Source organism: Pedobacter steynii (assembly GCF_001721645.1).
Lineage (GTDB): Bacteria > Bacteroidota > Bacteroidia > Sphingobacteriales > Sphingobacteriaceae > Pedobacter > Pedobacter steynii_A.
The window spans coordinates 230,687-288,357 of sequence record NZ_CP017141.1; the positions used below are offsets into that span (position 1 = coordinate 230,687).

Genomic DNA, 57,671 nt, shown 5'->3' on the forward strand with positions numbered 1-57,671 from the left:
ACCGTCAATTCTGTCAGACATAAAGTAACTATTCCGGTATTAATTGTACGATAAAATCCAGAAATCAAATTTCTTTCGGATATTAGCGCTATTCTTATCAAACCTGAACAAATTAATGGAGTTCAGGTTTGATAAGGACTTTGAACCAATCATCCACAGCTGAATCAGCTGTATGCGTTTTCTGGCTTTTCAGATGATGGTTGAAGAAACAACAACAGATACAAATGAAGAACGATATTCAGATTAAAAATAAGAGAGCCTACTTTGATTACCATATAGTTGAGGAATTTAATGCAGGAATTGCCCTTTTGGGGACAGAGATCAAAGCCATCAGACAAGGTAAGGCCAATATGTCAGATGCATTTTGCATGTTCATAGGTGAGGTTCTTTACGTCAGAAATTTACACATTTCAGAATACAGCCACAGCTCTTTTCATCACCACGATATTAAACGCGATCGCGTTTTACTGCTCCATAAAAAAGAGTTGAAGAAACTGAAAGCAAAAAGTGAAGAAAAAGGATATACAATTGTTCCTTTAAGAATCTATACCAATGAAAGAGGTTTTGCCAAAATCCAGATCGCACTGGCCCAGGGTAAAAAAGAATTCGATAAAAGAGATAGTATAAAAGACAGGGAATCCAAAAGAGAAATGGATCGGGCAATGAAGTTTTAACTTACCAGGCCTGATCTCCTACCAAAGGAACGAAGCGGAAAGTATCGAGCTCTATACGCTCATAATCCGTTTCGCTTACCCTGATTACCGTCACCATTTTCTGAGAGTGTTCATCTCCGACCGGAATCACTAGAATGCCTCCTATTTTCAGTTGTTTTAACAGAATTTCAGGTACAAACGGCGCTCCGGCAGTGACAATAATTTTATGGTAAGGCGCATGCTCTGCAATGCCCTTAGAGCCATCTCCAAAGAAAAAATTGGCATTATAGCCCATTCCAGGCAAAACTCTGATGGTGTGTCTGTAAATACTTTCCTGACGTTCGATGGTATAAACATTCGCTCCCAATTCCATTAAAATGCAGGTTTGATACCCCGAACCTGTACCAATTTCCAATACCTTATCCCCCTTTTTAATGTGCAGCAATTCGCTTTGGTAGGCAACGGTATAAGGCTGTGAAATGGTTTGGCCATCTCCAATTGGAAAGGCAATGTCTTTATAGGCCTGGTTCCAGAAAGTCTCATCGAAGAAAAAATGACGCGGCACTTTACCGATAGCATTCAGCACATTCTGATCTGTGATCCCCCTGCTTTCGAGATGAGCAACTAATTTCTTTCTCGCTCCCCGCTCTCTGTAATTGTCTACAAACTTATACGCCATTAAGTCAAAAATAGGTTTTTGTAAGCTAATCCCGATACATAATCAAAGGTAAAATTCTAATCCTCACAGTATCAATCGCTATAAAACTAGTATGGATCCACATCTACCTGAACGATAGCACTTCTATAGTCTTTTTGGGATTGGAATTCCAGGATCACCTCCTTCAGTACAGATTTTACTTTTGTAATGGCTGTATTTTTATCACTCTTGATGATGATCTGTTTGATGTAATAATTCCGGATCCGGCCAACCATAGGCTGCTCCGGTCCCAACACCCGGTTTCCCAACTGTGTTCTCAATGCAGTAGCAAACTGCTGAGCAGCAACATTGAGCAGGTTCATATCTTTATGTTTAATATTGACAAAGATCATACGGGTAAATGGTGGGTAATGAAACTCCCTTCTTTCCCTGATTTCATCCGTATACATCTCCTGGTATTTATTTTCAATTACCTGTCCGATGATCCGGTGTTTATCGTCATAGGCCTGGATAACTACCTTTCCCTGCTTATCCCTCCGGCCAGCTCTGCCGGCTACCTGCGCCAGCAGCTGATAACTCCTCTCAAAAGCGCGGAAATCCGGATAATTTAAAAGGGTATCAGCGTTGATCACACCGATAAGGGTCACATTATCAAAATCCAACCCTTTTGCAACCATCTGCGTTCCGATCAGGATATCTGTCTTCTTCTCCTGGAAATCCGAAATAATCTGCTGCAGTCCATTTCTTGTTCTCGTGCTGTCTACATCTAAACGGGCAATTTTAGCATCCGGAAAAATCAGGCTCAGCTCCTCTTCCACCCGCTCTGTTCCAAAGCCTTTCTGTTCAATATGAACAGAACCACATGCCGGACAAATGTTAATGCTGTTCTGATGATAACCGCAATAATGACAATGCAGCTTTCCGCTTGTTTTATGGTAAGTAAGGCTCACATCACAGTTCACACATTTGGGTGCATAACCACAGGTGGCACAAATGAGAATGGTTGCATAACCCCTCCTGTTCTGAAATAAGATGACCTGCTCTTTGACTTGTAAGGTCGCCTCAATTTCATCAACCAGTTTATTGGAGAAATAAGAAACCATCTTTTTCTTTTTGGTTTCTTCTGCAATACTGATGACCTCCTGAACAGGAAGCTCAACCCCGCCAAACCTTTCAGTCATGGTCACCAATCCGTACTTCTGATGCAGGGCATTAAAATAACTTTCAATTGAAGGTGTGGCAGAACCCAGCACAACTTTCGCCTTATGTAACCAGGCGAGGTATACCGCTGCATCTCTGGCCTGGTAACGTGGTGCCGGCTCCTGTTGTTTATACGAAGATTCATGTTCCTCATCAACCACAATTAGTTTCAGATCCTGGAAAGGCAGAAAGACTGCCGACCGTGCACCCAAAACAATGCGGTATTTTCCATTCAGCACTTTATTCCAGATCTCTACCCTTTCATTGTTATTGAACTTAGAATGATACACACCAATCGCATCTCCGAAATAACGTTGGATACGCTCTACAATCTGTGTAGTCAGCGCAATCTCCGGCAACAGGAAAAGGACTTGTCCACCTTTTTCAATTGCTTTTTCAATCAGTTTTATATAAACCTGTGTTTTACCTGAAGCAGTTACCCCATGTAGTAAAACCACATCTTTCTGTTCGAATTCTGTCTCAATTTGTGTCAATGCACCGGCTTGTGTCTCGCTCAGTTCAAAGTTCAGCACGAAATCATCATCCTGCTCCTTCAACCTGCTCACCGGCTTCTTATCAATTACAAAAATCTCTTTCTCCACAAGTGTTTTAAGCGCAGCCTGACCACAATCACTTTCCTCCAGCAGTTGCTGCTTAGGAATTACACTTTGTTGCTTAGAAAGCTTTAAAAAGGTAAGCAAAGCATTCATCTGTTTAGGAGCCCGCTCTAATACCGAAAACAATTGTCTCAGGTTTTCTTCTTCGTGATAAAAAGCATGCAGGCTGACAAACGATTTCAGCAGCGGCTTATATTTCTCCACCACTTCCTCGGCGATGTAAACCATTTCCTTATCGAGCAGGGTATTGATGATCGGATAGACGGTCTTCTGCCCTAACAAAGCCGAAACCTGATCTATCGTCAGCCGGTTGTGAATTTTTAAAGCATTGATCAGCACTTCCTGTTTTGCAGTTAAGACTTCTCCATCCTGAGGAAACTCTTCTTTAAGGACGATGATGGTCTCGCTGGCCAGTTTTAAGCCCGCAGGTAAGGCGGCCGACATGACTTCGCCTTCATTACAAAGGTAATAGCCCGTCATCCAGTCCCAGAACTCCAGCTGAGAAGTGGTAATGACCGGATGTTCATCCACCACATCAATGATATATTTTGCCTGATACACCTCAGGGGCATTTTTACTGATGCTCTTGATTAAAGCGGTATAAATTTTGTTTTTCCCGAATTGTACCACGACACGTTTTCCAATGGCCACTTGCGCATTCAGGTCAAACGGAACCCGGTAAATGTAATTTTTGGCCAGGGATAATGGCAGGATGACTTCTATGAACAGGGTTTCCCGTTCTTCGAATTCCAATTGATCAGAATCCATCATTATTTACTTTTTGAAGCAGCCATAAATAAACTCAACCATCCCAGGATAAACAACAATCCACCTATTGGCGTTACCGGACCGATAAAACTGGCAAAACCAATATGGGTGATCTCTCTGGTTGCCAGCAAATAAAGGGAACCTGAAAACAGAATAATTCCAAAAGTAAAGAAACCATAGGCCAATTTGATCAGCTTTGGTTGGTTCAGGCTAAGTTGCGACAGGAACAATAAGGCAAAAGTATGATAGAACTGGTATTCCACACCTTTTGTCCAAATCTCTAAAGCAGCAGGGCTAACCTGACTTTTTAAACCATGGGCCCCAAAGGCACCCAGTACTACGGCGGTCAATCCAAATAAAGATGCGGTTAAAATAATACGTCTGCTCATCATAAAATCGGCTTTTTAATCCTCCAAAATTAAGAAACTTGACTGCATTTTCTTAGTAATCCCAACTTATTAAATTAAATTTGCAGGAACAACAAGGAAACCTGTGCCAGCTTATTGCTTACCATTCATCATTAAGCTAAATCAGGCTTCACAAGGGAAAAAAAATATCCGATTTGAAAAAGGTCCTTTTTACCATAATTGTACTCCTGACCGCTATTGTGGCCATGGCTTACCTGTATTTTTCAAAACTGAACACACAGCATGCCGAGTCTGACCTCAGCTTGTATGCCGCAGTGAACCAGTCGGGTTTCGTGTTTTCTTTTGAAAATGAAAAGAGCATCCTGGATATTTTCAAGGGACAGGAGAGTTTCGGGGAAATTATTGGAGAAGATAAAGCGAAACAAATGCAATCCCTGAAAACTTTTTTGCTCTCCTCTCCTGGAATCAATAAACTGATTCACAAACAAACCATATACATTGGTTTCTTTTCCGGAGAAAAAAAGGAAATCAATTATCTCCTGAGTACTCAAAGTGAAAATAAAGTCAGTACAACTCAGCTTTTTCAAGCCTTAAAATCCAGAAACATCCTGACAGAGCCCATTGACAATGCGACCAGGATTACGCTTCCAGACAGCACCGTGTTTTATCTGGGCGTAAAGGACCAGCTGATTCTCCTTTCCAATACCCTTCAGCCAGTTAAAGAAATATTATCGAAGACTTTTGATAAAAAAGACGACAGCTTTGTATCCTATATCAAGTCCGGCAGCAGGCTTTCCAAAAACAGCCTTGCCCAGCTTTACCTGAACTTTAACCGGATTCCGGCCTTACTAAAATCTATCGTACCCGGAAAATTAACCGGAGAACTGGCTGTCCTGGATCACCAGGATGCATTTGCCTTACTCAGCTATAATTACAGTAAGGAACGGGTCCTCTTTACAGGCACAACACATTTAAATGATCCGAACCACTATTATCAATTGTTCTCTCAAACACCTCCTCAAAAAATCACAATCAGCACGATTTTCCCCGAACAAACTGCTGATTACACCACTTATGCCGTAGACAGTTACGCCAACTGGAGAAAAGGACTGGACAGATGGTTCAGTTACCATAAAGAAGATAAAAAAAGAGCGAGGGTTATTGAAGAGGTAAACCTGAAATACCATTTAAACCTGGAAGAACTCTTCCCCCGTTATTTCAAAAACCAATTCTCAAATTTTCAATTGAATACCGGCGAAAAACTTGCCGCAATAAACCTGACAAATGGAGATAAACTCAATCAGTTACTCCTGGATTTAAGTGACAATTATTCGGATGAAATCAAGCATTTTAAAGAAGCAGACCTGTTATACCTCTACTTTGGATTGCCCTTCAAATCTTATCAAAAACCGTATTATGTTATCATAGACAATTATCTGGTTTTCTCTAATTATGCGGCCACTTTGCAGTTCTTCCTCGATCAGTATAGGGCAAACAAATTGCTGATCAATACACCTGGCTATACAAACACCAATAATCAGATTCCCAATAATTCCAATATCAGTTTTTACCTGGACCACCAGAACTCGATCCCACTCCTTCATAAAAACATCTCTTCTCCTTACCTGAAGCATTTCCAGTCAGAAAAAGGATTAAAAAAATATGAGTCCTTCGTATACCAGTTAAGTGGAGACCGCGGGACCTTTCAAAGTAATATTCTACTAAGCAAACCTCTGGTTATTGAAAAAGATTTTTAATATTTTCACCATAAATCATTAATAATCATCAAGTTTGTTAAGTAACGTTCGAAAATATGGTAAAAAGGGGACTAATCATCTGCATCTTACTTACAGCTACCCATTGTTTGAAAGCACAGCAATATGGCTTATTTAACACCAAAACGCTCTTTGACGGGTTTGAGAATCCCGCTCAAAAGACTTTTGTTCTGGATTCTTCCAGGAAATTCGCATCCAACTTTTTACTTCCTTACTTTGGAGTAAATGCGGCGAGTAAAGGCAATTCAGACTTCATCAGAAAGGCGATAAATGAAAATAAGACCGATCTTGATCTTTTACCGAAAGGTCAGAAAGGAAACAATACGGTTGCCCAGAATTCGAATGTATACCTCTTCAATCTTAAAATTTTCAATTCCTATAAATACCACAAGGAACTGGGCTTCTCCTGGCAACTCCGGACAGATGCACATGGGAATTATACCAACGAAACCCTGGACCTGCTGAATAACTACCAAAATCTGCTCACACAGCTGCCAGGTCCCGATGCCTTTGATAACGATGGTTATGCGCAGTCGTATCATCAATTCAGCGTCAGCTATCGGGAAAATTATACGAAAAGATTAGCTTTCGGGATTAAATTCAGCATCTTAAGCGGAACCAGTTACAACAAACTGAACATCACGGATTCTGAGCTTGCACAGACAGGAAGCGTCACAAATATTGCCTTCAGAGGACGTTACCTGGGTACTTTTATCAATAAAGATGAGGTCTCCTACAATACCTTTATGCCGAACTTTAGAAATCCGGGTGCATCCATCAGCCTTGGAACGTCCTACAATGCCAAAAGTGGAATCTTTATCATGGCTAATGTAAAAGACCTGGGCTTCATCCGCTGGAACAGCAAATCCTATTCAAAAAACATCAATGCCTCAATTCCTCTTACTTCGGCCTCAGGATCCAATAGTACGATAAAAAACATCATCAGAGACTCCATTACCTTAAACCCGGAAAGAAAAGGCTTCTATTCTTTAACCAATGCAAAGGTAGATTTTATGCTCTCCAGAAGTTTCGGTTTTTATACGCCTGGCCTGATCCTGTCTAAAAATCTATTTTATGAAGGTGGTGATGCTGCTTTTGTCAACAAATTCAGGTATGAAAACTTTTCGGTAACAGCAATCCCTACTTATAGCCTCGATAACCTGTTCTTCCTCGGGATGCAGGGAATGTATCAAACGCCTAATTTCGAAGTATTTATTGGTTCAGACAACCTGTTCAAGACAGTGAGTCAGGCAAAAGGATATTTCAACAAGGACGCCGGTACAGGCAAAGGATATAATGGCGCAGCGGTTTACTTGGGACTGGGAATCAAGTTTGGAAATTTCGTGGAACACCCGTTGAACAGCAGTACCATGCCTGGTGTCGGGGATGAATCCCCAAGCCTCTTCAAACGTTTTTTCAGTATCTTCTCTAAAAAAAGATAGCAGCTTTCAGGGATAAACTACTTTTTCTTAGGTGTAGTCAATACAAAATCCTTCAAATAAAAGGGTTCAAAATACGCAACATCTTCAAAATTACCAGCTTGAAAAGCTTTCAGAGCCAGACGGCTCATATTGGCTGCAGAGTTAAAATTTGATTCCGAAAAGCTGGCATGTTCATGATTCAGTACCTCGCGGCATTTTTCGGCCCCATCTCCTATGAAAGTAATGGTATGATCCGTCAATAAGCCTTCGAAGCTCTGCTCATCAATAATTTTTGCTTCTATGGGAGAAATATGCTTTAGCTGATCATCAAACACGGCAGTAAACACTTCCATTCTTCTGGCGTCAATCATGGAACAGATCAGCCCCTTGTTCTCCGGCTGTTGTGTTGCAAAACCTTCAGCCATCATCTGCAAGGTATCTATCGCAATCAGTGGCTTGTCTAAAGCAAAACAAAGCCCTTTAGCCGTAGAAACCCCAATTCTCAAACCCGTATAGGAACCCGGGCCCTTACTCACCGCAACAGCATCCAGTTCTTCATACTTTAAGCCTGCACTATCCATTACAGATTTAATGAATAAAGTCAGACTGCCTGCATGAATATTGCTGGCCATTTCTTCTTTCAAAGCAATGGTTTTCCCATCCTGTGAGATGGCAGCAGAACAAACTTGTGTGGCAGTTTCGATTTGGAGAATAGTGATCATCAGATAAAATTAAATACTTAGACTTAGGGAACAGGATCATGTCCATGTCTACCCCATGGGTGACAACTTCCGATCCGCTTCAAAGTTAACCATCCTCCTTTAAAAGGACCATGCTTTTTTATGGCTTCTATTCCATATTGAGAACAGGTGGGGGTAAAACGGCAATTGGCACCCAACAAAGGCGACAAAAGCAGCTGATAAGCTTTAATCAGCAGCAGAAAGAACCAGCTAATGCACTGCTTAACTACCCTGATCATTGTTGATGCTGCTAATCAGTCGTTTTAAAGCACTATCCATCTTTTTCTCCATGAATGAGAACTCGTAGATTTTCTTTCCGACAAACTGTAGAGAAAAAATAAGCAACTGTTCCTGCTCCTGCAATGCAGGATAAAGTCCGGTTTGTTTTTGCACGCGATAAACCTCACGGCTCCTTCTTTTGATCAGGTTCCTGTCTACCGCTTTTTTGAAGCGCTTCTTGGAAACATTGATCACTACCTGAGCAGGAAAGCGATGAGGTGTATCTACAAAAAGATAAGAAATGCGAAATGGATATAATAAAAAAGAAGAACCGTCTTTAAATAGCAGATCTAATAATTTTCTACTACATAACCGTTCTTCTTTATTAAATGTGTTCATGTTTTTGATCGCAAATTTGCAGATATTGTGATCTGCTAACACTTATTGTGCTGCAATCAAAAATTATGCTTTGTGACGACGTTCGTCTGAAACTGATAGTTTTCTTCTTCCTTTTGCACGACGAGAAGCTAATACTCTTCTACCGTTTGCTGTAGCCATTCTTTCGCGGAAGCCGTGTTTGTTTCTTCTCTTTCTTTGCGAAGGTTGGAATGTTCTTTTCATAACTGTATTATATCTTAGACTATTTTTTTAAATAAGAGGTGCAAATATAGCGTGATTTTTATTTAATTGCAAATAGAATTAAAGGTAGTTTTCTTTTTTCTTCAATTCTTACATGCCAAGCGCTGCTTTAAGCTTAATATAACCCGTTTTACTAACCGGTAGCCATATTTCAGATTTCAGCAATACAATATAACTATCTTTTTCTTTTAGCTCTATTTTTGTCACCTGGGCCAAATTTATGATATATGAACGATGAATGCGAATAAATTGAGAAGATTCTAAAGTCTGTTCAAAAAAACTCATCGTCTTATTTTTGTGAAAGATCCCTTCTGTAGTACTCAGTTTCACATAGTCGTCATCGGCCTCTAAATAATGAATGTCGGTCACCGCAATAATTTTAATCACCCCATTCTTCTTCACCACCACCCTATTGTTCTGTGCCGGATTAAGCGCAGCAGAATCCAGCAGTTCCTGTGTACTGCTATCCCCGTTATTGAGTCTGGCCGGCAATTTCTGTATGGCCTGATCAAACCTGCTTTTTTCTATGGGTTTCAGCAGATAATCTACTGCATTTACTTCAAAAGCTTTAATTGCATATTCATCAAAAGCTGTAGTAAAGATCACTGCCGGGTGTTTATCTACCAGCTCCAGCATTTCAAAGCCATTAATCTTAGGCATTTGAATGTCCAGAAATATAAAATCAGGCTGATGCTGCGTAATGGCCTTAATGCCTTCAAATCCGTCATTGCATTCTGCAACAATCTCAATATCTGGAAAACTGCTTAAATAATATTTTACCACATCCCGGGCAAGAGATTCATCATCTATTAGTATCGTTCTCATCATTGTTTCTGAGGTATTTTAAGCGTGGTTATAAACATATTTTCTTCCGTGGCCCTGGTTTGTAATAATTTCTCATCTCCAAACAACAAATATAACCTCCTTTTTATGGCGGTCAATCCAAATCCGGTTCCTCCGGTAGCTTTCATTTCCGGATCAAATGGATTTTGAACCGTCACTTCCAGCATGTTGTTCTCCACTGTTACCAGAATGGAAATGGTAATTGCAGCAGAGGTATTGTACAAACCGAATTTGATTGCATTCTCTACAATGGGTTGCAACAAAGTTCCCGGAAGGCATAAATTTAGAGTTTCTTCTTCAACTTTCGCATCAATATTTAAACGATGACTAAAGCGTACTTTTTCAATATCCAGGTATAGCTGGATGTACTCCATCTCCTCTCCTACATTTACCCAGATATCATCATCTCTTTTTAAGGTACCCCGCAGAAAGGAAGCCAGCTTCATGATCATTGTACCCGCTTCCTGAGGATTCATAATCGTCAGGGCATACACAGAATTCAGACTGTTAAAGAGGAAATGCGGCTGTAACTGATGCCTCAGTTTATTCAACTCAGCCTCTTTTGATAAGTTTTGCGCAGTTAACAAACGCTCCTGGGTAGCAGATTGCTCTTCCAGACGATACCATAAAATATTGGCCAGGGCGCACCAGGCTAAGAAAATGAAGACGATGATGAACCGCAGGATTAGTGACAACTGCAGGAAGCTTCTGTAAGTAGGCTCGTCTGCAAATAAATAGCTCAGTGCAACATTGCTGGTGAAGGTAATCAGACCTGCCAGCATTAAAGTAAGCACCAGTATAAAGAGAATGGTTTCGTTTTTTGGCTGATAATAGCCCAGCATATTACTCAATATCATACAGGCCATAGCAAGCAGGCTATTGGTGATCAGACTATCCGCAGCAGAGATGAACCAGTTAAAATTTAAGGTAAAATAAAAAAGCAGAATAAACACAGCAGCCCAGGCCATAAATATGGCCGTGGCAAATCGTTGAATATTCTTATTGGCAAGCGGTCTGTTGGTCAAAATAATTTTAATTAGGATTCTCTATGTATATACTTTGATGCAGAAACGCCTCCCGACGTTTCAGTTCATCTAAAAAAACAACCATATCTTTTGGCTCATGCAATACAGAGCCGACCTCAGAGCCATGTCCGGGAGGTTCTATCTCATACAAATCAGCGATACATATGAACTCCCACTTTACCAGTTCTCCATTACAATTGCGGAATGGACGGTGAAAGTTTTCAGATTGCCCTTCTCCTTTCTGAAGGGCATCCTGAGCATCTACAGCTTGAATCAGCCGCAATTGTTCATCAAACTGAGAGGCATAATTTCCATCTCCGCTGATGATCTGAAAAATATATCTTAGCACAAACCATTTCATCGGTATTCATTTTAAAAGTTCCGGATCTCTACCCCACCGAATAAAGCGATCCCTGTGATTTTAATAATTTTATCAGCCCCGTCGGATACAATTACCGGCCCTCTCTTATCCTCCATTCCACCAAAAACGGCCGTTACCTCTGATTTTACAATCCAGCTGGAGGGAATAATAATTTTGATTCCACCGAAAACAGCCACCACTTCTATCGCAATACTTCCTTCAAAATCAGCCTGGGTAAGGTTTAAGTTACAACCTCCAAAAACGGCAACGACTTCACCACCTTTAAAGTTCTTGGAATAGATATTATGATCAGCTCCCCCAAAAACACTTACTGCGTCTACAAGATCATTCTCATCTGTCCATTGCCCCTTTTTTGTTTCATCAGTTGCAGATGGAACATCTTCAGTTTCCGTAAAATCAAAGCTATTCCCGAAACTGGCGTGTTTTCTCTTCCACTTTTCATAATTAGACCCTTTTCCCTTAGGCTTCAGAATCAGGAACAGCCCCACGATTATGAATCCGAAAGCAAAAAAATACTTGGACAGGTCAAAATCCACCATATCCCTCATCGTAAAGTAACCACCTATCAATACCATGATCAGCCAGCCCGCGCCATCAAAATTCCGCTTATAACCAACCAACAGCCCGATCGCGATCAATAAAGTATGCCAGCTCAGTATCCAGTGAGGAATTTCAATACCCACATTTCTCAAAAGGAACACCAAACCAATCAGGAGGAGAATTAAACCACTCCATATTCTGTTGTTCTTACAATCTTTCCACTTTTCCATTTTCTTATATTTTCAATATCACCTATTTGTTCATTTGTGTTGAAAGCTCCACATGCTGATCTTTTATATAATCTGTTGACCTTTCTATAATCAAATGTATAGAGCCTGACTGCATTTACAAACAAGAACGGCTCCGGAAGAGGCCAATAGTCGGTAAACTCCTATTTTTAATCGGTAAAAATTATCCGTTAATTTGAATTCCTAACTATTTATCCGCAAAATCCGCAACCCAATCATGAAGAAATTACTGATCGCCTTACTTTTATCATTCCCCCTGATTACACTTGGACAATCCGGGGAACAGCATTTCAAAATATATGATGTAAAAAAACAAGGGATCATCAATCTGGATGAGTTGGTTGCTCAGATGAAAGACATCGACATTCTCTTTTTCGGAGAAGAACATAATGATTCTATTGGTCATATCCTGGAATTTGAATTGTTAAAAAAAATAAAGACCACTTATCCTAAAACTGCACTGACCCTGGAAATGTTCCATACCGATACCCAGCCGGTAATCAATGAATATCTGGCAGGCGTCATTTCAGAAAAGAATTTTATTAAAGAAGCAAGGGCATGGAATAATTATAAAGACTATCGGCCAATGATCGAATTCGCCAAAACCAACCAGGTTCCTGTTATTGGTGGAAATGCTGCTGCAAGATATAGTAATGCAGTCACTAAGTCTGGTCTGGAAGCTTTAAGGGGGTTTCCGGAAGCCTCCCGGCCTTTCCTTCCCCCGCTTCCTGTGGATACCGCCACCGGCAGATATTATGATAAATTTATAGAAACCCTCGGCGGCCATAATATGGGCAATATGAAGATTTATCAGACGCAGAACCTTTGGGATGCAGCCATGTCCTGGTCAATCGTCAAATATTACAAAGCCAATAAGGGAGTTAAGATTTTTCAGGTCAACGGACGTTTTCATAGCGATGAGAAACTGGGAACACTGGCAAAATTAAAACAACACCTGCCTAAGCTTAAAATTGCTAATATTTCCTGCTTTTCAGGAGATGACTTTGGCAACCCTGACTGGCATAAACATCAGCACCTTGCCGACTATATTATCCTTACTGACCCCGGGATCAAAAGAACTTTCTAACGGGTCTGCACATCGTTTATCCAATCAGCAGATACAAAAAAGGGCTTTAAGAAAATGATCATTTTCTTAAAGCCCTTTTGATTTCTTAAGACCTGGTTATTTGCTTTTCAGCAAATCGCGTATTTCTGTAAGTAACACCTGATCCTGTGTTGGCGGAACCACTGCAGGAGCTGCTTCTTCTTGTTTTCTTTTCATTTTGTTGATTGCTTTCACCATCAGGAAGATGATAAAGGCTAAAATGAAGAAATTGATCACTTCTGTTACGAAGTTACCCCATGCAAATACAGGACCTATTTTCCTTGCATCTTCCAGAGAAGCAGTTGGATTAGATTCTACAAATTGCCTTACTTTTTCACTTAATGGCAGATAAAAATTCACGAAACCCTTATCTCCGATCAATAAGCTAACAGGAGGCATGATCAAATCATTCACTAAAGAGGTCACAATCTTACCGAATGCACCTCCAATAATCACACCGACAGCCAGGTCAATCACGTTCCCCTTGACTGCAAATTCTTTAAATTCTTTTACAAAACTCATAAGTAGTATTAGTTTTAGTTTTTAAACATCGTAATAAAAGTATAAACTTTATTTTTAAAACAAGGCATTAATCCGGCTATTGCCCCCATTTTTTTAGCGGGACTAAACAAACCTGGTGGCAATTCAACCCGGAAAGGTGCTCCTTAACCAGAAAAAAAACAAGCAGTTAACCAAAGTATTCCCAGTGCTTAAAAGCATGCCTGCCAATCAGCTAAAAATCAGTTAAACCGATTTCCTCAGTTATTCTGGTTTACCAAAAACACAATAATACTTGTCGGGATAGTTTATATCTAAACCAAATTCGTATTTTTGGAGCGGGTACACAATACCGATTTTATAAAACATGCTTAAACAACATCTACAACAAAAACTACTTCAGAAGCTTTCTCCACAGCAAATTCAATTTATAAAATTGCTGCAAGTACCTACAGTTGCATTAGATACCCGTATAAAAGAAGAATTAGAAGAAAATCCGGCACTTGAAGATCCCAGCCTGATGATCGCTGATGAACCAAAAGGAGAATATGATGATCTGAATGATACTCCGGATGATTTTGATGCTGGTGCTAAGGAAGAGAATACAGATGAGTTTAATGTAGATGATTATTTACAGGACGATACGCAAAATGATTACAGTACCTCCTATAATAATGATGATGACGAAGAAAAGAAAGAAACTCCGATTGCTATTGAGAGTACCTTTTTTGAGAGCTTACAGGAACAACTGGATTTAGTTCCATTGTCTGATCAGGATTTCATCATCGGAAAGCAGATTATCGGAAGTTTAGATGATGATGGCTACCTGCGGAGACCGGTTACCTCCATGATCGATGACCTTGCCTTCTCCCAAAATGCGATGGTTGAAGAAGAGGATGTGCTGGAAATGCTTAAAGTGATCCAAAGTTTTGATCCTCCGGGAATTGCGGCAAGGGACCTTCAGGAATGCCTGACACTCCAGCTAAAACGCAAAGATCCTGCAAATCCGATCATACAGAAAGCCATTGTGATCGTAGAAAATTACCTGGATGAATTTACCAGAAAACACTACGATAAACTGGAAAAATCATTGGGACTGAACAGTGATGACCTCAAAGAAATTATTGCGGAAATACTCAGGTTAAACCCAAAACCGGGAGATTCCAATCAGGTGACCACCAAACAATTGCAGGTCATCCCTGATTTTCATGTTTCCAACAATGACGGAACATTAATTCTGACACTCAATTCAAAAAACGCTCCTGAACTCCGGGTCAGCCGTTCTTATATCGATATGTTTGACCACTATGATAAAGCTGCCCAGAAAGATAAAAAACTAAAAGAAGCAGTACAGTTTGTCAAACAAAAACTCGATTCTGCAAAATGGTTTATTGACGCCATCAAGCAAAGACAGCAAACCTTATTAAAGACCATGAATGCCATCATGCAATACCAGTATGAATACCTGCTTACTGGTGATGAGCGTAAAATGCGCCCCATGATCTTAAAAGATATTGCAGATAAAATTGATATGGATATCTCTACCGTTTCCAGGGTAGCGAACTCTAAATATGTGCAGACAGAATTTGGAACGTTCCTGTTGAAATCGTTCTTCTCTGAAGCCATTCAAACCGAAAGTGGTGAAGAAGTATCCAATAAAGAGGTTAAGAAAATTCTGGAAGACTGTATCGGCAACGAAGATAAACGTAAGCCGCTGGCAGATGAAAAACTAACAGAAATCCTCAAAGAGCAAGGTTACAATATCGCCAGAAGAACAGTTGCAAAATACAGGGAGCAGATGAACATTCCTGTTGCACGCTTAAGAAAAGAATTATAGGCTCCGGCCTCATTGCATCATGGTTTCCTTCTTTAATTATTCCTGTTAAGGAAGCCATGGTCTTTTTTATTCCTGTCACAGCCGATCAGCTATCCAGGTTCCCCCTCAATAAATCTTCAAGTTTTTTATTTGCTTCAATCAGGCTCGCTGTCAGGTCTTTATTCTCTTTTCTAAGCATATAAAGTTCAAATGCCTTCTCAATGTTAATCCTCAGGTCATCTTCCATCCAGGGCTTTTGAATATAGCGGTAAACCTGACCTTTATTAATGGCGTCAATAACCGCATTAATATCTGCATAGCCGGTAAGCAAAATGCGGATAGGGTCCGGAAAATCAGGAATAACAGATTCCAGAAATTCAATCCCTGTAGTAACCGGCATTCTTTGATCGGTAACGATCACATGAATATCTTCTGACTCTAAAACCTGTCTGCCCTCTACCGCTGAGTTGGCCGTAAAAACATTAAACTTACGTCTGAAACTAGCTTTGAAAGCGTTTAGGTTATGGACCTCATCATCAACATAGAGAACGTTTGCAGAAGTGTCAGAATTCATAGAATTTAGCCTTTTTTTTGTTAAATATATTTGAATTATTATGAACAAAAAAACTATTTAATGAGAAAAATCTCAACGGATTTATTTCTTAAATAATTACACTAAAACGTATTAAAATGTTATTAAAGCACCTTAAAATAAAGAAATCATCAAAAAAATACTTAAGTTAAGAAATTAGTTTCTGACGAAGCATAAATTCTAACTGTTCGTTTACAATCAATAACTTTTCTGTAAGCTCTTTATTTTCCTTTCTCAGTTGAAAAACTTCAAAAGCTTTTTCAATATATAGCTTCAACTCATCTTCCTGCCATGGTTTAGTAATGTACAGGTATACCTGCCCCTTGTTGATGGCATCAATAACCGCAGCTATATCTGCGTAGCCCGTAAGTAAAATGCGGATGGGATCCGGATAAGCTTCCAGAATAGATTCCAAAAACTCCACTCCCGTCATTTGTGGCATCCGTTGATCTGTAATAATAATCTGAATGGGATGCGCTGCTAATATGGGCATTGCTTCTTTAGCTGACTCGGCTGTAAAGACGTTGAACGATCGTCTAAATGATGCTTTAAACGCGTTGAGGTTATGTATCTCGTCATCGACATACAAAATATTTACTAGCTGATCCTCCATATAAAACAAAATTAATCAAAAGTGCTAAATACATCGTTAAAAAAAGAAGTATATGTCTCAACATATACTATTTTTGCAGATCATAAATAAACTGTATTAAAGATGTTAGTACTTGAGAACCTGATAAAAGAAGATTTCACCTCCTGTGAACCGCAATTCTTTAGAATTTATCAACAGCAGGATAAAGACGCACTTGAAGCCTTATTAAAGAATAAACCATACCTCAAAATACATGACGAGATAGAGACCCAACTGGATGATCTTATCAAATCAAAACATCCCAAAAAGAAGCCCGAGCCCGAAGAGATGGAGGCCTTGAAAATCCAGCATATCGGAAATTTATCAAAACTTGAATACGGAGTATGGGTATATTATCCCTGGTCTGAACGTTTGGTACACCTGCTGGATGAAGAGGAGTTTATAGCCGTAAGGACGAACAGGAATATTTACAAAATAACCCCGGAGGAACGCGATATCCTGGGCAAACAGAAAATTGGTGTGGTAGGTCTTTCTGTAGGCCAGTCGATCTCTATTACCATGGCCATGGAAAGAGGGTTCGGTGAAATCAGGCTCGCTGATTTCGACCTGCTCGAACTCACCAACCTGAACCGGATCAGAACAGGCGTACAAAATTTAGGCATCAAAAAAGTCGTGCTGGTGGCCAGAGAAATCAAAGAAATAGATCCCTTTTTAAAAGTGGTTTGTTTTGACGAGGGCATGACGGAAGAGAATATGGACCGCTTCTTTACTGAAGGTGGCAATCTGGATATTGTTGTGGACGAATGTGATGGTCTGGATATTAAAATTTTACTCAGACACAAAGCTAAAGCATTAGGTATTCCGGTGGTACAGGACATGAGCGACCGCGGGACGCTGGATGTAGAGCGTTTTGACCTGGAGCCCGATCGCCCGATCCTCCATGGATGGATCGATCACCTGGATCACACTCAGGTTAAATACCTGAAAACAAACGAAGAAAAAGTTCCGTTTCTATTGGCAATGATCGGTGTGGACACCTTATCAAACCGACTGAAAGCTTCTATGGTGGAAGTTGGACAATCGATCACGACCTGGCCGCAACTGGCTTCGGCAGTAGCCCTGGGTGGTGCACTCGGTGCGGATGTCTGCAGACGCATCAGTCTGAAGCAATACACAGAATCGGGCCGTTACTTTGTTGACCTGGAAGAACTGATCGGAGATAAAAATAAAGCCAGAGACAGCGATTATGAAGTGGTTGATTACAAAGCCGATGAACTGACTGAAGACGAAATCAATCAGGCCATCGCAGCAATCAGTGCTAAAGAATCGGAATCTCAGCTTTTAAATGACGACCAGGTAGAACGACTGGTTTCTGCAGCGGCAATTGCACCTTCAGCAGGTAACAATCAACCCTGGAAATGGGTTGCCCGCTCCGGAAAACTATACCTTTTCCATGATGAAAAACACTCGGTATCCTGGGGAGATTTCGACAACATCACTTCCAATATTGCTTTTGGAACTGCTATTGAGAACATCAAACTGGAAGCAGGAAAATCAGGACTGGAAGCCAGTTACCTTGCTTTCCCAAATCCGGAAAATAAAAGACTGGTGGCTGCTTTCTCCTTTCATCAGACAAATACAGCTTATGCCAGCAAGCTTGCCGCGGGTATGGCCATTCGGTTAACCAACCGTAAACAAGGAAGCAAAGAGCCTGTAAAAGCAGAAGTGGTGGCGAGTCTTAAAACCGCAGCCAGCCTCGGCTCCCAGGCACAATTGCAGGTGATTCAGGAGGAACATCAGATCAACCGCATTGCCGATATTGTGGCCGGAGTAGAAAGGATACGTTTCCTATACCCTCAGGGACACCATGATTTTTATACTAAAGAAATCAGGTGGACACCAGAAGCCGTTAATGAAACCAAAGATGGATTAGACATCTTATCTCTTGAATTATCTGAATCAGATAAAACTGGTCTGAAAGTAGCAGCGAACCCGGAAGTCATTAAATTACTGAACAGATGGGGTGGCGGTGCTGCATTTGAAAACCTGTCCAGAAAAGCAATCCGTACGTCCTCGGCCATTGGCTTAATTACCATGCCATCTTATGAGGCAGAAAATTTCATCAAAGGCGGAGAAGCAGTACAAAGGGTATGGATTGATGCGAACCTGAACGGCCTTTCATTTCACCCCATTTCAGCCCCATTATTTCTTTTCGCAAGACTGAATCATGGAAATGGAGAAGGCTTAAATCAAAAAATGACAGAAGAACTGTCAAAATATGAAAAGGATCTATTGCAAATATTCCCTATTTTAGGGGACAAACAGGGAATATTCATGTTCAGGTTATCACATGCTTCTGCTCCAACGGTACGGGCTTTAAGAAAACCTTTGAAAGATATATTACAATTTATATAAAAAATGGAATTAAAGCTAACCTTCCGGTCATTTACTGCGGTTAAAGAACCTGAAACCTGTGAGCGGTATCTTGAAGGGCATGTGCAAGTGTTAAAGGATTACGGAATTACCAATATCACCACGAACAACAGACAATGGATGAGCCTGCCGAATGTGCATGGCATCGTTGCGGAGACGGAAAGTGGTGAAGTGGTAGGTGGAGTACGTGTTCATATCGCTGACGGCATCCACCCGCTTCCTGTAGAAAAGGCAGTAGGATCTATGGACCCGAATGTTGCGACCATCATTAATCAGTATTTTGATAGTGGAACAGGTGAGCTTTGCGGACTTTGGAATGCAAAAAGTGTGGCTGGTGTTGGGATCAGCATCCTGCTCGTAAGAGCAGGAATTGCGATTGTCAACCAGATCAGACTAGCCTCACTTTTTACCATTTGTGCGGACTATACCCTGCCAATGGTTAGAAAAGTAGGTTTTGTGGTAGAAGATTCCTTGGGCAAAGGGGGAGAATTTGTTTATCCCAACGACAACTATATCGCCAGGGTACTGAGAAAAATGAATGCAAAAACATTGGAAACAGCAGAAGAATTTGATCGGGACCGGATCTTTGATTTAAGAGATAACCCCATACAACATACCTTGGAAAGCGGTCCTAAAGGAGACGTAGAAATTGATTATCAGTTATTAATACCTAAATATGAATAAATTCTGGAGTTGTTTGCTGGTATTGATCTGGGCGGGCTTACTCATTCCTTTTCAATCATCAGGACAAGACACCGTAATTGTTAAGACTGGAAAAATCGAGCGTAATTTTGGCAAGAAAATCATGCTGCTAAAAGATCCCGGACACCGGATCGATATGAAGGCCGCATTAACAAATAAAGATTATCTGAAAGTAAACACTCCCGTACCTAATTTAGGAGTTTCAAATGCCACTTACTGGTTAAAATTTCTCATCAGAAATGAAAGTAACAGTCAGGACCTGATGCTTAGGCTGGCACTTCCTACAATTGATTATTTAGACTTTTTCGTCATCGACTCTTCGCAAAAAGTCGTTCGTCATGAAATGACGGGTGACCGTCTCAGGTACGGAAGCAGAAGATACGACAACCCGATTCCGACTTTAAGGTTTAACCTGCCTGCTCATCAAACGTATACTGTCCTCCTCAAGATCCATGGCGGGGAGCAATTACAGGTTCCCTTAACTGCAGGAAACAGCAACTCCCTGATGGGTGAAATCCAGACGGCCTCTATCATCTTCGGTTTATACATCGGGATCATTTCCGTCATGTTTATTTATAACCTGTTTTTATTCCTCTCTACGAAGGACAAAAGCTATTTATACTATATCATTTACATTTTAATTATTGGCCTCACACAAGCCAATTTCCAGGGTTATGCTTTCAAATACCTTTGGCCGGATAACACCTGGCTTTCTACCCATGCGGTATATATATTAAGTTCCCTGGCCGCACTCTCGGCGATAGAATTTATGAAACAGTTTTTGCATACCCGGGACTTTCTTCCGGTATTACATAAAACTTTAAACTTTTTCTATATCCCCTACCTGTTTGCGCTGATCTCTACCTTTTTCGGAAATTTAAACCTGGGATATCAGGTGATACAGGTAACAGCTGTTGCCGCGGCAATGTATATGTTAGTGATTGCGTTCATGGTTTACTTAAAAGGATTCAGACCAGCCAAATTTTTCCTCCTTGCCTGGAGCGTTTTCCTTTTAGGGGTATGCAGTTTTGTACTGAAAGATTACAATATCCTGGAATACAACACACTCACTTATAACATGATGCCTTTCGGTTCTGCTTTAGAAGTTGTTTTACTCTCTTTTGCACTAGCTGATAAAATCAATACTTTCAAAAAGGAGAAAGAAGAATCTCAGGCCCAGGCCCTGAAGATCTCCCTCGAGAATGAGCTTTTGATCAAGCAACAAAACGTTGAACTCGAGAAAAAGGTATACGAAAGAACACTCGAATTACAAGACTCCAACAAAACGCTGGAGATCACCCTGAAAGACCTCAAAGAAGCCCAGAGTCAATTGGTTGATTCAGAGAAAATGGCTGGACTCGGACAGCTTACTGCAGGGATCGCCCATGAGATCAATAATCCCATTAACTTTGTTACTTCCAATATAAAACCTCTGGAACTTGATATCGAAGAGCTGAACGAGGTGATCCATATGTATGAGAACCTGAACCTCAATGAAGACTTAAGCACGCAGCTTAACGCCATTGAGAGCTTTAAGAAAAGAATAGATCTGAACTTTGTCCGCGACGAAATCAAGTCGCTGTTGTCGGGAATCGGGGAAGGAGCAAAACGTACGGCAGAAATTATCCGCAGCTTGAAGAACTTTAGCAGACTGGATGAAAACGATTGTAAATACGTAGACCTGAACGAAGGTTTGGACTCTACTTTGGTGCTCGTGAGGAATACCTTTCCCTCGAATCTGAAAATTGTTAAAAATTATGGTAACTTACCTAAAGTTGAATGTATGCCGGGTAAAGTCAATCAGGTATTCATGAACCTAATCAGTAATGCCATTCAAGCAATTAAAGGAAAAGCGGAGCATGTTGAAGAGGAAAAGCTGACGATTTCGACCTGGCACGAGGGTGAGCAGGTAAAAATCGGAATTAAAGACACAGGACCAGGAATGACTGAAGAAGTAAAACAAAAGATTTTTGAACCTTTTTTCACCACGAAAGATGTGGGAGAAGGAACTGGCTTAGGATTATCTATTGTGTTCAGGATCATAGAGAACCATCATGGCCAGATTGATGTGATTACAAAAGTAAATCATGGTACAGAATTTATTATTACCTTGCCCGTAACCTCACGATAATACACTTTATTATGAATGCAACAACTATACGTGTTCTGTATATTGATGATGAAGAAAATAACTTGCACGCTTTTAAAGCAAGTTTTAGACGCCAGTATGAAATTTACACAGCCCTATCCGCTGACGAAGGATTAAAAATTCTTGAAAACGTTTCCGTGCAGGTGATCATTGCGGATCAGAAAATGCCCAATACCACAGGGGTGGAATTTTTTAAGAACATCAAACATACTTATCCGGATCCTACCAGAATCCTTTTAACCGGATATACTGACATTGAAGCTCTGGCGGATGCCATTAATCATGGAGATATCTACAGGTACATCACCAAACCCTGGAATGACCTGGAACTTCACAATTCTATTAAAAATGCCTACGACGCGTATAAGTCCAAAATAGACCTCAGAAATAAAGTCGCCGAACTGGAAAAAACAAACGACGAACTCAACCGGTTTATTTATAGCATTTCCCATGAATTAAGGGCTCCTTTAGTTTCGGCGATGGGAATTGTCAACCTGGTGAAAATGGAAGGCCTCTTTCATTCCAGTGGAGAATATTGGGGATTAATTGAAACCTGCTCAAACAGGCTGGATTACTATATTCAGAAAACCCTGCAATATTATAAAAACAATAAAACCATCTCTGAGAATACGGCCGTCGACTTTAAAAAACTGGTTTCAGACCTGATTGAGCTTTATTCTTATACCGATAAAGAAATGCATTTCAATGTGAACATCATCCAGAATGAACCATTCTACGGAGATGCTTTCAGAATTGAAGTGATTCTCGGCAATCTGATCTCCAATGCAATTAAATACCAGAAAGAAACAGAGCTGAACAAGAACGTCAATATCAACATAGAAGTTCAGCCAACCCAGGTAAATATCGCCATCAATGATAATGGTATGGGTATCCTGAATGAACACTTAGAGAAAATATTTCTTCAGTTCTTTAAAAGTAAAATCAATCACGGAAGTGGCCTTGGCCTTTTTATCGTAAAAGAAGCCCTCAATAAAATTAACGGAAAAATAGCGGTCAGTTCGAACGCTGTAGAAGGTACCACCTTTAAAATAACAATCCCAAATGTCAAGTAAGTACAAAAGAGTAATGCTGATAGATGACAATGAAGTTGATCTGAAAATCAATTCAAAAATCATTACCATATCCAAATTATTTGATGAAATCATTCTTTGTCAGTCGGGAGAAGAAGCCCTGACTTACCTCAACCGAAACCTTCAGGAAGAAGATAAACTGCCGGATTTCATTTTACTGGATATTCAGATGCCGGAAATGGATGGCTTTGAATTTCTGGAAATATTTAAGCAATTGCCTGCTCTCATTACAGAAAAATGCATCGTAGCCATTCTTTCCTCTACACTTGATTTCGGGGATATTAAAAAGGCCGAAGCCAATCCCTATGTGATCAGGCTCTTCAAAAAACCACTTTTTCCAAAAGAACTGGAAGAGGTACTCGCAAAATATTTATAGAACGCAGATTGGATTCCTGGTAAAAACCCGCTCTTTTCATTCTGCACCATAAAAAAAGGTAATTTTCAAATTGAAAATTACCTTTTTTTATAAACTGTTTTTTAGAGAATGGCCTGTTTTATACCAGTCCGGAAATCTCTACCATTTCATCTGTTTCTGCTTCATAGTCAATTCCGGCAACGTCAAAACCGAACAGGTTAAGGAAGTCCTTTTTATAACCTGCAAGATCTCCTGTTGAAGGAAGACTTTCTGTGGTAGATTCCAACCATAAGGCGGCAACTTTAGCCTGAATGTCTTCACGCATCTCTAAATCATCAACACGGATTCTTCCCTGAGCATCAGTCGGAACTGCCTCGCCGGTATATAAACGCTCCTGAAACAAACGCTGAATCTGCTCAATACATCCCTCATGAATTCCTTCCGCTTTCATCACTTTATATAATAAAGAGATGTACAATGGGATTACCGGAATTGCAGAGCTCGCCTGAGTCACCAGGGCTTTGTTTACCGAGACATAAGCTTTTCCGCCAATATCTTTCAGCTGATCAGAAATAGTAAAAGCAGTGGCTTCTAAATGATCTTTAGCGCGACCAATCGTTCCTTTACGATATACTGCTTCGGTTAAAGCAGGGCCGATATAAGAATAAGCTACTGTAGTCGCTCCCGGAGCAAGTAAACCTGCAGTTTTCAATTCGTCAATCCACATCGCCCAGTCTTCACCACCCATTACGGCAACGGTATTTTCAATGTCTTCTTCATTGGCCGGCTGAATAGAAATTTCGGAAACAATTCCGGTGTGGAAATCTACCGTATTATTGGTAAACACCTCTCCTATTGGCTTCAGCACAGAATTATGAGTTACCCCTGTTACAGGATGAACCCTTTTTGGAGAAGCCAGACTGTAAATTACCAGATCCACCTGACCAAGGTCAGCCTTGATCAAAGCCAGCGTTTTTTCTTTAATTTCTTTAGAAAAAGCATCTCCGTTTATACTTTTAGCGTATAGACCTGCTTCATGCGCCTGAGTTTCAAATGCAGCAGTATTGTACCAGCCTGGTGAAGCTGTTTTTCCGGGAGCAGGTGGTTTTTCAAAATACACCCCGATAGTGGAAGCATCCGAACCAAAGGCACTGGTAATTCTGGAAGCTAGACCAAAACCGGTAGAAGCCCCGATCACAAGCACTTTTTTCGGACCGGCAATAGGTCCTTTCGATTTTACATAGTTGATCTGGTTCAGCACATTTTGTGCACAACCTTCAGGATGAGCAGTAAGGCATATAAACCCACGTATTCTAGGCGCAATAATCATAAATATTTTTTTTATAGCAGTTTTTACTCAATTATTCAGCAAACATAATAAAACAAAAAACAAAACCCGGTACTTTAGACCGGGTTCTGTTAGATCACCTATTCACGCAACACTGTAATAATTTTCAGGAATTAATACAGATAGTTAAGCGCAATAATGTCATTGGCGTTAAAAGTACGGTTTCCACCGTTTGAACAGGCCAGCATGAAAGATCCTGAATCAGGACCTGTCGGTGTTCCCGGAATATGGATTGCACCTACACCTGCCTGTCCTTCATTACCTGCACCAGCGGAACCGCAGCTATACGCACGGTTCATATAATCCGTATGACGGAGGCCTATACAGTGTCCAACTTCATGCTGGATCACAGAAGCCAGGTAATTCAGGTTTGGATTCGTTCCATAAGCCGCTGGATTGGTATTCATACGGATCTGGTTGAAAGGTTTCCCTGTTGAAGTAGGAAATCCTGCTGAACCCAAAGTGATGAACCCACCACTTGGACCTTCATTAAAACCGACAATTTTGATTTTTCCGGTGGTTCCGGTTGTTGCAAGTTGAAAAGTAAGTGATAAACCAAGTGCATTATATCTGCTGATCATAATATTGGTCGCATCATGATACACTTGCGGCAGGTTGCTTACGGATATGGTAATTACCTGCGGAAGGCTCGTCACTAAATTGGTAGTTCTATATTGCTCCGCCTTGGCGATCAGCAAATTAGGGCTTGTAGATTTTTCGTTGAGATTTTCATCTGTTAAGAGAATATCTCCTTCTACAAGGTATCCGCCCTCTATTTTACGCGCATTCTCTGTGCTAAAGCCCTGGGCTTTAATCTTTGATAAAGTTGAAGCAGAAAGTTCTTCCTGGTTTGGGGTCGGTGTTTCAGCTACATTTTTATCTTTTGAACAAGAATAAATACTCCCCGCAAATAAGCACAGCACGGCTAGGGTTAAGATTCGATTGGTTTTCATGAAATAATAGTTAAATAGGATGATTAATATTGGTTAGTTAATTTGTGAAATAGGTGATTAATTGTAATTTAGTAAGAATTATTTACGTAATCAATTTTTTACAATAAATTTATTGAATTTTCCAGCAAGATCTCTTTTATTACTATTCTGGCTAATTAGTACTTATGCCCAGGCTCAGATTCCCTCAACGAAAATTGAAAGGGCATACGAGAAGTATATTTCTATTTCGGAGAAAAGACTACAACTACCTACAGACAGCATGGTGCTGGTCAAGCTAAACAGAGCCCTTAGTCCCAGGGAATTGGCAAAGTTAAACCCCAGCAGACAATTCTCCCCAACTCATTTTGTACTGAGCACTTCTGCATTAAAAAACCTATCCGCAAATGTAGTTTACCGCGCCCCGGCAAACTCCCTGTGGAAGGCCAGTGATCAGCTTAACCAGCTCCTGACACAAAACAACCAACAAGCTATAAAAGTAAGGTTTGTCGTCAAAGATATTCGGAATAGAGTTCCTCCGTTCCTGTCAAAATATCAGCCGGAAATTGACCATACGTATCAGTTCGTTACCGTGCTGATTCCTCTGTCCGAAATACCTGCCGTTCTGCAAGAGGAAACCGTTCTTTTTGCCGATATCATCCAAAAAGTCAAAGAAGAAGCCGTTCTTGCAAAATACGACCAGACACTCAATGAAATCTCTACCGTACATGCCCTGTTTCCGGACATCGACGGAAATAGCGTTACCATGTCTTTAAAAGAGCGCATGTTTGATGTTGATGACCTGGATTTACTGGGTAAATACCTACCCGGAGCAGTCAGTGGCAGTAGTCAGATTGCACAGCACGCAACTGAAATGGCAACGACTGCAGTAGGCAGGGGAAATTCTGATTACAAGGGTCTTGGAGTAGCTCCTGCTGCTAAACTGAGCTCTTCGGATGTAGACAGGAGTACCCTTCCTGATGACCTTAAAAGCTTTAAAGATTTAAACATCAATATTCAAAACCATTCTTACGGAACGGAACTGGAAAGTATGTACGGTATACAGGCTGCTGCCTACGACAAACAGGTTTTTGAATCTGAAGAATTGGTTCATATTTTCTCCTCCGGAAACAGTGGCACCACAACCCCGGGCTCCGGCACTTATCAGGGATTAGCCAATACTGCAAACCTCACCGGGAATTTCAAACAGGCAAAAAACATTCTGGTTATTGGTGGCATAAACCGGGAGAACCTTACCGAAGCACTCAGCAGCAAAGGACCTGCATACGACGGAAGGGTAAAACCAGATCTGGTTTCTTTTGGCGAAGATGGTACTTCCGGCGCAGCGGCGCTGAGTAGTGGTGCCTCGATCCTATTTGAACAAAAATATAAGAGCTTATTCGGAAAGGCACCTTCTTCTGCTCTGTTGAGAAGTATTCTGATCAATTCTGCGGATGATTTGGGAACCCCTCAGGTTGATTATGTATATGGATATGGTAAATTAAATGCCTTTCAGGCCTTAAATACCCTGACCGAAAACCGTTATAAAACCGGACTCATCAGTCAGGATCAGGATTTCAATTTTCCGATCCAGGTTCCCGCAAATCAGAAATCAATTAAAGTTACCCTGGTTTGGAATGATCCCCCTGCACAGGTTAACAGTGCCCAAAGTATTGTTAATCACCTCGATTTATCACTCACAGGCCCATCCGGAGAAATCACTTTACCATGGGTGCTGAGCAGCTACCCACATCTGGATTCTCTTAAAGCACCCGCAGTGCGCAAGGTCGACGAGCTGAATACGGTTCAACAGGTAAGTCTGGAGAATCTTGCTCCCGGAACGTATATCGTCCATATTAAGGGACGTAAAGTTCAACAAGCCATCCAGAGCTTTTCTATTGCTTACAGTCTGACTGTACAGAACAGTTTCCGATGGGCATATCCGGAAAATAACGACCATGTCATCGCCACTCAGGAAAACTATTTCCGTTGGCAAAGTAGTTTCCCGGCCGGGAAAACCGGAAAACTATCCGTTAGTTATGATAATGGAACCAATTGGACTGTACTCAACAATAACGCAGCGCTGAACAAAAATTTTTATAAGTGGCCAACACCAGACCTGCTGACCAAAGCAGTGCTTAAAATGGAAATCGACGGACAAGCATTTCAGAGTAGATCTTTCCTCATTTCCAAATCTCCACAACTTCAGATCGGATACAATTGTGACGATGCACTGTTCTTTCACTGGGCCCCAATAGCCAATGCAAAGGGTTATACCATTTATCACCTCAAAGATCAGCAAATGGTTCCATTGGCAGAACTGAGCGATACGCTGGCCATTATACGCAAGACCAGCACCAGCAGCACGGTATTTGCCATTGCGGCAAAAGGCAGCAATTTCACCGGCTTAAGGAGCCGTACGATAGACTATACCTTACAGGGGATCTCTTGCTATACCCGTTCGTTTAATGCGAATGTCGCCGGAGACCAGATCGAACTGAGCCTGAGCATCGGTACCACCAATAACCTCAAAAAGATCACCTGGGAAAAACAGGTTTCCTTAAACAATTTTATTGCACTTTCAGAGATCAACGTACTGCAGGGAAAACTGAATTACAACTACACCGATATCAATCCAAAAATAGGTCCTCAATGGTATAGGGTAACGATGGAAACGGCTGATGGCCGGAAGATTCAGACGGAAGTTGTTTTGGTAAACTTCCTGAAAGACGGAGATTTCACCTATTATCCAAATCCGGTAGAAACAACCATAAATATCCTGAACGGAGGATATGAAGAATATGTTTTCCAACTTTACAACATGCTTGGACAACAGGTATTTGAGGAAAAGACAAACGGCAATACCCAGTTCGATATCTCCAGATTAACTACGGGTCTTTATATTGGCGTCATCTCCAGAAATGGCCGGTCCCTGAAAAAGATCAAAGTGATCAAGAAATAAGGAAGCCCTCCATACCATCTCAGCTAAAGACCTTATATTTGGCCCTCAAAATATAAAGAAGCATGCTTTTTAGAAATTCCGCATACCTGTTTGCCTTGCTGGCCAGCGGCTTAACCGTAAATGCACAAACAGAAAAACCTTTAAATGATACCACCAGAAAACTGAATGAGGTGATGGTAAAAGAAAACCGGCTTCAGCTGCCTTTTTCCAAACAGAACAGAAATGTATCTATTATCGATCAGGAGAAAATCAAAAGCCTGCCGGTAAGGTCAATAAGTGAATTGCTGAGTTATGTTTCAGGAGTAGATGTTCGTCAGCGTGGCCCGGGAGGTGTACAGGCAGACATCAGCCTGGATGGAGGTACTTTCGATCAGACACTGGTACTGATCAATGGGATTAAAGTCTCCGATCCCCAGACCGGACACAACATGATGAACCTGCCGGTTACTATGGACGATATCGATCATATCGAAATACTCCGCGGTTCCGCTTCCAGAATTTATGGGATCAATGCCCTCACAGGAGCCATTAACATTGTTACCAGAACAGTAAAGCAGACCGGGCTTTCGGCCAATCTGTTTGCCGGAAGCAGCTTTAAAAAAGAAGAAGGAAACGGGGATACTTACGCCAATTACGGCGCTCGTGCTACCGGAACACTGGGCCTGAATAGCTCTTCACACCTTTTTTCGGTTGCTCAGGAGGCTGGAAATGGCTACCGTTATAATACGGCCTTCAACAACCAGAAATTGTATTACCAGGGCAAAGTAAATATTGGAAAAACAGATCAGCTGGACCTCATGGCCGGTTATATCCGGAATCACTTCGGAGCCAATAGTTATTACGCAGCGCCGGGAGATAAGGAATCCGAAGAAACGGTAAAAACAGCCCTGGCTTCTATTTCCTATACCACAAAAATCAATGACAACTGGACACTGGTACCCCGGATCAGCTACCGTAACAATGTCGATGATTACCTTTACATCAAACAAACTCCGGATAAATTCCACAACCACCACATCAGTAATGTGTTTGATGCAGAGCTGAACAATACCATCCAGACCACTATCGGTACCTTTGGCTTCGGACTGGAAGCCAGAACAGAACGCATTAAAAGCACCAATCTCGGAAAAAGAGACCGTACCAATACCGGAATCTTCGGAGAATATAAATTTGAACCGCTCACACGTCTGCTCATCAATCTGGGCATGTATACCAATTACAATTCAGACTATGGCTGGCAAGCCTTTCCGGGCCTGGATGCAGGCTATAATTTCTATGGTAACTGGCGTTTATTTGCCAATCTGGGAACAGGACAACGTTTACCTACCTATACAGACCTCTATTATAAAGGTCCTACCAATATCGGAAATGATCAGCTTCGTCCCGAAAAATCTAAGTACGCAGAAGGAGGAATCAAGTTCAACAATGAACGGATTTCCATGAATGCCAGCTATTTTATCCGTAGAATAGACAATTTTATTGATTGGGTAAAAGCACAGCAAACCGATCCCTGGCAACCACAAAACTTTAGCCAGGTGAACACCAAAGGCTTTACCTTAAGTGCGGATTATAAATGGTCTGATCTTTCTGAAAACGGCTTTTTAAATGGCCTTAGGCTTGGCGCCTCCTACACCAATCTTGACCCCAGTTTTAAAACTACGCTTGCTACGGCCAATTTTTCCAGATATGCATTAGAAAGCCTCAGAAACCAATTGAGCGGAACGGTCAGTGCTACTTTTTACAAGGTCATTGATTTAACCCTTACTGCCCGTTACAACGAGCGCATCAACTATAAGGATTATACGCTGATGGATGTCAGGATTGCCTTTAAGCAAGCGCGATACAGCATCTATGCAGATGGAGCTAACCTCTTTAATGTGCAATACATCGAAGCCGGGGCAGTGCCTATGCCTGGCTCCTGGTTCACACTCGGTGTAAAGACAGCTTTCTAACCGGCTTTTGCCAGGACGTTAAAAAACAGCGGTCAGTCTTACCTATAGACTGGCCGCTGTTTTTTGTTTCAGGGATACTTTACGAATAATATCGATGATTCCCTCTTGCTGAATAATATACATCCCAAGCCGTTCCTTTGAAACCCCTTCTTTTAATTGATAAGTAAACACCGGATGTTCCTGCTTAAAGAAAGTATCCAGATATTTAAAGGAAATGTTTTCAAATTTCCGGAGTTCATCTGCCAGCTCAACGATATGTGTCGAAATAAAAAAGATAGAATTACTGATTTGGGAGAGCTCGGAAATGATCAGCAGAGAAGCATCAAAAGCATCTTTGACATTCGTTCCACGGAAAAGCTCGTCAAAGATGATAAACATATGGTCATTTTCGAGAAGGCTTGAAACAGCCTCCTTTACCCTTTTCACTTCGGTATAATAATGGCTGAGTCCCTGCCCCATGTTATCCGGTAGATTAATTGTAGTTAGTAATCCGCTGAAAATAGTAGTCTCCATTTTTTCCGCAGGCACAGGGAACCCCAGATGCGATAGATAAATAACCAAACCCAGGGATTTCAGTAAGGACGATTTCCCTGCCATATTCGATCCGGTAAGGAATGTAATATTCTCTTCGCTTTTCAACAACATATCATTTTTGACTGGTTTGCCGATTGCTGGATGAAATATACCAGTCAAAGTTACCCTAACCCCATTTGACGCAGAATAATCAGGAAAACACAACCCCAGTTTACGACTGGCATTAGATAAGGTTTCAAAAGCATCCAGTTCATAAACCAGTTCCAACAGTGCCTTCAGTTCATTTTTCTCTTTCCCCCGAAAGGCATGATCCAGTTTGCTGACCTGATAAAATTTCAATTTCTTTTCATTTAGCTTCCTTGCTCCTTTCAGGCCATTCAGGCTCATAATCTCCTCTATCTTTTCTCCAAGCGTTTTCAAATACTCCGGAGCCCCCTCAGATAAGTTTGATTTAACAAAATCATCCAGGTAGTTCAGCAATCTGATCAGATGCCCAAGCCCGGTCTTTATCCTGTAATAGTCATCACCAGATCTGTTTTGGACGAAGTCAACCAACGAATCCAGCAGATTATTTCTGGAATATGCTTTATTGAAATTCAGATAATGCTCTATCAGGTCAAGCTGCTCACTCTTAATCTTAAGAACAATTTCCCGATGGTAGAAATATTGTATCGCCTCTTTCCGGCGGGTCAGAAAACTGATGTCTGAAGAAGGGTTTCCCATCATTTCACGTATTTTCTCCTTTCCTCCCAATGTTCGGGTTGCCCTGAACATATTAAATACCGGATCTTCTGTTGAGGATCCTATAAAAATATTCAAGTCCTTATAAGACTGGCTATCCATTTTAAAACTCATAGTGTTGTTCTGCCCTAAAAATTCCCTCAAGATAATTAAAACATTGCAACAGTTTTCTCAATAAGATATTTTATATCAATTATTTACAACTAATAATTAATTCTATCTGGTTGCGAATTTTATTTGATATTTTGAATACGATTTCGAATCACTTTACTCCTAAATAAATCGAAATGAAAACACCGGCTAAAAAGACGCTCATTTCAATGTTACTTTCCATCCTGTTTTGTTTAACCGCCTATGCTGATGATAGCTTATTAGTCAAGATAAAAAAAATACCAGATCTTCCTCCAGTAGCAGCGCAGGATTTGCTATATCAGCTCACTATATCTTATATCATCACACCCACAGATACAGATCACATTACCACAGATAAACAGTTGTTATTAACTGCCCTGTCACAGAGTCAAATCTCCGCTAAAAAAGCATTTGCCTATGAAATAGAAGCCCTGGCCGCCAAAAAGCTAAGAAAGCTGGAAGAAGCAAAAAAATATATTCTCCTGGCTTTAAAAGAAACAGGTGAGGGCAAACCTCAATTGGCCCGTTTACTGGGAATCCTCGCTTTTATCGAGACGGACCTGGAAAATTACATGGGAGCAATGGAAAGCTACCTGATGGTAGGGAAAATCTTTCAAAAAAACCGTGATACCGCCCGGCTGATATTCAATTATGGCAATATTGCCGACCTCTATATTAAGAACAATTTATACGATGAAGCCATTCATGCTTTAAATCAGGCCACGGAACTCTCTCTTAAACAAGGAAAAAATTTTGTACCCAACATTATCTATCAGAATAAAGCCATTACCTATTTCTATCTTCAAAACCCGGACTCACTGGAATTTTACACTCAAAAAGTACTCAGGGGAGAAAAACGGTACTTTTACAATGTAATCGTTGAACACCGTTTAAAATACATGGAACTTTTCCTCAAAAAAGACCCGGCGGTAATTGAGGCCATTAAACTGGTCTTAAATAATTTCAGGGATGAAGATCCTGTCTTTACTACCATCCATCTTGCACGGGCATACCTCTTATTTAACAAAACCAATGAGGCTAAAAAATTAGTGTTCGGGCTCTTATCTTCTCCCAACCTGAAAGATCCGGGATACACCAGAAGCATGCTTTATGACCTGTTGGGTGATGCTTTTCAAATAGAGAAAAATTTCGAACTTTCTTCCCGTTATTATGAGAAAGGGATGAATCAGTCCTTACTCAATGCCGAAAATATGATGCGGACAGGCAGCATTCTTACCTTTTTAAAATACGATGAGATCAAGAACAAATATGTACTGGCTCAGGAGAATCTCAAAGTCCGGAAAAACTATTTCATTTTACTAACTATTCTGGCTGCAATGGTCATTATCGCCCTCTTCCTGCTGTACAGATCTGCAAGAATGAAAAGAAAATACAATGAGCTCAAGTATGACAAACTCAATAAGGAAATATCCTTCATGAATTCCCATGAGGTGAGAAGGTACCTGAGCAATATTCAGGGTATCATCATGGTCATTCAAATGAGTGAAGATAAGAAAACAACTTATGCAGAGCTGGAAGAAGCACTTTTTGACTCCGCAACACATCTGGATAATTCGATCAAAAGCATCGTGACTAAACTTCATGACCATAGTCAGACTTCCTATCAGCATAGCAATTAATTTACTTTCCTTAGAAAGTACATATTTTTTTTAGCTTTAAAGATTGCTTTAGCCCTAGTCTTTAATATGATAAAAATCTCCAAAAACCTAACCTTTCAGGTGATCGTTGCTATTTTCCTGGGCATATTGGCCGGGGTATTTTTCCCAAACTTTGCTGATTCTGCCCGCCTGATCAGCAAAACGTTCATCAATATGATCAGCATGCTCATTGCACCCATCATTTTCTTTACCATTGTGCTCGGCATCGCCAAAATGGGTGATATGAAAAAGGTTGGCCGTGTGGGTGGAAAAGCATTGCTCTATTTTGAAATCATTACCACTGTGGCCATTTTAATCGGCCTGGTTACCGCCAATCTGATCAGACCTGGAGATGGGGTGACGCCACACCTCAGCAAGCATGCTTCAGAACTGGCTGCCACACCTCCAAAAGACACGAACTGGCTGGAGTTTATCAGCGAGATCATCTCTCCCAATGTCTTCGAATCCTTTGCCAAGGGAAATATCCTTCAGATTCTTTTCTTTGCCATACTTTTTGGTTTTGCATTGAGCAAAATGGGACGCGCCGGAAGACATACCATTACTGCATTCGACAACATCTCTCAGGTTATTTTTAACATGATGAAGTTTGTGATGAAGCTGGCCCCGGTAGGTGCTTTCGGGGGGATGGCTTTCACCATTGGAAAGTATGGATTATCCAGTCTGATTCCTATGGGAAAGGTGATGCTGGTCGTTTACATCACCTGTATCATCTTTATATTTGTGGTCCTCAATTTTATCTGTTACCTCTATAAATTCAGTTTATGGCAATACCTGAAATACATTCGTCAGGAAATTCTGATCGTACTGGGTACCTCCTCTTCCGAATCCGCATTGCCGAGCATGATCCAGAAAATGGAACGCTTCGGCTGCTCAAAATCGGTAGTAGGACTGGTCATTCCAACGGGCTATTCTTTTAACCTGGACGGAACGGCCATTTACCTGTCTATCGCCCTGATTTTTTTAACCCAGGTTTTTAAAATAGAACTCAGCGCTGCAGAACAGGTCACCGCCATGGGAATTTTGATGGTTACCTCCAAAGGGGCCGCCGGAGTAACAGGCAGCGGTTTTATCGTACTTAGTTCTACTTTGGTGTCCATGAAACTCATGCCCATTGAAAATGTAACCATTCTTTTAGGAGTGGACCGCTTCATGTCGGAAGCAAGGTCAATCACCAACCTCATCGGAAATGGGATTGCAGTAGTAGTCATCGCAAAAAGTGAAAAAGAGTTTGATGAAGAAAAATACCAATTGGCCATTAGTCCAAAAGCGATAGAAGAGCCTGGTTTTTAACCCTCAGCAAAAAAGGGCTTTTGTGCATCTATAAAGCTGATTTATTTACCGCACCGAACAAAGCTGAAACAAAAAGCAGGTACGTGACCAAACGTACCTGCAAACCCTACTAACCAAGGTATTAATCTGACTAAGATTAATTTTTAAACACGCCAACCTCTGCGAGAGATGCATACTGACGTCCATCAGTGGCAGAGGTAACGATGACTTTAAAATATTTAAATGTCTTTGGAGCAGGCAAATAAATGAACTGCGGGCCCCCAACATCTTTTAACACATAATTTCCAAGTGCTGTCCAGCTGATGTTATCAGTACTGGTCAGGATCTGCATGTCCTTTATCTTACTACTTCCTCCCCGCTGAGTGAAAGTAAAGCCATCTGCTACAAGTGATTGCTCCATATTCACTACAAAATGATGTGGGAAAGTAGGTGCATTTGTATTCCAGCGGGTTACCCAGGCTGTGGTATTGTTTTTATCCAGGATATTGGCCACCTTTCCATCTTCAGCTACCGTTTCTTCTGAACTGAAATCAATCACCTGCCAGTTTGTTTTATTGTATTCGTTTTTATCTCCGAAATCAACCAGCGGTTGTCCGTTCTTTATTTCATAGGGATATGGAGCAGTCACTAAACTGCCGTTTTGATTGCAGAACATAATTCTAAGCTCATAAGGATAATCTTCTGTGTTGGTAAATTCACTGAAAGGCATGCTGACATAGAAGCTATCCAACCCAATCTTTTGTGTTGACCATGGAACGGCATCATAGTCTTTATTTCCGCCGATTCCATTCTTATTCCCGTCATTATAAAAGTTAATATAGTTTACTCCCCCTCCTCCGGAGAACCGTCCGGAAACAACAATATTTCCGCCTTCATATTTTGCATTCAAACGGGTAATTACCGGACTAAAAGAAGTATACCAATCTGATCTGGTCACTTTACTAAAAACCTGATTGTTGTTTAAAATCGCACAATCAGCTTTTGTCAGGTAAGTTGGTGCTTTCCCATAAGTCGAATTTCCGGCGCCCATTAAGGAAGTTCCAAATTGTGTATTTTCTGATTTCTGACCGCCATTATGTGGTAGGTTGATCCCGTGCCCCAGCTCATGCATCAATCCGCCAATCCAGCCCGTAGCCTCTGAACCAGCTGTTCCGCCAGCGCCTAAATCTTTAATGTCCATTCCGGGATAATCCAGTGCAAAACAATTACGGCCTAATCCATAAAAAGGAGCCTTATCTGCCTGAATGTCTTTAACACACATGATGATGAGCGTATGGTCGCTCGTTTTTTCAGCCGGATGAGCGGCAAAGTATTCGTTTATTTCTTTTAATACATTTCCAGATCCGGAATCATAGGAATAATTAGACTGACTCAGTTTTCCTTTGATCTCTATGATCTTTATTCTTTTCTTAGCCACATCTTTTAGCAATCCGAAACTCTTATCTCCAAATCCCCAGTGTTTCATCCATTTTCCGTAAAATTCCTGACCTTGAAGCATCACTTCACTAATCCTGCGGTGGTAATCATCATTGGCCGTTTTATCGGAAGCGATGAAATAAACCACATTCAGGTTGTAAGCATAATCAGATTTGTAATGGTATCCGGTATCGGTTGGAACTTCTTCCGCAGGTACTCCGGGAACATCGCTTTTTTTACAGGCGAATAGAAAGGCTGCTACCAGCAGTAGCAGACAGGCATTTTTTTTCATGTAAGGTTTGTTTAGGTTGATGACTCTGTTTGATTCTTTTGGTTAGTAAGAATAAACGAATATAAATCTCCTGCACAAGGATCATTTTACATGGAGTGTCCAATGCTGACACCATATTGCCATACGTTGTCAGGTGTCCTGCATCAGAGCACTTCTTCCACCATCAATGAGATAGGTAGTTCCGGAAGCAAAGGCAGCATACTCACTGGCCAGAAATGCACACCATCCTCCTATTTCTTCTGGAGTTCCCAGTTTTTTCACCGGATGAAGGTCAATTGTTCTCTGCCGTTCACCCTTCGGATCTGTGAAGGAATTGAACCAGTTTTCGTTCCCTGGCGTATCAATAAATCCGGGTGCAATTCCTAGACAACGGATGGCAGGTCCCCATTCAATAGCCAGACTGCTCACCAAACCAGTTAAAGCAGTTTTAGCAATATTATATGGGAAACATCCCGGTATGGTACGATAAGCATGATTTGAAGTCATGATCAGGATGAGCCCCTGACGCCGCTCAAGGTATGGCCTGCACAATTTCGTAAGTCGCCAGTGCGAGGTCAGGTTCAGGTCCATATTGTCCTGCCATTCCTGTTCTCCACATTCCGCAGCACCTTCAAAAAAATTAGCTCCTGCATTAGAAACCAGAATATCTATTCCTCCATCTCTTGCAGCGCCTGTAACCAGTTGTTCCAGGCCCTCGGCTTTACTCAGGTCTGTCTGAACATAATACGCTTCTGAACCTTCCTTTTTAAGCGTCTCCAGAAACAACCCCGCCTCTTCACTATCGGCCGCTGCCAATGCGCAACCAGTAACAACACATCCTGCTCTGCCCAGCATTTTTGCCACGCCTAAACCTATCCCCGAACTCACTCCGGTAACAAGTGCCGTTTTTCCTTTTAAATCAATCTGTAAAGCCATGTTTTCCTTTTAAACGTAAAAACCAGGTCTTGGAACCAGAATTCCCGGGTGCTTTTCCATTTCTTCTTCGATAAGATCTACCCCAAGGCCAGGCCGGTCAGATAAGTGCAAATGACCATTACTCAGCATATCCCCAATCGGATGACTAATCACTTCATCCCTCCAGGGTACATCGTTAAACATAAATTCCTGTCTGAAAAAGTTGGGCACAGAAGCGCAGACATGTGCACTGGCCAGGGTCGATAACGGACCGTTTGGATTATGTGGTGCCAGCAAAACATTATAAGTTTCCATCATGGTAGCCATTCGTTTCATTTCTGAAGGGCCGCCGCAACGGGTAATATCAGGCATCATGATGTCGCAGATATTCTGCTCCAGAACCGGCCTGATCCCATGTCTGGTATAATGCCTTTCTCCTACACAAATGGATACATTGGAAGGAATTCTTTCCCTCATTGCGCGTAGGTTATCTGCGCTTTCAGGTCCGGCGGGTTCTTCATACCAGGTGATGTCCAGGGCTGATAAGCGCTGGGCCATTTTTACGGCAACCCGATAATTTAACATCGCATGGGTTTCAATCATAATGTCGAACTCCGGGCCTACAGCATCACGAACAGCCTTGCTCACATTGAAAGCCAGATCCTGCTGCTGCGCAGTTAAGGTCAGGTTAGAAGAAAGGTCTTCTCCATACAGGTAATTGGTATGGGCAAAAGGATCAAACTTCAATCCGGTAAAGCCTGCTTCTTTAACTTTTAGCGCCTGCGCTGCATAATCCGCTTCATTATGTCCACCACCGGTAAACCAATAATTTGCATACAATAAAATATCTTTTCTGAATGCACCGCCCAGCAGTTCATAACAGGGGGTTCCCAATACTTTCCCTTTGAGGTCCAGTAAAGCCATGTCTATTCCGCTAATTGCACACAGACTTGCTCCATAAGGGCCCATCCAGTTTAAATCGCGATACAGTTTGGTCCAGATGAAATCTGTTTTCATCGGATCCAGGCCAATAATTCTTTCTCCGACATGTTTGGCGGCATGGTAAACAATCGGGCTACCCGGCCAGTTCGTGGCCTCTCCAACCCCGGTATGTCCCGTGTCTGTATAGATTTTTAATAAGGTCCAGTTGTATTTAACCCCCTCTACCAGCCAGACTTTTACCTCAGTAATTTTCATCGGAATATATTTTGTATGTTGTTGACCTCAATTTATTTAGATGCTTCTAATTTAAGCTTAATTTTTCCTTTTAACTCAGAACCCATCTTTAATGGCCTGCGTTCTTTGCTGTAATAGCTTTCAAAGAAACCATCAGAACCACCGCCATTTAGTTCCGCAATCAGAAAACGTGTTTTATTTCCATCAATCCAACTTCTCGCGCTTTGCGTTCCGTCAGAATAAACTGTCAGCTGATCTCCTTTATCATTACTCAGGCGGGCATGATAAATGTTGGCTTTAGTACTTCTGAAATCCCGGCTTCCCAGATCATTTGCATCTGCTGCCCAGGGACCAACAGGTACCTGTAACGCTGCCTCTACATATTTTTGATGCACCGGACGAGCCTGAATATCACCCGCCGTTCTGGCAATGTCATTTTCAGGATAAACACTCCAATAGCCTTTGCTGGAATAATTTAAATGTTGAAAACCTGAGGGCAGTTCGAAAGCCAGCCCCCATTGTCTGGGATTAATTTTAACGGTATCCATCACCTTAAAATGATACTCAATTTCAATTGTTCCATCTGCCAGAAATTTATAGTTAAAGGCACCCTTCAGGTATTTGTAACTACCTTCTACAGTTACAGTCGCCGATTCTTTATCTGCTGAACTGCTCAGCATACTTGTTTTCCAATTGCCCTCCGGCTGATACCTAATGGGTTTGATGTTTCGCTGGTAATTGTTTCCGGCAATATGAGGGGCACCACCGTCATCTCCATTCATGGGAACCACCATCATGGCGATTCCTCCGAGAACTTCATTGTCGGTCACCCTACCCGTAGTCTTATCAAAAGTATATTTTTGAGCACCACGACTCAGCACCACCCCTTCAGCGGATTTCTTAAGTTTAACTTTCACATTTGATTCCGCTGGAATGACCGTTCCTGCGGCCGACAAAATCAGTTGCTCTTCCTGCGTCACAAATCCCCTCGGATCGGTAAAAGTGATGTTGACAACCTTAGCGTTCTCAGGTACCTGCAATTCCAGTTCCCCTGAAGATCTGGCCGGAATATCCATGGTGGCCGACTTAGATACTCCATCAACATGATAACGGAGCTGCCCTTCCTTAAGATTGGCAAAATTATACCTGTTCTCTATTTTCAATAGCAGTACTCCATTCTTAGGTCTGGCTTCTTTTAGGTTAGTGATGACAAATGGCGCATAAGATTTCCTTACCGAGATAAACTCCGGCTTTTCCCTTCTCCAGCCATCCAGCACAGATCCCCATGGACCATAACCCACAATCGTGCTATCTGGTTTATGGAAAATATCATCAATACCTGCCCAGATCGCACCACCCAGACAGGCCTGATGGGTATACATTTTATTGTACATCTGATGCAGCATTCTTCCCCAATCTGCACGTACATAAGGATCGGTTACTTCTTCCAGCCGGTTATAGGTCTGCACATGACAATACTCACCAAACAATACGGGCCTGTCGGTAAATTTATCGGTTTGTTCTGGTCCGCCCAGACCAGGATAATGGATGTTTCTGATGTCGGCTTTGCTTCCTGCATTGTTAAATCCCCCGTAAGTCTGGTCGTGAAAAGCCGTAGGACGTAAGGGATCATATTTCTTCACCTCCTTATTTACCTTATCCCACAATGGGCTCCACCTGGATTCATTGGCAATGGACCAGATAACGATAGAAGGATGGTTTCGGTTTCCCCGGATGTTTTCAAAGTTCGCCCTTAAAAAATGAGGCACAAAATCAGGATTCAGGTAGTTCCATTCTTTCCAGATCGGACTGGCATGATGCTCCACCCAGGTAATCGCTGCTTCGGCTTCCACAAACATCCCCAAAGAGTCGCATGCCGCCAGAAATTCTTCTGAAGGAGGATAATGAGAAGTACGGATATAATTACAATTGGCATTTCTGAACAATTCCGCATCTTTCCGGTTCAAGGCCTCACTGATACTTCTGCCGCCGAGTGTACTGATGTCATGCCTGTTGGCACCATGAAGTTTTATCGGTTTATTATTGACAAAAAACTGGTTTCCCCGGATATCAATCTGCCTGAAACCTAATTTCTGCCTGTTTTCCTGTATCACTCTACCTTTACTGATCAGACGGCTTACCAAAGTGTAGAGATAAGGATGTTCCGTATCCCATTTTTCAGGTTGATGAACAGCAAGGTTAAGACTTCCCTTGAAGTCCATAGCCGGACGAAGGTTTTTCTTTTCAACGGAATTTCCACTGATGCTGACTTCCTTTCCTTCCCTATCCAGCAGTATAAATTTCAGCGCCACCTCTCCTGGCCATTTCGATTCATTCAAAACCTGATAATCAATCCGGAGCTTAGCATGCTGAAAGTGCTCATCAAACCTCACCTGAGGATAGATTTCAGCAATATTCAGTTCCGGCAATGCCGTTAAGGTCACCTTTCTTAAAATTCCACCTACAGTATGCGCTGCATATTGAGATACACAACCCAGCTTATCAGAAATTGTTAAACTGGCCACTCTCACTTCAAGCTTATTTGTTCCGGCTTTTACCGCAGGACTGGCGTCCATCTCAAAGATCACAAAGCCGCCCTCATGGGTACCCAGCAGCTTTCCATTCAGCAGCACCTCACAATGTGAACTTACCCCGTCAAAACGTAATTTTATTCTTTTGTCCTTCCAGTCAGCGGGAAGTTCAAAGGAAGTCGTATAAGAAGCATGCTGCGCAGAATCTACGTGATATCCCTGCATCTCCCACTCTCCGGGAACCTGGATTTTCCCCTGTTGTGTTTTATATTCAAAATCCCATGTTCCGTTTAAGGATAAAACCGGAGATTTCACATTTGCGACCAATGCAGGAACCGGAGACAAACGATCTGGTGTAAAAGATTGGGTATTGATTTTTTCCGCCAGAACATCTTTGTAAACCAATGGTTTTGATCCGGTAGATAAGATTTCCAGCCGGCTGACCGGAATATTGGCACCCGAAAGTGCAATGATATCAAACATAAATGCCCCATCCTGATAAGCAGCAACAGGAATATCATAGGTTACCGTCAAAGCTTTCCCATAAGGTAGTGCCACGGCAGCATTCAACACCGCTCCATCAGCCACAACTTTGATTTTGCGGTCTTTGGAATCAGAAAGATAAGTCAGCTTTAACTGGTACTTACTCCTGACATCAGTAACCGCAAACGGAATCGACATCCTGCCGGAAAAAAAAATCGTTCTTTCTTTCCGGCTGACCGGTAAAATATCGGCAGGAATTTCCTGTTGAGTATAGGTATAAACCTGCCCAAGCCTGGTTAACAGGCAATCCCCGCAATCTGCAGCACCATAATTCTGGACTGTTTTGTATTCCTGACTGTATGCAGATCCAATTGTGAACAGCAACACAATGGATACACAGTGTAATTGTTTTAGCATTATATCTTAAAATTAGATTTTTTCATCCGTATATATTCATCAACACCTATCTTTCCGGATTACATAATCCCATAGGTTTCAAATGCAGCTTTGGCCGACATCCCTTCTTTAATCTTTTGAAAGACAATTTTCTCTCCCCTGGCTTTTTCAAAAGCAAGTCTGAAAATTTCTTCAGAAGCATCATGCGGTACAATACAGACCCCATCCCGGTCACCAATCACATAATCTCCATTCCGGATCACTACCCCATTCATCTCTATCGAAGTCCGGAAGTCAATTACCTTTCCTCTGGGGGCCTGATCCTGCGCATAACTTCCGTAGGAGAAGGTGGGAAAATTCAATTCCAGAATCCCCTTGGTATCGCGTGAATAGCCATTTACAACAGCTCCCGCAGCACCGAGCGTCAGGGCCCTCATACTCATTAATTCTCCCCATAATGCGTAAGAAGGGGATGCTCCGCTGCAAATGTATACTTCATCCTTTTTCAGGTCGTCCAAAGCTTCCAGCATCAGACCAAACGGTTTTTGCAAAACAGGATTATTGCCCCTGTCGGCAGATTCAAAAACATCGGCCTCCAGTACCGGCATCGCTCTGCCCACTACGGTCATATCCTTTCTTAAAGGCTGTACCTGAGGAGGCAAAAACTGATTCAGGAACCCCAGTTTATCCATAATATCACCTATAACCGCGGTAAAAAGTTCGCTTTTTATCAGGGCAATCAATTCGTCATCGTTCTTTGGACTTCGCAATGGGATCATACGCTATATTTTTTAGGCAAGTTAGCTGCTCTGCTCTCCGGGAACTCATCTTTAATTGCCCAATACTGACACTATATTGTCAATTATTTTGATTTATCAGAATAAAAAAGCAAATTAACCTTATGCAACCACTTCTACTCGAAACGAAAACTGTCTTATACCAAAGCATCTTTGTAAAGGAGGTAAATATGAAATACCTGACTAATCCTTTACATTTTCACAATGAATATGAAATGGTACTGATCACCAAAAGCAATGGAAGAAGAATTGTGGGAGACAGCATAGAAAACTTCTCGGAAGGAGATCTGATCATTATGGGCCCCAACCTACCCCATGTGATGTATAATGATAAAGAATATTATGAACCGGAAAGCAAGCGCGAGGTTAAAGCAATCGTAACTTATTTCAGGCTGGATTGGTTAAGTGATAATTTTCTGAATTCAAATGAAGTCAACAGGTTCAACGAGCTCTTAAAGGACATCCGACGGGGCATAAGGATATACGGGCGCTCCAGAGATCTGGTGGTTGGCCTCCTGAACGAATTGCTAATCAGCGATGGTTTAAAAAGAATCATCCACCTGTTGAGCATTCTGGACCTCTTGTCTGAGACAAAAGAGTACAAATGTCTTTCCAGTGTCGGTTATACCAATCCCCATAATCAGAAAGATGTTCAGCGGATCGATAAAATTTATAATTATGTGATGAACAACTTCACACAGAATATCAGTCTGGATGAAACTGCCGCCATGGCCAATATGACTACCGCCTCATTTTGTAAATATTTTAAAGGCCGGACGCAAAAAACCTTTACTCATTTCGTCAATGAAATCAGGATCGGATATGCCTGTAAATTATTGTACAATGACCACCTGACCGTTTCGCAGATCTGCTTTCAAAGTGGTTTCAATAACCTCACCAATTTTAACCGGAACTTCAAACGTTTCATCAAAGTCAGTCCATCGGATTATAAAAGAAATTTAAAACCTTGAGCCTTACTTCAGGAGATTAGATATAGTTATTTTTCATTTCATCTTCTTAGAATAGACCCGCTTAAATAAATCGACATATTATATTCGTTTTTTGTTATTTTTAACGACAGATAACGTATAATTATGAATGAGGAACCAGAAAACAACTCTTTTGGGATTTTAAAAAGTTTAAAGAAGCTGATCTTTGAAGACAGCCCCGAACCACCTGTTACTGAACCTGCTGCCCGGCCCGGGGTCCCGCCTGCTGAAAACAAATCCCCGGAAAATGTAACGAAGAACCCCCAAACAAATCTAACACAAAACACTTCTGATTTGCCGGCAACGGATGTAAAACAGATGAAACTGAAAGTATTGGAGATATTAGAGCGGATTAATCAGCCAGGAATTGACTTTTTTGAGGTCTGGAATGCAGCTGCAGAAATGGGTAGTGTAAACGCCGGCACCTTAAAAGCAGCATTTACCTCTTTAAAATATGTAGACAAAACATTAGATAAAGAAAAGCTAAGCAGAACGGGACAGAACTATGCTGCTGAACTAAAAAAAGTAATAGATAAAGAAACCAGTCTGAAACAGGCACAAAAACAAACCATTGAACAAAATCTGGTCAAAGAAAAGGCCAGCCTTACTGAAGAAATCCAGCAGATCGAGAAAACCATCCTGGAACTCCGGGAAAAGCTAAATACCAAACAAAAAGACCTGAATGAAATTAATAGCAAATATGAACCTCAACTCCTGGATATCGATAATAAAATTGCAATCGGCAATACCGCCGTTAGCGAAGTAGTTACGGATATTCAAAACGCCCTTAGCCTAATTGAAACCAATATAAACTAAACAACCTCCTATGGAAAACAAAAGTCAATTCGTAAATATACCGGCTGAACTTAAAAGTCAGCTTCCTATATTTCAGGTCCTCGGGGATCATTTACCTACACAGCTTCAAACACCGGAAGCAAAAAAGACCATCTCCAGTATCTTTTTCTGGGCACTCATTTTAGGTGGGGCCTTTGCGTTCTTCAAATTCCTGCCGGTTATGCTGGAATATGCGGCAAAAAGCATTCTGCTGGTTATTTTCAGCATTATCCTTCTTGTTCTGCTCCTGCTTGCACCAAAAATCATTGCTTTATTGCATCGCCTGGGAACAATCCTTTTGTTTAAAGGAGAAAAAGCCATCATCAGAAACAACCCTATTGAAACCCTGCAGCTCTTATCAAAAGATGCCAAAGACACTTTAAAAAGGGTAAAAGATAAAATAGCGAATGTAGATGGGGTGCGCATTGACATGATCCAAAGTGGAGAAACGGCGCAAAAAACTGCAGAAGAAAAATATACTTATGCAAAACGCTTTACTGTTGAGGCGGCAAACCTGGATGAAAAAGGCAAACAGGAAACGGCCAACAGCAATACTGAAAAGGCGAATGAATATGCCAGAGATGCAAAGGAAACCCGTACCAAAGCTTTTTTGTTGGGTAAAGAAGGTGAAGCAGAAGAACAAAATGCCAGAAGTTATGTACAATATGCCAATCAGTTTGCGAAGGTTTTAGAAGTTTTAAAAGACAATGAAAGTGCGGCCAGAATTTATGTCAGCACCTTGGACAGCAGCATTTCTATCATTTCCAAAAAACTGGAAGCCACTCAGAAAATGAAGAATGCCACGGAAGGCCTGGCAGAAGTCTTTAACATTAAAGATGGATGGGTATTCCAGGAAGCAATGGATGCTGCCACAGGAGCAATCAGCCAGAACATCGCCTCAATCCGTTCCAACCTGGACTTCCTTGATCAGAACAATAACATCACCGTTGGAGGTGCACCTTCACAGGGAGAACTGGAAGAGTTTATCAGAAAAGTAGACGAACGCAACCTTAAAATGCTCAACGTAAGCAAAATGGCAGATTCTTATTATGAACTGAAACCGGAAGAAAAAGTAGACAAAGGATTCTCCTTATTAGATTAATCAATAGAACCAAAATACAAACAAAAACATGGAAGAAAAATCAACCTGGGCCAGACTACGTTGGCCGATAAAAGCAATTATCCTGGCTATTCCAATTGTTGGAATAGGTTACTGGGCCTTTGAAAGTGGCAAATTAGATGGAATTACGGCTAAGCCGGAAACAGCCGATACCACTGGTGTTGCGCCAACAATGGCCGGATCAGGCAGCACTGCTGATGAAAAAAGGACCTTCAATTACAATCCGGAAAAACCGGTAAACGGAGAATATAAAGGAGTGGTTGAAGTAGGTGCTTCAGGCTTTAACTCTTTCGTTGTTAATATCGACAAGGAGAAACGCTGGGAGATCGTCTCTAAAGATTTTGGTAAATCATTCGTTTACGAAGGTATGGCAACTACAGCCGATATCCGCACCGGATTAAAAGACTATATCGGAGCAATGTTTGACAAAGGGGTGAAATCAAAAAACATCCATTTTGTGATCAGTTCGGGTGCTCAGAAAGAGCCAAAAACGGCTGCCATTTCTACAGAATTAAAGAAAATGGGCTATGTAGTAAACCTGGTTACCGCAGAGCAGGAAGGAAAGCTGGCTCTGAAATGTGTATTACCAGCTTCGTATTATGACAACTCTTTCGTCGTAGATATCGGTTCTGGAAACACAAAAATTTCATGGATAGATGGAGAGGTCAGATCCGCTGAAGGACCTGGTGCTAAATATTATGAAAAAGATCAAAAAGACGATGCGGTTTATGCACAGGTAAAAAGCTTATCAGAAAAGATTCCTGCTAAAAAACGTGAGGTCTGCTTTATCATTGGTGGTGTTCCTTATGAACTGGCCAAGCAAACCAGAAACGGAGAAGAAAGATTTACGGTATTGAACAACCCCGAAAAATATAACACGGATAAAATAAAGATCAAAAGTGGTGTAAACATTTATAAAGCCATTAAAGATGCTACAAATTGCGACACATTTGTGTTTGACTGGGACGCAAACTTTACCATTGGATTTTTATTAACTGTTAAATAAGATCCTTAAATTTCCAAAAAAACGGGCTTCATTATTAAATGAAGCCCGTTTTTTTTTATGTAAAACACCTAAATCTGTCTAAACCAATGTCCTGCTTAAATTATTATTTCAATATACTGACAATCTGCCATTGCGGAATAAACCGATCGGTCTTATATTTGTACCATAATGGTCAGAATAAAGGTTGCTTTTTTTTATCCTAAAAAAGACCGTTTGGTTTATTACAATATAATTACTCCATCAGGAATCAGACAAAAACTTAAAACATCAGATAAAATGGACATTACAAATAACACCATCCTGATCACCGGCGGAAGCGCAGGAATTGGATTTGAAATCGCTAAAGCTTTTACAGCCGCTGGCAATAAAGTGATCATTACCGGCAGGGATCAGCAAAGACTGGATGAAGCTTTGCTTCAGCTCCCGGGAGCCACGGGATTTAAAGGAGACATCAGTAGCGAGGCTGATACCGAAGCATTGGTTGCTGTTTTGCTAAAAGATTTCCCAACGCTCAATATCGTAGTCAACAATGCCGGGCAAGCTTATAAATACAACATTGCAGAACCTTCCAATGCCTTTGAGAAAGCCCAGGATGAAATGCTGACCAACTATTTAGCTGTTGTTCGGCTGAATGAAAAACTCCTGCCACAGCTTAAAGCACAAAGCTCGGCAGCCATTGTCAATGTGACCTCCATCGTTGCGCTGGTTCCGGGTCAGCTCACTACTTACTCCGCTTCAAAAGCAGCCTTACATTCTTATAGTCAGAGCTTAAGAATTGCACTGGAAAGAAGCAGCGGGCAAGTGAAGGTTTTTGAGCTGATGCCACCTCTGGTCAATACCAGCTTCAGCGCCATCATCAATGGCCATAATGGAATCCCTGCAGCTGAAGTAGCAACAGACCTGATTACTGCGCTTGAAAAAGACGAGTACGAGATTCATGTAGGCAACACCAGATATATTTATGAGCTGTCATTAAGCTCACCTGAAGAAGCATTGACACTCATGAACCCCGTAGCATAGTTACTGCTTTCTATAATACCTCGTCGATCATTCCAAATACTTTAGCCTCTGAAGCGGTCATCCAGTAGTCCCGGCTGGCCGCTTCATTGATGTGCTCATAATCCTGACCACTATGGCTGGCAATGATGGTATACAGTTCTTTCTGAACTTTAAGAACCTCCCTGACACTGATGTCCATATCCATTGCGGTGCCCTGTGTTCCACCCGAAGCCTGGTGGATCATCACCCTGGAATGTTTCAAAGCAGAGCGCTTGCCCGCAGCACCTGCACATAACAATACCGAACCCATAGAGAGTGCAATTCCGGTGCAGATCGTGGCCACATCGGGCGAAATAAACTGCATGGTGTCATAAATGCCCAGTCCCGAATACACCACGCCACCCGGGCAATTTACGTAGAGCTGAATGTCTTTTTTCGCGTCTACAGACTGCAGGAAAAGCAACTGGGCCTGGATTACATTGGCATTCCGGTCGTCGATGGCTTCACCCATAAAAATAATCCGGTCCATCATCAGCCTGGAGAACACATCCATCTGTGCCACATTGAGTTGTCGTTCTTCCATGATATAGGGAGTCATCGCCATCGGGCCGGTAAAAGACGATGTTCTGGAAATATACTGTTCCACATAATTGCTGCCGATCCGGTGGTGTTTCACCGCATAACGAAGAAATTCATTCTGTTTCATATTCATGGTTTAAAGGGTTAAATTTTAGACATGGCGATGCCCCGCCCCTGTCCGGGGAAATTGTAAAAAGCGCTAAAAAAGAGGGCTATTTTCGGAAGAGCTTCCTGATTTTCTGCCGGAAGAATTGATGTTCAGGGGCACTAAACAACAGTTCATGGACCTTTTTAATTTCTGACCTCAGCTGCTGGCGGCCATACTCCTGCAGCAGGTCATAGGTTTTTTGCTGCCAGTAGACGCTATCCTTTAAATCGGGCTGCAAAATCAGCTGTGCTTCAAATAAGACTTTATCTTCCGGTCTGCCATCTGAGCTCAGGTAATCTTCAATTAAGCGAAGTTCATTCCAGGATGTCTTCATATTTCAGCGATTTTTGCTTTACGGTTTCTTTAACTTTTTCCAGGCATTTAAACTTCTGAGCGGCTGCCGACCGGGCTCCGGAAAAGCCAAACCGCTCTCCCAACTCCTTCATGTCCATCCGTTCATAATAAAATGCGCTGAGTAATTCCATACACTTCTTCCCTGCAGTTTGCAACAGCTTCAATAACCTGGGAGCAGAGATTTCCTCAGAACCGGATTCCTTCAGGTTCAGCTCTTCATCAAAGTCAGCTCCAAACTGCTCAAGAGAGACCTGCCTGCTGCTTTCTTTATAGCGCTTGTTCCAGAGGTGCCTGGCAATCCCCAAAAGATAGGATTTTCCGGTATACTGCAGCACCACATCATTACGCTCTACTTTCTCATAATAAATAATCAGGGCATCCTGAAACAGGTCTTTAGCCTCCTCAAAGGAACCTCCCATCCTGCTGATGTAGCCCGCTACCAGCGGAAAAGCATCCTGATACAGCCAGATTAACCGCTCTTGGGGGTCAGCCTTTTGTTTTTCTATAGTGGGTATGGTCGTCATAGCTATGAAGCATTTTATAGTATGTGACACTTTTCAATCAAATATCACCTTAATTTCGTGATTATTTTACCTTGATTCCGCTTAGCCAGGAAATTTTGTGCTCCTAACCATGGATGGCTTCTTTATTGCCAAAGCTTTGAATCAGCTCACCTTCAAAATCCAGCCATTCTTTCCATCTTTTATCGACATCAACATCGATCGTGTATTTACGTGCAAAATTCAGGAAAGTGGTATAATGTCCGGCTTCTGAAACCATGAGTTCATGATAAAATTTCGCCAGTTCCGGATCTTTGATATTTTGGGACAATACGCGGAAGCGTTCACAACTTCTGGCCTCAATCATTGCTGCAAACAGAAGACGGTCGATAAAAGCATTATTTCTGCTGCCATCCCTCCTGCTAAACTTCACCAAGCGACCTACATAATCGTCTTTCCGTTCCCGGCCCAGGGTATAACCGCGCTTTTTAATGATGTCTATCACCATTTGAAAATGCTGCATCTCTTCAATCGCAATGGCAGTGAGTTCCTCAACCAGATCCATATGCTCAGAATTATTGGTGATCAGCGTGATGGCATTGGTTGCAGCTTTCTGCTCGCACCAGGCATGGTCGGTAAGGATTTCTTCCAGATTCGATTCCGCAATGTTCGCCCAGCGTGGGTCTGTCAATAATTTTAATCCAAGCATCGTATTCTAAATTATATTCTTCCCCAAAATTAGGAATAATCATAGTCTTTGCATTAAAAACATCTATTTTGCATCCAATTTTAAAGAAATGACCAAAAAGTGCATATTGATCATTGGATTAGTCTGGCCTGAGCCAGGTTCATCAGCCGCGGGTACGAGAATGATCCAGCTCATCGATCTGTTCATCTCTGCAGGTTATGAGGTAGTTTTTGCTTCTGCAGCTGCTAAATCCGAATTCAGCTATAATTTAAAAGAGATGGGGGTATTGGAACGCGGGATTACCCTGAATGACGCGGGCTTCAATCTGTTCCTGAAAGAGATTAATCCTGGAATGGTACTCTTTGATCGTTTCATTATGGAGGAACAGTATGGCTGGAGGGTGCAGGAAGAATGTCCTGATGCCATGAGGATTCTGGATACCGAAGACCTCCATTGTCTGCGGAACGCCAGACAGCAGGCCATAAAAACAGATCAACTTCCGGCCGCAGACCTGTTCACTGATATGGCCAAAAGAGAAATCGCTTCGATACTGAGGTGTGATTTGTCATTGATCATTTCTGAAGTAGAAATGAAAATTCTGGAAGAACAATTTCGCCTGGACCCTTCTTTGATTTATTATTTGCCTTTTTTAGAAGAAGCATTGGCTGAGGAAGACATCAGCAGCTGGAAAACTTTTGAAGAAAGGGAAGGCTTTGTATTTATTGGTAATTTTTTACATGAACCCAACTGGCATACCCTTCAGGTTTTAAAGACAAAAGTCTGGCCGCTGCTCAGAAAAAAAATACCTGCCGCCACACTTCATATTTATGGCGCATATGCGACACAGAAGGTCATGCAATTGCATAATGAGAAAGAGAAATTCCACATTCATGGACGGGCGGAAAATGCCCGGGAATCGATATCAAATCATAAAGTATTGCTGGCACCCATCCAGTTTGGTGCAGGATTAAAGGGAAGTTTATTGATGCCATGCAGGTAGGAACACCCGCAGTAACGACCAGCATCGGGGCCGAAGCCATGACTGGAGGGCTGGATTGGAATGGAGAAATTGTAGACGACCTGACCGCTTTTGCAGCACAGGCCGCAGCCTTATATCAGGACAAACACAGGTGGTTGCAAGCACAGAAGAATGGTATATTGATCATTAACGAACGTTATAAAAAATCAAATTTCAGTGCCCCCTTTCTGAGCGCCATACAACACTTATCAGCCAGTCTGGCCGCACATCGTCGTGGGAACTTCATCGGACAGCTTTTACAATTCCATACCGCAAACAGTACTAAATACATGTCCTTATGGATCTCGGAAAAAAAGCTCAGAAATCCAATATAAGCGGTCACTAAACAGCAAAGGCCCTTTATAAAGGGCCTTTCCGTACTAGTTTTTTATAATCCTCCAGCAGCGCAATGTACTTTTCCATCCAGTAATAAACAGAATTGGAAGGAGTAGAATGATCATCGTCATTGATCACCATCACACTATCCTTACGCAGGAACTGCTTAAACTCCTCTTCAAAATCATTCGAAAAATCATAATTTATCACTTTACCAATCTCACAAATTACATCTGTATGCAGCTTTTTTTGCCTGAACCAATTGTACAAGGTTCGCCTATTTACATGTAAACGCCTGGATAATTCACTAATGTTTACATTCTTTCGCCGAACAGCAAGTTCAACAATTTCACCAGCATTGAGTTCCATAATTTTTGTAATTATTAGATCATACTATAACATTTAGATTAAGCAATGGGGATTGATTTAAAACAACAAAGCAGATACATTTAGGAGAGTTTGAGCGCAAATACAATTCTTGTTAGAGCAAATAATGACTTTCAGCGTTATTCTACGATCAAATATATTCCAAAAAAAAGGATTACGGGAACCTACTGATGCTCAAAAATATATTATTCATGCTCATATTCTTTCAAAGAAGTCAAAAAAATGATCATTCCCCCTATTTCACCCAGTTCATCATACCAGGGATAAACGGTACTTTTTAACACCATTTCCTCCAGATCAAAATCATAATCACCCGGTAGTTCAGTCATTTCACCTTGTAAAAACTTTCCTTTTAACAGCTCCAAACCTTTACCTTTTCCGGGAAAAAAATCAAAGAAATTTTTACCCGTCAAATCGACATCGGATAAACCACAGACCTTTAGTAATGGTTTTGAAACCAGTAAATAATTCATGTTTTTGTCCAGCATGGCAACCGGCAAAGGAAATTGAGAGATCAGAATCTGATTCCGTTCTGTCAAATTTAAATCCTTCATGGCTGTTCCATTATATCCTTCTGTCAGCTTACTTCGCAAATACCGGTTATAACACAAAGTATAATTTGCAGGGTTTGAAAAACCCAGCATAAATGCCATCTCTTTCTTGCTGCAGCCTGTATTTCGAATATGCTCCTCTGCAAATTCCATTTGTAATCTTCTGAAATAAAGATATGGACTCGTCTGAAACGTATTTTTAAAATCACGCATTAACTTAGAGATGGAAATATGATACAGCGCGGCCAGGTTTTCCACGGCAGGAAATCCGGAAAGGATAACCGTACCGAGATATTCGGCGATCTGATTGCTTTTATTATTACTCCCCATTATTTTCTGATGTTTTTTCGTCAGCACACAGTTTGACATGAACAGCAATTTATTGAGCTGCCATCAATGAATCGAAAACACAGTTTTTATCATCCAACATCAAAATCCTGGGGAGAGACAAAAGACAGGAAATATTCCTTTTGAAAATCGGGTTGTATATCCCTAAGACCGCTCTCCCGGATCTTACCAGGACATAGCCGAATACAAATTCCAGAGCCCCTTAAGCTTCCGGAATATTCATTAAAAAAAGCGTTCATTTTTAACTAATATTTATTTGGTTTCTTTATTATCAGTTTAAAACCTTAGGGAATAATCGATTATTAAAATAATAAAAAATATTTAAAAGTTTATCACGGCTCCGAAGGTACATTTAACAGACTTATTTGCCCTTCCCAAACATCTCTATCCCGGTACCTCGCATTACTGCTCACGTATTCCGGAATAATCTCCTGCATTTTCCAAACCGTCTGCCGGTCGTCATTCAACTGACTTAAAGCCAGCAATTCATTGATTTTTCGCGAAATATATTCATAAGGATAATCGATTACTGTCGATATTTTAATCTTTTCATGGTAGGTAGGGACCACTTTCTCTGTTTTATTCAACAGCTCTTCATACAATTTCTCTCCCGGCCTAAGTCCAACGAAACGAATTTTAATATCAGTATACGGCAAGAATCCAGCTAATTTTATCATATTTATTGCCAGATTCAGAATTTTAACTGGTTTACCCATATCGAAAATAAAAATCTCCCCACCTTTCCCCATAACAGCAGCTTCTAAAACCAATTGTACCGCTTCGGGAATCGTCATAAAATACCGCGTTACCTCCGGATCTGTCACCGTAACTGGTCCGCCCATTTCAATTTGAGCCCTAAATCGGGGAACAACTGACCCATTTGACCCCAACACATTCCCAAACCGGGTCGTAATAAATTTCGTTTTATGCAGGAGCTCAGACTGCTGATTCTGAAGGGATTGAATATACATTTCTGCAATTCTTTTCGACGCCCCCATCACATTGGTTGGGTTCACCGCCTTATCGGTAGAAATCATAATGAATTTTTCAACCTGATACTCCAGCGCCAGGTCCGCAAGGTTTTTTGTTCCCAGAACATTGGTCAGAACTGCTTCAGAGGGATTATGCTCCATCAGTGGTACATGTTTAAGCGCTGCAGCATGAAAAACAATCTCCGGCAGACAGGTCTCAAACATGTTTTTCAGCCGGCCATAATTCTGAATATTGATGATCATAAACTTACAGGAGCTATCGGGGAAATGATCTTCAATTTCCAGCTGCATTTCATGTAGCGGGCTCTCCGCCTGATCGCATAAAATCAGCAATTCCGGATGACATTTCAGCACCTGACGAATAATTTCAGAACCTATAGAACCCGCAGCCCCGGTTACCAGCACTCTTTTGCCACAAAGTCCATCCATAATATTTGCACCATCCATATGAATAGGCTCACGTTGCAACAGGTCCTCTATCTTTAAATCCGGAAGCTGACTAAGTTTTAATTTCCCCTTTAACCAATGGTTAGATGCAGGAACTGAAATGACCCTGATGCCACATTCCATACATTTTTCTATGGCCAGCTTTCTTCCCTCCATATCTTTACAGTCCTCCATCACGATCATTTTCTCTACTCCATACTTTTTCTTCAGCATTGGTATAGCCCGGGATCCGTAGACCTGCTTTCCTTCCAGGTGCTTATGGATCCGGTCGGGGTTATCGTCTATAAATCCCAGCAACTCAAAATTCTTTTCCGAAGCGGCATCGAGGCCCTGCTTAATCAGCAGGGAAGCACGGTCCGCTCCATAAATTAACAGCACTTCTTTCACTACCAGCTGAAGATCTTTAAGGTAGTGAAAAAGCTGTTTTACGCTAATTCTCAGCGCAACAAGAAGCGAAACAGAGATAAAAAAGTTGATGATCAACGTTGAAATAAACCATTGCGTGTTAAAATTCAATTGTGATTTAAAGAAGGCATAACTGATGAGTATAAACAGACTACTGGTTAGCAATACGGCCTTAAACACCCTAAAAATATCTTCAATACTGGAGTACCTGATGATGCCGGTATGAATTTTCATCCTTACAAAAACCGGTGCCGAAATCAGGTGGTACAAAATCAGATACGCCAATATATGGTAATCAAATGCCTGTCTATAGTTACCCTTTTCCAGAATAATCAGGGCTACTACAAAAGAAACAGCTACAATAAACTGGTCGATTAATAAGATAATCCACCGGGAGTATACCTTTTCGCAAAATAGAATCTTTTTCATGGAAATGTATTTGATTTTTAACAGCGATGAAGTTTTACTGAATTTAGGGAATGACTATACCTTATGCGCTTGTAAGCGGTATAGCGGAAAAAAATCGACCTCAGTATGAGGATCAATTTCCTGCTGAAGCAATAAAGCGTTATAGGTCTCCGGATCGGCTACAAAGCGCCAGGTCTGGTATTCGAATGTCAGACTGGAGAAATTGGTCTTCCATAAAAACAAAGAATCCTCTTTAAAACCCAGACCTCCTCCAAGGTTATAATATTTCGCACCCAGTTTACGTCCCATAATGGTGATTTCTTCTGTCAGCAATTTGGCTGGAGAATCGGCTAGCCAGGCGGTTCTGGTGCCTAACAGATGGGCCTGCATAATCCCGTTTGTATGGACTACCACCGCCCCGCAAACGGGATAATCATCTTTATCATAGACAAAGAGCAACCTGGCATCAAACTCATCCGCCCGAAGCAGGGTTTTAAAATAAGGTTCATCAAAATAATAGGTTTCTGAGGCATCCACCCGAAGCATATTTGAGGTGTATATCGAGACGAAGTTCTTAATGTCTTCATCTGTCCCTCCTTCTTTTACATAGTATCCCTTCTCCCGGAGTTTTCTGATCTTTCTCAGTACTCCTCCATGATAATTTTGTCGTTGTACTTCAATAGAAAGTCCCAGATCAAAAACCACCACCTTTCCATTGGCAACCAGTCCTCCAAAAGGCTCCAGGAGTAGGGTCTGATTAAAGAAAGGATTTAACCTGGAAAAGATGGTCACTACTTTCTCTTCCCGGAGGAAATCTAAAAAAGCATTTTTAAAACGTCCGGTAAAACCAGGGCTTAAATCTTCAAACTCCTGATTTGAGACCGGTCCGCTATAGCCGTAAACCGAACTCATATCGTAGTATTCAGCATCAGGTATACTCCTTTTGATTAAAGGAATGGCGATAAAATCAGGTCCTTCTTCATAGACAAACATTAAAACCTTTCCCTTACTGTTATCCAGGGAATGATAGGTCCAGGAATGGTAAAAGTCATACCTGCAGGCCTTGCTGATCAGCTCCATCCATTTACCCTTTTGCTCAAGGGTAATCGTATATTTAACACCTCCTGGTCTGGCTTTGTTCTCCTTTCTGTTCAGCTCCATACTGATGAACCGGCCTGAAGTTTCCGTTTCTCTGAAACCCATCTTTTTATAAATGGCAATAGCTCCGAAATTTTCCTGGTCTACATCCAGCAGGATCTTATTGAGCTGAAGTACATTAAAGCCATAGTCCAGGATCAATGTCGTCGCCTGACTACCTATCCCTTTTCCCCAGCAGTCGGTTTCCGCAATAAAAATGTGAAACTCTGCTGTTCCCTCTGCAATATGAATCAGCTGAACATTTCCGATGTATCTTTTTGTAGCAGTCAGGCAAATGGCAAACCTTTTCTCATCTTCCCGCAACAGGACCTCTCTTAACCATTTCGTTTCGATCTCCGGCGTAACCGGATCCGATGGCCTGAAAGGGGTGAATTTCCATACCTCCGGGTTATTCCGCCATTGGAATGAGGTCATCGCATCAGCAATGACCAGAGGCCTTAAAAAAATGGATTCTTTCATAACGTAGTTTTTAATATGTTTAAGATCCGCTTCATATCGGCATGGGTATAACGGTGGTCTATGGGCAAGGCAATGAGGTGGCTTGTTAAGTAATGCTCATACATCATTTTGGTAGTCCATTCCAGAACATTCGGCCAGTAAGAAGCGACATATATCTGTTTATCCAGTAATTTATCCCGAAGGTTCGGAGAAGAGCTCAGCAAAGGATATATCATCGGGCCATTCACTACTGAAGCATCAAAAGCATAGTCATTATAAGCCTCCAGGAAATCATGGAGATACATGAAATTGGAATTGCGCCGGTATCGGCAGGTTTTGTAATCGATGCCCGATAATATTTTCTGCGACAATGCAGACATTCTTCTTACCGGATTATTGGACAGCTGGACATTGTTATTTATAAAATCTTCATATCCCGATTCTATTCCCAGATCAATACTTTTGATCAGGTGTGAAAACCGCTCAAAAGAAACATCTTTTTCCAGCTTCAACCGAATCGGACTATCCATCTGAAGATAAGCACCATCCGGAACACCAAAGAATTTCCGACAGGAGTAAAAAGTATCCACACCTTCCTGCGGAGGAGAAAAAAAAGCCTGGGAATTATCGATAATCAGGTTTTTAAACTGCGTACTCAACCTGATTACTGTTTCCTGTTTTAAACCAAAATAGTTGGTATACAATAAACATTCAGTAGGGCCGACCTCAAAGTCCAGTACCGGATCCATATGCTCATCAATGGTATAATACTGAAAGGAAATCCCTAACCTTCTTAAGGGCTCCAGCATTACCTCACAGGTATAGTATGGAACATGTACCAATTGATACCGCCTTACCCTTAAGATATATTCAAACGCATTTCTACCCGTATTTAATTTCAACAGGGAAGGATAAAACTCCTCCCCTTTGGATAGCTGCAGCTCCAAATATCCTCCTATTGATCTCATTTTATGTAATTTGATTT

53 protein-coding genes (1 of these 53 cut by a window edge) are annotated in these 57,671 nt (G+C 41.5%); 22 read left to right on the plus strand and 31 right to left on the minus strand.

Features of this window, described 5'->3' with window-relative positions; translation table 11 throughout:
• Both BFS30_RS01005 and smpB read left to right on the plus strand, forming a co-directional pair.
• Nucleotides 1–54 carry the 3' portion of an Nramp family divalent metal transporter gene (locus BFS30_RS01005; protein ID WP_069377569.1) on the plus strand. 1,806 nt of this gene lie to the left of the window's left edge, so 54 of the gene's 1,860 nt are visible here — the last part of the coding sequence; the start codon falls outside the window, past its left edge; it ends in the stop codon at nucleotides 52–54.
• Between the two features lie 164 nt (nucleotides 55–218).
• On the plus strand, nucleotides 219–674 hold the full coding sequence (gene smpB / locus BFS30_RS01010; RefSeq protein WP_069382221.1) for an SsrA-binding protein SmpB: 456 nt from the start codon (nucleotides 219–221) through the stop codon (nucleotides 672–674).
• A 1-nt stretch (nucleotide 675) separates the two neighbouring features.
• Here smpB and BFS30_RS01015 read toward each other — a convergent pair whose 3' ends face one another.
• The 3 genes from BFS30_RS01015 to BFS30_RS01025 form a co-directional block, all read right to left on the minus strand.
• Complete coding sequence (locus BFS30_RS01015) at nucleotides 676–1,332, minus strand: protein-L-isoaspartate(D-aspartate) O-methyltransferase (protein WP_069377570.1); 657 nt, start codon at nucleotides 1,330–1,332, stop codon at nucleotides 676–678.
• 86 nt (nucleotides 1,333–1,418) lie between these two features.
• Nucleotides 1,419–3,896, minus strand: a complete 2,478-nt coding sequence (gene priA / locus BFS30_RS01020) for a replication restart helicase PriA (protein ID WP_083252270.1) — start codon at nucleotides 3,894–3,896, stop codon at nucleotides 1,419–1,421.
• A 2-nt stretch (nucleotides 3,897–3,898) separates the two neighbouring features.
• Nucleotides 3,899–4,288 carry a DUF423 domain-containing protein gene (locus BFS30_RS01025; protein WP_335645350.1) on the minus strand — a complete coding sequence of 130 codons (390 nt, stop codon included), beginning with the start codon at nucleotides 4,286–4,288 and terminating at the stop codon, nucleotides 3,899–3,901.
• A gap of 170 nt (nucleotides 4,289–4,458) precedes the next feature.
• On the opposite strand from BFS30_RS01025, the gene BFS30_RS01030 reads away from it, so the two are divergent.
• A complete protein-coding gene (locus BFS30_RS01030) occupies nucleotides 4,459–6,021 on the plus strand; it encodes a hypothetical protein (RefSeq protein ID WP_157262845.1) in 1,563 nt (520 codons plus the stop codon).
• Nucleotides 6,022–6,077: 56 nt separating this feature from the next.
• Nucleotides 6,078–7,481 (plus strand): DUF5723 family protein, encoded by a 1,404-nt coding sequence (locus tag BFS30_RS01035; RefSeq protein WP_069377574.1) that lies wholly within the window; start codon nucleotides 6,078–6,080, stop codon nucleotides 7,479–7,481.
• 17 nt (nucleotides 7,482–7,498) lie between these two features.
• Here the strand turns inward: BFS30_RS01035 and tsaB are convergent, their stop codons facing one another.
• From tsaB to BFS30_RS01070, 8 genes are all read right to left on the minus strand, one after another.
• Nucleotides 7,499–8,182, minus strand: coding sequence for a tRNA (adenosine(37)-N6)-threonylcarbamoyltransferase complex dimerization subunit type 1 TsaB (gene tsaB / locus BFS30_RS01040; protein WP_069377575.1), 684 nt, complete (start codon nucleotides 8,180–8,182; stop codon nucleotides 7,499–7,501).
• Between the two features lie 23 nt (nucleotides 8,183–8,205).
• Nucleotides 8,206–8,439, minus strand: coding sequence for a membrane protein insertion efficiency factor YidD (gene yidD / locus BFS30_RS01045; RefSeq protein WP_069377576.1), 234 nt, complete (start codon nucleotides 8,437–8,439; stop codon nucleotides 8,206–8,208).
• The gene (locus BFS30_RS01050; protein ID WP_069382222.1) at nucleotides 8,423–8,818 is read right to left on the minus strand and encodes a ribonuclease P protein component; all 396 of its coding nucleotides are present in this window, start codon (nucleotides 8,816–8,818) and stop codon (nucleotides 8,423–8,425) included. Before BFS30_RS01050 ends, yidD begins: the two co-directional genes overlap by 17 nt.
• A 63-nt stretch (nucleotides 8,819–8,881) precedes the next feature.
• A complete protein-coding gene (gene rpmH / locus BFS30_RS27335) occupies nucleotides 8,882–9,040 on the minus strand; it encodes a 50S ribosomal protein L34 (RefSeq protein ID WP_083251894.1) in 159 nt (52 codons plus the stop codon).
• 108 nt (nucleotides 9,041–9,148) lie between these two features.
• A complete protein-coding gene (locus tag BFS30_RS01055) occupies nucleotides 9,149–9,886 on the minus strand; it encodes a LytR/AlgR family response regulator transcription factor (protein WP_069377577.1) in 738 nt (245 codons plus the stop codon).
• The gene (locus BFS30_RS01060) at nucleotides 9,883–10,926 is read right to left on the minus strand and encodes a sensor histidine kinase (protein WP_237028687.1); all 1,044 of its coding nucleotides are present in this window, start codon (nucleotides 10,924–10,926) and stop codon (nucleotides 9,883–9,885) included. The genes BFS30_RS01055 and BFS30_RS01060 overlap by 4 nt, the downstream gene beginning before the upstream one ends.
• 7 nt (nucleotides 10,927–10,933) lie before the next feature.
• Nucleotides 10,934–11,287, minus strand: a complete 354-nt coding sequence (locus BFS30_RS01065) for a DUF4288 domain-containing protein (protein WP_069377579.1) — start codon at nucleotides 11,285–11,287, stop codon at nucleotides 10,934–10,936.
• 11 nt (nucleotides 11,288–11,298) lie between these two features.
• The gene (locus BFS30_RS01070; protein ID WP_069377580.1) at nucleotides 11,299–12,078 is read right to left on the minus strand and encodes a LiaF transmembrane domain-containing protein; all 780 of its coding nucleotides are present in this window, start codon (nucleotides 12,076–12,078) and stop codon (nucleotides 11,299–11,301) included.
• Nucleotides 12,079–12,313: 235 nt separating this feature from the next.
• Here BFS30_RS01070 and BFS30_RS01075 point away from each other — a divergent pair, with 235 nt between their 5' ends.
• Nucleotides 12,314–13,183 (plus strand): ChaN family lipoprotein, encoded by an 870-nt coding sequence (locus BFS30_RS01075; protein WP_069377581.1) that lies wholly within the window; start codon nucleotides 12,314–12,316, stop codon nucleotides 13,181–13,183.
• A 96-nt stretch (nucleotides 13,184–13,279) separates the two neighbouring features.
• Here BFS30_RS01075 and mscL read toward each other — a convergent pair whose 3' ends face one another.
• Nucleotides 13,280–13,723 (minus strand): large conductance mechanosensitive channel protein MscL, encoded by a 444-nt coding sequence (mscL, locus tag BFS30_RS01080; RefSeq protein ID WP_069377582.1) that lies wholly within the window; start codon nucleotides 13,721–13,723, stop codon nucleotides 13,280–13,282.
• Between the two features lie 343 nt (nucleotides 13,724–14,066).
• Between mscL and rpoN the strand changes: the two genes are divergently transcribed.
• Nucleotides 14,067–15,536, plus strand: coding sequence for an RNA polymerase factor sigma-54 (gene rpoN, locus BFS30_RS01085; protein ID WP_069377583.1), 1,470 nt, complete (start codon nucleotides 14,067–14,069; stop codon nucleotides 15,534–15,536).
• Between the two features lie 85 nt (nucleotides 15,537–15,621).
• Here the strand turns inward: rpoN and BFS30_RS01090 are convergent, their stop codons facing one another.
• Both BFS30_RS01090 and BFS30_RS01095 read right to left on the minus strand, forming a co-directional pair.
• Nucleotides 15,622–16,089: a response regulator gene (locus BFS30_RS01090; protein ID WP_069377584.1), complete on the minus strand. Its 468-nt coding sequence runs from the start codon at nucleotides 16,087–16,089 to the stop codon at nucleotides 15,622–15,624.
• A 166-nt stretch (nucleotides 16,090–16,255) separates the two neighbouring features.
• Complete coding sequence (locus BFS30_RS01095; RefSeq protein ID WP_069377585.1) at nucleotides 16,256–16,720, minus strand: response regulator; 465 nt, start codon at nucleotides 16,718–16,720, stop codon at nucleotides 16,256–16,258.
• Nucleotides 16,721–16,822: 102 nt separating this feature from the next.
• Here BFS30_RS01095 and BFS30_RS01100 point away from each other — a divergent pair, with 102 nt between their 5' ends.
• Genes BFS30_RS01100 through BFS30_RS01120 form a run of 5 tightly spaced genes read left to right on the plus strand, consistent with a single transcriptional unit; the run spans nucleotide 16,823 to nucleotide 23,450 of the window.
• Entirely contained in the window at nucleotides 16,823–19,114 is a 2,292-nt protein-coding gene (locus BFS30_RS01100) for an Rv1355c family protein (RefSeq protein WP_069377586.1), read from the plus strand.
• 3 nt (nucleotides 19,115–19,117) lie between these two features.
• A complete protein-coding gene (locus BFS30_RS01105) occupies nucleotides 19,118–19,816 on the plus strand; it encodes a hypothetical protein (RefSeq protein ID WP_069377587.1) in 699 nt (232 codons plus the stop codon).
• A complete protein-coding gene (locus BFS30_RS01110) occupies nucleotides 19,809–21,965 on the plus strand; it encodes a 7TM diverse intracellular signaling domain-containing protein (protein WP_069377588.1) in 2,157 nt (718 codons plus the stop codon). The genes BFS30_RS01105 and BFS30_RS01110 overlap by 8 nt, the downstream gene beginning before the upstream one ends.
• An 11-nt stretch (nucleotides 21,966–21,976) precedes the next feature.
• Entirely contained in the window at nucleotides 21,977–23,056 is a 1,080-nt protein-coding gene (locus tag BFS30_RS01115; RefSeq protein ID WP_069377589.1) for a hybrid sensor histidine kinase/response regulator, read from the plus strand.
• Nucleotides 23,046–23,450, plus strand: a complete 405-nt coding sequence (locus BFS30_RS01120) for a response regulator (RefSeq protein WP_069377590.1) — start codon at nucleotides 23,046–23,048, stop codon at nucleotides 23,448–23,450. The genes BFS30_RS01115 and BFS30_RS01120 overlap by 11 nt, the downstream gene beginning before the upstream one ends.
• Before the next feature lie 118 nt (nucleotides 23,451–23,568).
• Here BFS30_RS01120 and fabV read toward each other — a convergent pair whose 3' ends face one another.
• The gene (fabV, locus tag BFS30_RS01125) at nucleotides 23,569–24,759 is read right to left on the minus strand and encodes an enoyl-ACP reductase FabV (RefSeq protein WP_069377591.1); all 1,191 of its coding nucleotides are present in this window, start codon (nucleotides 24,757–24,759) and stop codon (nucleotides 23,569–23,571) included.
• A gap of 131 nt (nucleotides 24,760–24,890) precedes the next feature.
• Nucleotides 24,891–25,730: a M57 family metalloprotease gene (locus tag BFS30_RS01130; RefSeq protein ID WP_069377592.1), complete on the minus strand. Its 840-nt coding sequence runs from the start codon at nucleotides 25,728–25,730 to the stop codon at nucleotides 24,891–24,893.
• A gap of 112 nt (nucleotides 25,731–25,842) precedes the next feature.
• Here BFS30_RS01130 and BFS30_RS01135 point away from each other — a divergent pair, with 112 nt between their 5' ends.
• Nucleotides 25,843–28,668 (plus strand): S8 family peptidase, encoded by a 2,826-nt coding sequence (locus tag BFS30_RS01135; protein WP_157262846.1) that lies wholly within the window; start codon nucleotides 25,843–25,845, stop codon nucleotides 28,666–28,668.
• 62 nt (nucleotides 28,669–28,730) lie between these two features.
• Entirely contained in the window at nucleotides 28,731–30,620 is a 1,890-nt protein-coding gene (locus tag BFS30_RS01140; RefSeq protein WP_069377594.1) for a TonB-dependent receptor plug domain-containing protein, read from the plus strand.
• Nucleotides 30,621–30,662: 42 nt separating this feature from the next.
• Here BFS30_RS01140 and BFS30_RS01145 read toward each other — a convergent pair whose 3' ends face one another.
• A complete protein-coding gene (locus tag BFS30_RS01145) occupies nucleotides 30,663–32,009 on the minus strand; it encodes a MutS-related protein (protein WP_069377595.1) in 1,347 nt (448 codons plus the stop codon).
• 173 nt (nucleotides 32,010–32,182) lie between these two features.
• Between BFS30_RS01145 and BFS30_RS01150 the strand changes: the two genes are divergently transcribed.
• Nucleotides 32,183–33,667: a hypothetical protein gene (locus BFS30_RS01150; RefSeq protein WP_069377596.1), complete on the plus strand. Its 1,485-nt coding sequence runs from the start codon at nucleotides 32,183–32,185 to the stop codon at nucleotides 33,665–33,667.
• Nucleotides 33,668–33,733: 66 nt separating this feature from the next.
• Nucleotides 33,734–34,996, plus strand: coding sequence for a C4-dicarboxylate transporter DctA (gene dctA / locus BFS30_RS01155; protein ID WP_069377597.1), 1,263 nt, complete (start codon nucleotides 33,734–33,736; stop codon nucleotides 34,994–34,996).
• Between the two features lie 136 nt (nucleotides 34,997–35,132).
• On the opposite strand, the gene BFS30_RS01160 is transcribed toward dctA, so the two are convergent.
• The 5 genes from BFS30_RS01160 to BFS30_RS01180 all read right to left on the minus strand — a co-directional run bounded on the left by BFS30_RS01160 (nucleotide 35,133) and on the right by BFS30_RS01180 (nucleotide 42,963).
• On the minus strand, nucleotides 35,133–36,704 hold the full coding sequence (locus tag BFS30_RS01160) for a discoidin domain-containing protein (protein WP_069377598.1): 1,572 nt from the start codon (nucleotides 36,702–36,704) through the stop codon (nucleotides 35,133–35,135).
• Between the two features lie 129 nt (nucleotides 36,705–36,833).
• A complete protein-coding gene (locus tag BFS30_RS01165) occupies nucleotides 36,834–37,619 on the minus strand; it encodes an SDR family NAD(P)-dependent oxidoreductase (protein ID WP_069377599.1) in 786 nt (261 codons plus the stop codon).
• Nucleotides 37,620–37,628: 9 nt separating this feature from the next.
• Complete coding sequence (locus BFS30_RS01170; protein WP_069377600.1) at nucleotides 37,629–38,795, minus strand: mandelate racemase/muconate lactonizing enzyme family protein; 1,167 nt, start codon at nucleotides 38,793–38,795, stop codon at nucleotides 37,629–37,631.
• A 32-nt stretch (nucleotides 38,796–38,827) separates the two neighbouring features.
• Nucleotides 38,828–42,205 (minus strand): glycoside hydrolase family 2 protein, encoded by a 3,378-nt coding sequence (locus BFS30_RS01175; RefSeq protein WP_069377601.1) that lies wholly within the window; start codon nucleotides 42,203–42,205, stop codon nucleotides 38,828–38,830.
• Between the two features lie 59 nt (nucleotides 42,206–42,264).
• Nucleotides 42,265–42,963 (minus strand): RraA family protein, encoded by a 699-nt coding sequence (locus BFS30_RS01180; RefSeq protein ID WP_208603021.1) that lies wholly within the window; start codon nucleotides 42,961–42,963, stop codon nucleotides 42,265–42,267.
• A 122-nt stretch (nucleotides 42,964–43,085) separates the two neighbouring features.
• On the opposite strand from BFS30_RS01180, the gene BFS30_RS01185 reads away from it, so the two are divergent.
• The 5 genes from BFS30_RS01185 (at nucleotide 43,086) to BFS30_RS01205 (ending at nucleotide 47,950) form a co-directional block, all read left to right on the plus strand.
• Nucleotides 43,086–43,952: an AraC family transcriptional regulator gene (locus BFS30_RS01185; protein WP_069377602.1), complete on the plus strand. Its 867-nt coding sequence runs from the start codon at nucleotides 43,086–43,088 to the stop codon at nucleotides 43,950–43,952.
• Nucleotides 43,953–44,075: 123 nt separating this feature from the next.
• On the plus strand, nucleotides 44,076–44,786 hold the full coding sequence (locus BFS30_RS01190; protein ID WP_069377603.1) for a hypothetical protein: 711 nt from the start codon (nucleotides 44,076–44,078) through the stop codon (nucleotides 44,784–44,786).
• 10 nt (nucleotides 44,787–44,796) lie between these two features.
• Nucleotides 44,797–45,906 carry a hypothetical protein gene (locus BFS30_RS01195; protein ID WP_069377604.1) on the plus strand — a complete coding sequence of 370 codons (1,110 nt, stop codon included), beginning with the start codon at nucleotides 44,797–44,799 and terminating at the stop codon, nucleotides 45,904–45,906.
• 28 nt (nucleotides 45,907–45,934) lie between these two features.
• Nucleotides 45,935–46,930 carry a hypothetical protein gene (locus tag BFS30_RS01200; RefSeq protein WP_069377605.1) on the plus strand — a complete coding sequence of 332 codons (996 nt, stop codon included), beginning with the start codon at nucleotides 45,935–45,937 and terminating at the stop codon, nucleotides 46,928–46,930.
• A 276-nt stretch (nucleotides 46,931–47,206) separates the two neighbouring features.
• Nucleotides 47,207–47,950 carry an SDR family oxidoreductase gene (locus BFS30_RS01205; protein WP_069382224.1) on the plus strand — a complete coding sequence of 248 codons (744 nt, stop codon included), beginning with the start codon at nucleotides 47,207–47,209 and terminating at the stop codon, nucleotides 47,948–47,950.
• A gap of 10 nt (nucleotides 47,951–47,960) precedes the next feature.
• Here the strand turns inward: BFS30_RS01205 and BFS30_RS01210 are convergent, their stop codons facing one another.
• The 4 genes from BFS30_RS01210 to BFS30_RS01225 all read right to left on the minus strand — a co-directional run bounded on the left by BFS30_RS01210 (nucleotide 47,961) and on the right by BFS30_RS01225 (nucleotide 50,219).
• Complete coding sequence (locus tag BFS30_RS01210; protein WP_069377606.1) at nucleotides 47,961–48,641, minus strand: ATP-dependent Clp protease proteolytic subunit; 681 nt, start codon at nucleotides 48,639–48,641, stop codon at nucleotides 47,961–47,963.
• A gap of 79 nt (nucleotides 48,642–48,720) precedes the next feature.
• A complete protein-coding gene (locus BFS30_RS01215) occupies nucleotides 48,721–48,990 on the minus strand; it encodes a hypothetical protein (RefSeq protein WP_069377607.1) in 270 nt (89 codons plus the stop codon).
• Nucleotides 48,971–49,534: an RNA polymerase sigma factor gene (locus BFS30_RS01220; RefSeq protein WP_069377608.1), complete on the minus strand. Its 564-nt coding sequence runs from the start codon at nucleotides 49,532–49,534 to the stop codon at nucleotides 48,971–48,973. The genes BFS30_RS01215 and BFS30_RS01220 overlap by 20 nt, the downstream gene beginning before the upstream one ends.
• A gap of 103 nt (nucleotides 49,535–49,637) precedes the next feature.
• Nucleotides 49,638–50,219, minus strand: coding sequence for a tRNA-(ms[2]io[6]A)-hydroxylase (locus BFS30_RS01225; protein ID WP_069377609.1), 582 nt, complete (start codon nucleotides 50,217–50,219; stop codon nucleotides 49,638–49,640).
• A gap of 88 nt (nucleotides 50,220–50,307) precedes the next feature.
• Here BFS30_RS01225 and BFS30_RS01230 point away from each other — a divergent pair, with 88 nt between their 5' ends.
• On the plus strand, nucleotides 50,308–51,198 hold the full coding sequence (locus tag BFS30_RS01230) for a glycosyltransferase (RefSeq protein WP_237028688.1): 891 nt from the start codon (nucleotides 50,308–50,310) through the stop codon (nucleotides 51,196–51,198).
• Entirely contained in the window at nucleotides 51,189–51,551 is a 363-nt protein-coding gene (locus BFS30_RS28055) for a hypothetical protein (RefSeq protein WP_237028689.1), read from the plus strand. Before BFS30_RS01230 ends, BFS30_RS28055 begins: the two co-directional genes overlap by 10 nt.
• A 25-nt stretch (nucleotides 51,552–51,576) precedes the next feature.
• On the opposite strand, the gene BFS30_RS01235 is transcribed toward BFS30_RS28055, so the two are convergent.
• The 5 genes from BFS30_RS01235 to BFS30_RS01255 all read right to left on the minus strand — a co-directional run bounded on the left by BFS30_RS01235 (nucleotide 51,577) and on the right by BFS30_RS01255 (nucleotide 57,654).
• Nucleotides 51,577–51,921 (minus strand): hypothetical protein, encoded by a 345-nt coding sequence (locus BFS30_RS01235; RefSeq protein WP_069377610.1) that lies wholly within the window; start codon nucleotides 51,919–51,921, stop codon nucleotides 51,577–51,579.
• Nucleotides 51,922–52,124: 203 nt separating this feature from the next.
• Nucleotides 52,125–52,859, minus strand: coding sequence for a helix-turn-helix domain-containing protein (locus BFS30_RS01240; RefSeq protein ID WP_069377611.1), 735 nt, complete (start codon nucleotides 52,857–52,859; stop codon nucleotides 52,125–52,127).
• Nucleotides 52,860–53,170: 311 nt separating this feature from the next.
• Nucleotides 53,171–55,111 (minus strand): polysaccharide biosynthesis protein, encoded by a 1,941-nt coding sequence (locus tag BFS30_RS01245; protein ID WP_069377612.1) that lies wholly within the window; start codon nucleotides 55,109–55,111, stop codon nucleotides 53,171–53,173.
• Between the two features lie 54 nt (nucleotides 55,112–55,165).
• On the minus strand, nucleotides 55,166–56,707 hold the full coding sequence (locus tag BFS30_RS01250; protein ID WP_237028690.1) for a GNAT family N-acetyltransferase: 1,542 nt from the start codon (nucleotides 56,705–56,707) through the stop codon (nucleotides 55,166–55,168).
• The gene (locus BFS30_RS01255; RefSeq protein WP_069377613.1) at nucleotides 56,704–57,654 is read right to left on the minus strand and encodes a hypothetical protein; all 951 of its coding nucleotides are present in this window, start codon (nucleotides 57,652–57,654) and stop codon (nucleotides 56,704–56,706) included. The genes BFS30_RS01250 and BFS30_RS01255 overlap by 4 nt, the downstream gene beginning before the upstream one ends.
• Between the last annotated feature and the right edge of the window lie 17 nt (nucleotides 57,655–57,671).

Coding starts and splice junctions, on each gene's coding strand:
- BFS30_RS01015 (WP_069377570.1), bottom strand. CDS start 1,332: ATGGCGTATAAGTTTGTAGACAATTACAGAGAGCGGGGAGCGAGAAAG.
- priA (WP_083252270.1), bottom strand. CDS start 3,896: ATGGATTCTGATCAATTGGAATTCGAAGAACGGGAAACCCTGTTCATA.
- BFS30_RS01025 (WP_335645350.1), bottom strand. CDS start 4,288: ATGATGAGCAGACGTATTATTTTAACCGCATCTTTATTTGGATTGACC.
- BFS30_RS01035 (WP_069377574.1), top strand. CDS start 6,078: ATGGTAAAAAGGGGACTAATCATCTGCATCTTACTTACAGCTACCCAT.
- tsaB (WP_069377575.1), bottom strand. CDS start 8,182: ATGATCACTATTCTCCAAATCGAAACTGCCACACAAGTTTGTTCTGCT.
- yidD (WP_069377576.1), bottom strand. CDS start 8,439: ATGATCAGGGTAGTTAAGCAGTGCATTAGCTGGTTCTTTCTGCTGCTG.
- BFS30_RS01050 (WP_069382222.1), bottom strand. CDS start 8,818: ATGAACACATTTAATAAAGAAGAACGGTTATGTAGTAGAAAATTATTA.
- rpmH (WP_083251894.1), bottom strand. CDS start 9,040: ATGAAAAGAACATTCCAACCTTCGCAAAGAAAGAGAAGAAACAAACAC.
- BFS30_RS01055 (WP_069377577.1), bottom strand. CDS start 9,886: ATGATGAGAACGATACTAATAGATGATGAATCTCTTGCCCGGGATGTG.
- BFS30_RS01065 (WP_069377579.1), bottom strand. CDS start 11,287: ATGAAATGGTTTGTGCTAAGATATATTTTTCAGATCATCAGCGGAGAT.
- BFS30_RS01070 (WP_069377580.1), bottom strand. CDS start 12,078: ATGGAAAAGTGGAAAGATTGTAAGAACAACAGAATATGGAGTGGTTTA.
- BFS30_RS01075 (WP_069377581.1), top strand. CDS start 12,314: ATGAAGAAATTACTGATCGCCTTACTTTTATCATTCCCCCTGATTACA.
- mscL (WP_069377582.1), bottom strand. CDS start 13,723: ATGAGTTTTGTAAAAGAATTTAAAGAATTTGCAGTCAAGGGGAACGTG.
- rpoN (WP_069377583.1), top strand. CDS start 14,067: ATGCTTAAACAACATCTACAACAAAAACTACTTCAGAAGCTTTCTCCA.
- BFS30_RS01090 (WP_069377584.1), bottom strand. CDS start 16,089: ATGAATTCTGACACTTCTGCAAACGTTCTCTATGTTGATGATGAGGTC.
- BFS30_RS01095 (WP_069377585.1), bottom strand. CDS start 16,720: ATGGAGGATCAGCTAGTAAATATTTTGTATGTCGATGACGAGATACAT.
- BFS30_RS01100 (WP_069377586.1), top strand. CDS start 16,823: ATGTTAGTACTTGAGAACCTGATAAAAGAAGATTTCACCTCCTGTGAA.
- BFS30_RS01105 (WP_069377587.1), top strand. CDS start 19,118: ATGGAATTAAAGCTAACCTTCCGGTCATTTACTGCGGTTAAAGAACCT.
- BFS30_RS01110 (WP_069377588.1), top strand. CDS start 19,809: ATGAATAAATTCTGGAGTTGTTTGCTGGTATTGATCTGGGCGGGCTTA.
- BFS30_RS01115 (WP_069377589.1), top strand. CDS start 21,977: ATGAATGCAACAACTATACGTGTTCTGTATATTGATGATGAAGAAAAT.
- BFS30_RS01120 (WP_069377590.1), top strand. CDS start 23,046: ATGTCAAGTAAGTACAAAAGAGTAATGCTGATAGATGACAATGAAGTT.
- fabV (WP_069377591.1), bottom strand. CDS start 24,759: ATGATTATTGCGCCTAGAATACGTGGGTTTATATGCCTTACTGCTCAT.
- BFS30_RS01130 (WP_069377592.1), bottom strand. CDS start 25,730: ATGAAAACCAATCGAATCTTAACCCTAGCCGTGCTGTGCTTATTTGCG.
- BFS30_RS01140 (WP_069377594.1), top strand. CDS start 28,731: ATGCTTTTTAGAAATTCCGCATACCTGTTTGCCTTGCTGGCCAGCGGC.
- BFS30_RS01145 (WP_069377595.1), bottom strand. CDS start 32,009: ATGAGTTTTAAAATGGATAGCCAGTCTTATAAGGACTTGAATATTTTT.
- BFS30_RS01150 (WP_069377596.1), top strand. CDS start 32,183: ATGAAAACACCGGCTAAAAAGACGCTCATTTCAATGTTACTTTCCATC.
- dctA (WP_069377597.1), top strand. CDS start 33,734: ATGATAAAAATCTCCAAAAACCTAACCTTTCAGGTGATCGTTGCTATT.
- BFS30_RS01160 (WP_069377598.1), bottom strand. CDS start 36,704: ATGAAAAAAAATGCCTGTCTGCTACTGCTGGTAGCAGCCTTTCTATTC.
- BFS30_RS01165 (WP_069377599.1), bottom strand. CDS start 37,619: ATGGCTTTACAGATTGATTTAAAAGGAAAAACGGCACTTGTTACCGGA.
- BFS30_RS01170 (WP_069377600.1), bottom strand. CDS start 38,795: ATGAAAATTACTGAGGTAAAAGTCTGGCTGGTAGAGGGGGTTAAATAC.
- BFS30_RS01175 (WP_069377601.1), bottom strand. CDS start 42,205: ATGCTAAAACAATTACACTGTGTATCCATTGTGTTGCTGTTCACAATT.
- BFS30_RS01180 (WP_208603021.1), bottom strand. CDS start 42,963: ATGATCCCATTGCGAAGTCCAAAGAACGATGACGAATTGATTGCCCTG.
- BFS30_RS01185 (WP_069377602.1), top strand. CDS start 43,086: ATGCAACCACTTCTACTCGAAACGAAAACTGTCTTATACCAAAGCATC.
- BFS30_RS01190 (WP_069377603.1), top strand. CDS start 44,076: ATGAATGAGGAACCAGAAAACAACTCTTTTGGGATTTTAAAAAGTTTA.
- BFS30_RS01195 (WP_069377604.1), top strand. CDS start 44,797: ATGGAAAACAAAAGTCAATTCGTAAATATACCGGCTGAACTTAAAAGT.
- BFS30_RS01200 (WP_069377605.1), top strand. CDS start 45,935: ATGGAAGAAAAATCAACCTGGGCCAGACTACGTTGGCCGATAAAAGCA.
- BFS30_RS01205 (WP_069382224.1), top strand. CDS start 47,207: ATGGACATTACAAATAACACCATCCTGATCACCGGCGGAAGCGCAGGA.
- BFS30_RS01210 (WP_069377606.1), bottom strand. CDS start 48,641: ATGAATATGAAACAGAATGAATTTCTTCGTTATGCGGTGAAACACCAC.
- BFS30_RS01215 (WP_069377607.1), bottom strand. CDS start 48,990: ATGAAGACATCCTGGAATGAACTTCGCTTAATTGAAGATTACCTGAGC.
- BFS30_RS01220 (WP_069377608.1), bottom strand. CDS start 49,534: ATGACGACCATACCCACTATAGAAAAACAAAAGGCTGACCCCCAAGAG.
- BFS30_RS01225 (WP_069377609.1), bottom strand. CDS start 50,219: ATGCTTGGATTAAAATTATTGACAGACCCACGCTGGGCGAACATTGCG.
- BFS30_RS01230 (WP_237028688.1), top strand. CDS start 50,308: ATGACCAAAAAGTGCATATTGATCATTGGATTAGTCTGGCCTGAGCCA.
- BFS30_RS28055 (WP_237028689.1), top strand. CDS start 51,189: ATGCAGGTAGGAACACCCGCAGTAACGACCAGCATCGGGGCCGAAGCC.
- BFS30_RS01235 (WP_069377610.1), bottom strand. CDS start 51,921: ATGGAACTCAATGCTGGTGAAATTGTTGAACTTGCTGTTCGGCGAAAG.
- BFS30_RS01240 (WP_069377611.1), bottom strand. CDS start 52,859: ATGTCAAACTGTGTGCTGACGAAAAAACATCAGAAAATAATGGGGAGT.
- BFS30_RS01245 (WP_069377612.1), bottom strand. CDS start 55,111: ATGAAAAAGATTCTATTTTGCGAAAAGGTATACTCCCGGTGGATTATC.
- BFS30_RS01250 (WP_237028690.1), bottom strand. CDS start 56,707: ATGAAAGAATCCATTTTTTTAAGGCCTCTGGTCATTGCTGATGCGATG.
- BFS30_RS01255 (WP_069377613.1), bottom strand. CDS start 57,654: ATGAGATCAATAGGAGGATATTTGGAGCTGCAGCTATCCAAAGGGGAG.